The sequence below is a fragment of the Aliivibrio sp. S3MY1 genome (genome assembly GCF_028765575.1).
In the GTDB taxonomy this organism is placed as follows: domain Bacteria; phylum Pseudomonadota; class Gammaproteobacteria; order Enterobacterales; family Vibrionaceae; genus Aliivibrio.
This window is the reverse complement of the sequence record NZ_JARACO010000023.1, coordinates 1-54,606: the sequence shown is the minus strand read 5'-3', so window position 1 is coordinate 54,606 and position 54,606 is coordinate 1. Positions and strand designations below refer to the sequence as shown.

General features: G+C 38.8%; 44 protein-coding genes and 1 rRNA gene. 29 read left to right on the top strand and 16 right to left on the bottom strand.

The window, feature by feature from the left end; genetic code table 11:
• Positions 1-124 precede the first annotated feature (124 nt).
• Both rrf and PVK62_RS14055 read left to right on the top strand, forming a co-directional pair.
• Positions 125-240: ribosomal RNA gene (rrf, locus tag PVK62_RS14060) — 5S ribosomal RNA — on the top strand.
• Positions 241-435: 195 nt separating this feature from the next.
• A complete protein-coding gene (locus tag PVK62_RS14055) occupies positions 436-1,356 on the top strand; it encodes a manganese-dependent inorganic pyrophosphatase (protein WP_274445170.1) in 921 nt (306 codons plus the stop codon).
• A gap of 72 nt (positions 1,357-1,428) precedes the next feature.
• Here PVK62_RS14055 and PVK62_RS14050 read toward each other — a convergent pair whose 3' ends face one another.
• Both PVK62_RS14050 and PVK62_RS14045 read right to left on the bottom strand, forming a co-directional pair.
• Positions 1,429-1,581, bottom strand: a complete 153-nt coding sequence (locus PVK62_RS14050) for a nonsense-mediated mRNA decay protein NMD3 family protein (protein ID WP_274445171.1) — start codon at positions 1,579-1,581, stop codon at positions 1,429-1,431.
• Positions 1,582-1,782: 201 nt separating this feature from the next.
• Positions 1,783-2,313, bottom strand: a complete 531-nt coding sequence (locus tag PVK62_RS14045) for a DUF2062 domain-containing protein (protein WP_274445173.1) — start codon at positions 2,311-2,313, stop codon at positions 1,783-1,785.
• Positions 2,314-2,319: 6 nt separating this feature from the next.
• Here PVK62_RS14045 and PVK62_RS14040 point away from each other — a divergent pair, with 6 nt between their 5' ends.
• From PVK62_RS14040 to kdsB, 5 genes are read left to right on the top strand one after another with little or no spacing between them, the layout of a single operon-like run.
• Entirely contained in the window at positions 2,320-4,626 is a 2,307-nt protein-coding gene (locus tag PVK62_RS14040) for a DNA internalization-related competence protein ComEC/Rec2 (protein WP_274445174.1), read from the top strand.
• 34 nt (positions 4,627-4,660) lie between these two features.
• Positions 4,661-6,409, top strand: coding sequence for a lipid A ABC transporter ATP-binding protein/permease MsbA (msbA, locus tag PVK62_RS14035; protein WP_274445175.1), 1,749 nt, complete (start codon positions 4,661-4,663; stop codon positions 6,407-6,409).
• A complete protein-coding gene (lpxK, locus tag PVK62_RS14030) occupies positions 6,409-7,416 on the top strand; it encodes a tetraacyldisaccharide 4'-kinase (protein ID WP_274445176.1) in 1,008 nt (335 codons plus the stop codon). The genes msbA and lpxK overlap by 1 nt, the downstream gene beginning before the upstream one ends.
• The gene (locus PVK62_RS14025) at positions 7,397-7,594 is read left to right on the top strand and encodes a Trm112 family protein (protein WP_065593208.1); all 198 of its coding nucleotides are present in this window, start codon (positions 7,397-7,399) and stop codon (positions 7,592-7,594) included. The genes lpxK and PVK62_RS14025 overlap by 20 nt, the downstream gene beginning before the upstream one ends.
• Complete coding sequence (kdsB, locus tag PVK62_RS14020; RefSeq protein WP_274445177.1) at positions 7,576-8,322, top strand: 3-deoxy-manno-octulosonate cytidylyltransferase; 747 nt, start codon at positions 7,576-7,578, stop codon at positions 8,320-8,322. The genes PVK62_RS14025 and kdsB overlap by 19 nt, the downstream gene beginning before the upstream one ends.
• 69 nt (positions 8,323-8,391) lie before the next feature.
• Here kdsB and elyC read toward each other — a convergent pair whose 3' ends face one another.
• Complete coding sequence (gene elyC / locus PVK62_RS14015; RefSeq protein ID WP_274445178.1) at positions 8,392-9,255, bottom strand: envelope biogenesis factor ElyC; 864 nt, start codon at positions 9,253-9,255, stop codon at positions 8,392-8,394.
• 135 nt (positions 9,256-9,390) lie between these two features.
• Here elyC and cmoM point away from each other — a divergent pair, with 135 nt between their 5' ends.
• From cmoM to PVK62_RS13990, 5 genes are all read left to right on the top strand, one after another.
• On the top strand, positions 9,391-10,170 hold the full coding sequence (gene cmoM, locus PVK62_RS14010) for a tRNA uridine 5-oxyacetic acid(34) methyltransferase CmoM (RefSeq protein ID WP_274445179.1): 780 nt from the start codon (positions 9,391-9,393) through the stop codon (positions 10,168-10,170).
• 25 nt (positions 10,171-10,195) lie between these two features.
• Entirely contained in the window at positions 10,196-11,533 is a 1,338-nt protein-coding gene (gene mukF / locus PVK62_RS14005; protein ID WP_060993850.1) for a chromosome partition protein MukF, read from the top strand.
• A complete protein-coding gene (gene mukE / locus PVK62_RS14000; protein ID WP_274445181.1) occupies positions 11,514-12,257 on the top strand; it encodes a chromosome partition protein MukE in 744 nt (247 codons plus the stop codon). The genes mukF and mukE overlap by 20 nt, the downstream gene beginning before the upstream one ends.
• Positions 12,254-16,726, top strand: a complete 4,473-nt coding sequence (mukB, locus tag PVK62_RS13995) for a chromosome partition protein MukB (protein ID WP_274445182.1) — start codon at positions 12,254-12,256, stop codon at positions 16,724-16,726. The genes mukE and mukB overlap by 4 nt, the downstream gene beginning before the upstream one ends.
• Before the next feature lie 87 nt (positions 16,727-16,813).
• The gene (locus PVK62_RS13990) at positions 16,814-17,431 is read left to right on the top strand and encodes a DNA-J related domain-containing protein (RefSeq protein ID WP_274445183.1); all 618 of its coding nucleotides are present in this window, start codon (positions 16,814-16,816) and stop codon (positions 17,429-17,431) included.
• A gap of 4 nt (positions 17,432-17,435) precedes the next feature.
• Here the strand turns inward: PVK62_RS13990 and PVK62_RS13985 are convergent, their stop codons facing one another.
• From PVK62_RS13985 to PVK62_RS13970, 4 genes are all read right to left on the bottom strand, one after another.
• Positions 17,436-18,782, bottom strand: coding sequence for a sensor histidine kinase (locus PVK62_RS13985; protein WP_274445184.1), 1,347 nt, complete (start codon positions 18,780-18,782; stop codon positions 17,436-17,438).
• Entirely contained in the window at positions 18,763-19,440 is a 678-nt protein-coding gene (locus PVK62_RS13980; protein WP_274445185.1) for a response regulator transcription factor, read from the bottom strand. The genes PVK62_RS13985 and PVK62_RS13980 overlap by 20 nt, the downstream gene beginning before the upstream one ends.
• A 227-nt stretch (positions 19,441-19,667) precedes the next feature.
• Positions 19,668-21,128, bottom strand: a complete 1,461-nt coding sequence (nagE, locus tag PVK62_RS13975; RefSeq protein ID WP_274445186.1) for an N-acetylglucosamine-specific PTS transporter subunit IIBC — start codon at positions 21,126-21,128, stop codon at positions 19,668-19,670.
• A 170-nt stretch (positions 21,129-21,298) separates the two neighbouring features.
• On the bottom strand, positions 21,299-22,483 hold the full coding sequence (locus PVK62_RS13970; RefSeq protein WP_274445187.1) for an NnrS family protein: 1,185 nt from the start codon (positions 22,481-22,483) through the stop codon (positions 21,299-21,301).
• 205 nt (positions 22,484-22,688) lie between these two features.
• Here PVK62_RS13970 and PVK62_RS13965 point away from each other — a divergent pair, with 205 nt between their 5' ends.
• Positions 22,689-23,534, top strand: coding sequence for an alpha/beta hydrolase (locus tag PVK62_RS13965; protein ID WP_274445188.1), 846 nt, complete (start codon positions 22,689-22,691; stop codon positions 23,532-23,534).
• 58 nt (positions 23,535-23,592) lie between these two features.
• Here the strand turns inward: PVK62_RS13965 and PVK62_RS13960 are convergent, their stop codons facing one another.
• A complete protein-coding gene (locus PVK62_RS13960; protein WP_274445189.1) occupies positions 23,593-24,618 on the bottom strand; it encodes an acyltransferase in 1,026 nt (341 codons plus the stop codon).
• Positions 24,619-24,721: 103 nt separating this feature from the next.
• Here PVK62_RS13960 and PVK62_RS13955 point away from each other — a divergent pair, with 103 nt between their 5' ends.
• From PVK62_RS13955 to copI, 5 genes are all read left to right on the top strand, one after another.
• On the top strand, positions 24,722-25,231 hold the full coding sequence (locus PVK62_RS13955) for a hypothetical protein (RefSeq protein WP_274445190.1): 510 nt from the start codon (positions 24,722-24,724) through the stop codon (positions 25,229-25,231).
• A gap of 107 nt (positions 25,232-25,338) precedes the next feature.
• Positions 25,339-26,673 (top strand): TolC family protein, encoded by a 1,335-nt coding sequence (locus PVK62_RS13950; protein ID WP_443111777.1) that lies wholly within the window; start codon positions 25,339-25,341, stop codon positions 26,671-26,673.
• Between the two features lie 10 nt (positions 26,674-26,683).
• Positions 26,684-28,153, top strand: a complete 1,470-nt coding sequence (locus PVK62_RS13945) for an efflux RND transporter periplasmic adaptor subunit (RefSeq protein WP_274445191.1) — start codon at positions 26,684-26,686, stop codon at positions 28,151-28,153.
• Positions 28,150-31,275 (top strand): efflux RND transporter permease subunit, encoded by a 3,126-nt coding sequence (locus PVK62_RS13940; RefSeq protein ID WP_274445192.1) that lies wholly within the window; start codon positions 28,150-28,152, stop codon positions 31,273-31,275. Before PVK62_RS13945 ends, PVK62_RS13940 begins: the two co-directional genes overlap by 4 nt.
• Before the next feature lie 90 nt (positions 31,276-31,365).
• Entirely contained in the window at positions 31,366-31,887 is a 522-nt protein-coding gene (copI, locus tag PVK62_RS13935; RefSeq protein WP_274445193.1) for a copper-resistant cuproprotein CopI, read from the top strand.
• A 77-nt stretch (positions 31,888-31,964) separates the two neighbouring features.
• On the opposite strand, the gene PVK62_RS13930 is transcribed toward copI, so the two are convergent.
• A complete protein-coding gene (locus tag PVK62_RS13930) occupies positions 31,965-33,593 on the bottom strand; it encodes a methyl-accepting chemotaxis protein (protein WP_274449460.1) in 1,629 nt (542 codons plus the stop codon).
• 312 nt (positions 33,594-33,905) lie between these two features.
• A complete protein-coding gene (locus PVK62_RS13925) occupies positions 33,906-35,222 on the bottom strand; it encodes an MATE family efflux transporter (protein WP_274445375.1) in 1,317 nt (438 codons plus the stop codon).
• A 279-nt stretch (positions 35,223-35,501) separates the two neighbouring features.
• On the opposite strand from PVK62_RS13925, the gene PVK62_RS13920 reads away from it, so the two are divergent.
• The gene (locus PVK62_RS13920; RefSeq protein ID WP_274445377.1) at positions 35,502-36,113 is read left to right on the top strand and encodes a class I SAM-dependent methyltransferase; all 612 of its coding nucleotides are present in this window, start codon (positions 35,502-35,504) and stop codon (positions 36,111-36,113) included.
• A 79-nt stretch (positions 36,114-36,192) separates the two neighbouring features.
• On the opposite strand, the gene PVK62_RS13915 is transcribed toward PVK62_RS13920, so the two are convergent.
• The 5 genes from PVK62_RS13915 to PVK62_RS13895 all read right to left on the bottom strand — a co-directional run bounded on the left by PVK62_RS13915 (position 36,193) and on the right by PVK62_RS13895 (position 42,413).
• Entirely contained in the window at positions 36,193-36,663 is a 471-nt protein-coding gene (locus tag PVK62_RS13915) for an FKBP-type peptidyl-prolyl cis-trans isomerase (RefSeq protein WP_274445378.1), read from the bottom strand.
• 29 nt (positions 36,664-36,692) lie between these two features.
• Positions 36,693-37,316, bottom strand: coding sequence for a thiol:disulfide interchange protein DsbA/DsbL (locus PVK62_RS13910; RefSeq protein ID WP_274445380.1), 624 nt, complete (start codon positions 37,314-37,316; stop codon positions 36,693-36,695).
• Positions 37,317-37,434: 118 nt separating this feature from the next.
• Positions 37,435-38,283, bottom strand: coding sequence for a peptidoglycan binding protein CsiV (locus PVK62_RS13905; protein ID WP_274445381.1), 849 nt, complete (start codon positions 38,281-38,283; stop codon positions 37,435-37,437).
• 89 nt (positions 38,284-38,372) lie between these two features.
• Positions 38,373-41,828, bottom strand: coding sequence for a transcription-repair coupling factor (mfd, locus tag PVK62_RS13900; RefSeq protein WP_274445383.1), 3,456 nt, complete (start codon positions 41,826-41,828; stop codon positions 38,373-38,375).
• 15 nt (positions 41,829-41,843) lie between these two features.
• A complete protein-coding gene (locus tag PVK62_RS13895; protein ID WP_274445384.1) occupies positions 41,844-42,413 on the bottom strand; it encodes a PilZ domain-containing protein in 570 nt (189 codons plus the stop codon).
• A 172-nt stretch (positions 42,414-42,585) separates the two neighbouring features.
• Here PVK62_RS13895 and lolC point away from each other — a divergent pair, with 172 nt between their 5' ends.
• From lolC to gnd, 6 genes are all read left to right on the top strand, one after another.
• Positions 42,586-43,794: a lipoprotein-releasing ABC transporter permease subunit LolC gene (gene lolC / locus PVK62_RS13890; protein WP_274445385.1), complete on the top strand. Its 1,209-nt coding sequence runs from the start codon at positions 42,586-42,588 to the stop codon at positions 43,792-43,794.
• Entirely contained in the window at positions 43,787-44,503 is a 717-nt protein-coding gene (gene lolD / locus PVK62_RS13885) for a lipoprotein-releasing ABC transporter ATP-binding protein LolD (RefSeq protein ID WP_274445386.1), read from the top strand. The genes lolC and lolD overlap by 8 nt, the downstream gene beginning before the upstream one ends.
• On the top strand, positions 44,503-45,747 hold the full coding sequence (lolE, locus tag PVK62_RS13880) for a lipoprotein-releasing ABC transporter permease subunit LolE (protein WP_274445387.1): 1,245 nt from the start codon (positions 44,503-44,505) through the stop codon (positions 45,745-45,747). Before lolD ends, lolE begins: the two co-directional genes overlap by 1 nt.
• Positions 45,748-45,925: 178 nt before the next feature.
• Positions 45,926-47,428 (top strand): glucose-6-phosphate dehydrogenase, encoded by a 1,503-nt coding sequence (gene zwf / locus PVK62_RS13875; protein WP_274445388.1) that lies wholly within the window; start codon positions 45,926-45,928, stop codon positions 47,426-47,428.
• Positions 47,425-48,141 (top strand): 6-phosphogluconolactonase, encoded by a 717-nt coding sequence (gene pgl / locus PVK62_RS13870; protein WP_274445389.1) that lies wholly within the window; start codon positions 47,425-47,427, stop codon positions 48,139-48,141. The genes zwf and pgl overlap by 4 nt, the downstream gene beginning before the upstream one ends.
• 28 nt (positions 48,142-48,169) lie before the next feature.
• Entirely contained in the window at positions 48,170-49,618 is a 1,449-nt protein-coding gene (gene gnd / locus PVK62_RS13865) for a decarboxylating NADP(+)-dependent phosphogluconate dehydrogenase (RefSeq protein WP_274445390.1), read from the top strand.
• 97 nt (positions 49,619-49,715) lie between these two features.
• Here the strand turns inward: gnd and PVK62_RS13860 are convergent, their stop codons facing one another.
• Positions 49,716-50,381, bottom strand: a complete 666-nt coding sequence (locus PVK62_RS13860; protein WP_130087593.1) for a DedA family protein — start codon at positions 50,379-50,381, stop codon at positions 49,716-49,718.
• 606 nt (positions 50,382-50,987) lie between these two features.
• On the opposite strand from PVK62_RS13860, the gene PVK62_RS13855 reads away from it, so the two are divergent.
• From PVK62_RS13855 to PVK62_RS13840, 4 genes are all read left to right on the top strand, one after another.
• A complete protein-coding gene (locus PVK62_RS13855) occupies positions 50,988-51,611 on the top strand; it encodes an outer membrane protein (protein WP_274445391.1) in 624 nt (207 codons plus the stop codon).
• Positions 51,612-51,996: 385 nt separating this feature from the next.
• Complete coding sequence (locus tag PVK62_RS13850; RefSeq protein WP_274445392.1) at positions 51,997-52,644, top strand: winged helix-turn-helix domain-containing protein; 648 nt, start codon at positions 51,997-51,999, stop codon at positions 52,642-52,644.
• 557 nt (positions 52,645-53,201) lie between these two features.
• Positions 53,202-53,729, top strand: coding sequence for an EAL domain-containing protein (locus PVK62_RS13845; RefSeq protein ID WP_274445393.1), 528 nt, complete (start codon positions 53,202-53,204; stop codon positions 53,727-53,729).
• A gap of 140 nt (positions 53,730-53,869) precedes the next feature.
• Positions 53,870-54,606, top strand: a 737-nt coding sequence (locus PVK62_RS13840) for a diguanylate cyclase domain-containing protein (RefSeq protein WP_274449459.1), incomplete at its 3' end; no start/stop codon positions are given.

Genomic DNA, 54,606 nt, shown 5'->3' with positions numbered 1-54,606 from the left:
AACGGATTCGTTAACCAAGACACAATATTGAATGTGATTAAGAATAAGCTTTATATAGAGCAACAGCTTTCCAGATTATTATATTTCCCTACTATTAGTGATTGGGAGATATAGACAAAATTTGCTTGGCGACCATAGCGTTATGGACCCACCTGATCCCATGCCGAACTCAGAAGTGAAACGTAATAGCGCCGATGGTAGTGTGGGGTTTCCCCATGTGAGAGTAGGACATCGCCAGGCTTCCAATTCGTTTTTATTTTTTCTTGAGAAGATGAAAACACAAGTGAAAGGCTCATACCGAAAGGTATGAGCCTTTTTCCGTTTGTAGAGTTATACCTATTCATATAATCGATAGTTTATATTCTATCGATACTTTCTGTTTTCAAATCGTCTCAATTTGTTAGAATAGCGCCATATTTAAAGGAGAGTAATACAATGTCAATGTATGTAGTGGGCCATAAGATCCCAGATTCAGATTCAATTTGTGGTGCAATCGCACTTGCTTACTTAAAAAATCAAATTGGTGAAGCAGCTATTCCTGCTCGCTTAGGTGAAGTATCTCCTGAAACCGCATTCATCCTTGAGAAATTTGGGTTCGAAGCTCCAGAACTTAAAATGAGCTATGCAGGTGAAGAAGTTTACATCGTAGACCATTCTGAAATGACTCAAGCACCTGACGATATTGCAGAAGCAACCATTGTAGGTATTGTTGATCACCATAAACTAGGTGATTTAACAACATCAACACCACTTGAATGCTGGATCCGTCCTGTTGGTTGTAGTAATACAGTTATCAAGATGATGTATGATTTTTACAACGTAGAGATCCCAAAAAATATTGCTGGTATCATGTTATGTGCCATTTTAAGTGATACAGTAATCTTCAAATCACCAACATGTACAACTGCTGATATTAAGTGTGTTGAAGCACTAGCAGAGATCGCTGGTGTTGAAGACTTTAAAGAGCTAGGCATGGATATGTTTAGAGTTAAATCAGCAGTAGAAGGCACAGCAATTCGTGATCTTGTTATGCGTGATTTCAAAGACTTTAATATGAATGGCGAGCTAGTTGGTATCGGCCAACTTGAAGTTATCGACTTATCTGTATTTGATGATATCAAAGAAGAATTAGAAGCGGATATCGCAGCAATGAAAGCTGAAGGTAATCGTCACACTATGATTCTACTTCTGACAGATATAATGAAAGAAGGCTCTGAGCTATTAGTTATCAGTGATAATGCAGAACTAACAGAAAAAGCTTATGGTAAAGCGACAGAAAATGGCCGTGTTTGGCTTGATGGTGTGCTTAGCCGTAAGAAACAAATCGTTCCTCAGCTACAAGAAGTTTTTGCTTAATTATTTTTGAATAAATGGCAGCGACAATATAATATTAGCCCATACTTTTGTATGGGCTTTTTATGGCAATTATTAAGCGGTAATTTCAATCTTAAGCTCTTGAGCAATAAGCCATATCCCATCTTTTTTAATAACGCCACAATCTGAACAGATCACTGTATTTTCATTGTCTGAAATGAGTAATTCATTCGAAAGACATTGTGGGCATTCAGTTAATTCATTCATCTCATCTTCCTCGAGCAGCTGCAAATAATGTACTGTGATTTTTATTAGTATTTGTATCTAATGATAATGGAACATAAAAATAAGATACGTACGAATATACTACATTAAGCGATCATACGTTTTATGTGCGGATGAAGTTTTGTGAACTGGCAGCAAAGTTTTACTGCCAGTTGTAGAAAGAAGGGAATAGAAAAGAGTAGATTAGTTTGAGCTAGGTAGTTTTAATCGTAATGTTCTTTTTTTCCAGCTACGTACGACTGAATAGCGCCAGAGAGCACGAATACCAAAATAGCCGATCAGCGCAGAAACGATCGCACAAATCGCACAACCTAAAAGAAAAGGGGGCCCAATAGTCGACATTTGAGAAGTGATAAAATCCCAAGATAACTCAAAATGAAAGTGTTGTGTAGGAGTCGACATTACCCAAGCTCCAATCTTGTAAGCACCATAAAATAAAACAGGCATGGTGACAGGGTTACTTATCCAAACTAATGCAATCGATAATGGTAGATTTACGCTACAGATAATCGCAAGACCTGCAGCCATGATCATTTGACTAGGTAGAGGAACAAAAGCCATAAATAAACCCACAGCAAAAGCACCCGCAGCGGATCGGCGATTTAAGCTCCATAAATTAGGGTTATATAAGACGTTACCAAATATCTTTAATGCTTTTTGGCGCTTAATGGTTTCATGGTTTGGTAAAAAACGTTTGATGAATTTTCTTGGCATAAGTTAATGCTTCTTTTTAATGACGTGCGGTTAAAGATTGCAGTCGTAATTTTTATTCTTTTATCATCAGCCTACTGGCCAACAAACCTGCCTTCGTTTGTATTTTTCTGGTGTATCCTTGGTTATGTGGTCACTTTGAGGTTTGATCAAGCTAAATTAATACAAGGCATCCTGCTAGGCTTAATCATTGCATCCTCACACATAACATACTATCAAAGCATAAATGAAGGGCTTTATAGTCAAGGCCATGATATTACCATCAAAGGTGAAATTCAAAGTCTAATTGCTTTTAAAGAAACAACATCTTCAATTTTAGTTCAAGTTCGTAATATTAACACCGTGCCTGTTATGTTTATTCAATCGCCATTAATACGAGTATCCCTTCGTGATTATAAAAAAAATCTTATAAATGAAAGCGATTCAGTCCTTTTTAAACAAGGGCAGGTATGGGAGTTTGATGTAAAACTGCGACCTCCAATAGGGCGGCATAATGAAGTCGGTTATAAACTTGAAGATTATGCTTTAGCTAAAGGTATTCACTCTTATGGCAAGATAAGCAATGCACTCTTATTAGAAGATACCCCATCAATAAGAAATCAATGGTTTGAGAGGGTTTATAACCAGACGCAAGATAAAGAGTTTCAATCTTTGTTATTGGCATTAACCTTTGGTTATAAAGGGAATATTGAAGCTCACGAGTGGCGAGTATTGCGTAATTCAGGCTTAGCTCATTTAATGGCGATTTCTGGGCTACATATTGGGTTTGTTTTCGCGATTGGCTGGTGGGTTGGAAAACTTTTCCGTGTGATTTACACAAAAGATAGATACCTTTGGTTCCCTGTTATAAGTGGGTGCTTATTTGCTGTTTTTTACGCTTGGCTTGCTGGTTTCTCATTACCCACAATAAGAGCGTTAATTGCGTGTTTCTTAGTTTCCTTATTATTGATCTTTCGATGTTTCTGGCCAAAACATCTCATATTATTATGGTGTCTAGTCGTCTGTCTTATCATCAATCCTTTTTCGTCATTATCAATGAGTTTCTGGCTTTCATTTAGTGCGGTCTGTGTGGTTTTTTTATCACTTCATTTTTATCAAATATTTATTCAAACTCACAGTAATACCGTTATTAGAAAATGGCTTCAAATTATCTTGGTGCAGTTTGGGCTCTTTGTTTTATTAGCACCAGTTCAAGGGTATTTTTTTACGGGAATTAGCTATCTATCACCATTGATAAATTTAGTATCAGTACCTTGGGTTAGTATTACGACTGTACCCTTGAGTCTATTAGCGGTAGTGCTTGAACCTATTAATACGGAAGTCGTTAATACTCTTTGGCGCTTGGCTGACCTTTCTATTTCACCCATTTGGTGGATTGCTGAAAAATCTGATCAAGCATGGCTATTGCTGTCGAAGAACGTCAACTTGATTATTATTTGTATGCTTGTGTTTGTTATACTTCGACTCCTTCTTCCTATGAGCCTTTTTATCCAGCCAATAGTTTTAGTTATTGTCGGGTCATTACTGATAAAACCGCAGAATGAGTGGCAGGTGGATTTCTTAGATGTAGGCCATGGATTGTCGGTTTTACTGTCCAGTCAGGGACATATCGTTGTCTATGATACTGGGATAAAATGGAACAATGGCAGCATTGCAGAAAGTGTTATAGAGCCAGTTCTACGTAGTCGAGGTATTCGTTCTATTGATGGGTTGATTCTTAGTCATTCTGATAATGATCACGCAGGAGGAAAGTCTTATTTAATAAACCACTTCGCGCCTCAATGGGTGAGGACGAGTGAGAAAGGTCAAGAGAGTGAACCTTGTATCAAGGGACAACAATGGCAAGCCGGGCCAATGGAGTTTACCGCTATCTGGCCACCAAAATTGGTAAATAGAGCGTATAATCCACATTCATGTGTTGTTAAGGCTAAAATAGGTCAGTGGACTTTTTTACTGACAGGCGATATTGATGCTATCTCAGAGATGTTGATATTAAATCAAAATGACTTTAAGGATGTTGATGTATTTTTAGTGCCTCATCATGGTTCGAGATCCTCTTCAACGGACCGTTGGGTTGATGAGATGAAAAATAAAATCGCAGTCGTATCTGCGGGACGCTTTTCACCATGGGATCTTCCTAGTGCTCTTATTATTAGAAAGCATGAAGAAAAAGGCATTAAGTGGCTAGATACTGCACAATTAGGGCAGGTTAGTATAACAAGTAATGATGACCAGTTACTTATAAAAGGTTATTCAATGCTCAATCACAGTGTCTGGTATAGAAAGCTATTTGGCGATAACCTAAATTCAGAGTAGAATAAAGGCAATTGTATATGAAGAATAAGTACTTATGATTATTGAAAAAGACGAATCTACATGGGCAACATTTAAACGATTATGGCCCCTTATCTCTCTTTATAAAGCTGGGTTAGGGGTTGCTGTTGTTGCGTTAGTTATAAATGCCTTAAGTGATACCTATATGATTTCATTATTGAAACCATTATTAGATGAAGGCTTTGGTAGTGCAGATTCAGATTTCTTAAAGAAAATGCCATTTATCATTCTAGCGATGATGTTTATTCGTGGTTTTAGTGGCTTTATTTCTGGTTATTGCATGAGCTGGGTTGCGAGTAATGTGGTAATGCGCATTCGACGCCAGATCTTCAATCATTTTATGCATATGCCTGTGAGCTATTTTGACCAAGAATCGACTGGTCGCTTACTCTCTCGTATTACCTATGATTCAGAACAAGTTGCCTCTGCAACCAGTAAAGCATTAGTAAATATTGTACGTGAATCAGCAAGTATTATTGGCTTACTTGGTTTGATGTTCTGGAACAGCTGGCAGTTATCTCTTGTTCTTGTTGTGGTAGCACCGATTGTTGCTTTTGCGATTAGCTTTGTTTCTAAGCGCTTTAGAAAGATCAGTAAAAATATGCAAACAGCAATGGGTTCGTTGACGGCAACCTCTGAACAAATGCTAAAAGGCCATAAAGTGGTACTTAGTTATGGCGGTCAAAAAGTTGAATCTGAGCGTTTTGATAACATCAGTAATCATATGCGTCAGCAAGGTATGAAAATGGTGGTAGCTCAAGGTTTAGCTAACCCTATTATTCAAATGATTGCCTCTTTTGCATTAGTTACCGTTTTATATTTAGCAAGTGTTGACTCAATTAAAGAGACATTAACTCCAGGTACATTTACGGTTGTTTTCTCTGCAATGTTTGGTTTATTACGTCCGCTAAAAGGCTTAACCAGTGTCACGTCAGATTTCCAACGCGGTATGGCTGCGTGTCAAACCTTGTTTGAATTAATGGATATGGATAAAGAAAAAGACGACGGTATTATTGCTAAAGAGAAAGTTGATGGTGAGATTAAAGTTGAAAATGTAACCTTTACTTACCCAACGGCTGAAGGTCCTGCTTTACGTAATGTGAGCTTTGATATACCGATGGGTAAAACGGTGGCTTTAGTTGGTCGTTCTGGCTCTGGTAAAAGTACGATTGCGAACTTATTTACCCGTTTTTATGATGTAGATTCTGGAGCTATTTCGTTAGATGGTGATGTGATTGAAGATTATAAGCTGCCAAATCTTCGTAAACACTTTGCGTTAGTTTCTCAAAATGTGCATTTATTTAATGATACGATAGCAAACAACATTGCTTATGCTTCAGAGGGTAAATTTACTCGTGAAGAAATAGAGAAAGCTGCAGAACTTGCCTATGCATCAGATTTCATCAATAAGATGGAGCAAGGTTTTGATACCATGATTGGAGAAAACGGTGCAAGCTTATCGGGTGGGCAACGTCAGCGTATCGCTATTGCTCGTGCTTTATTACAAAACGCATCGGTATTGATTCTTGATGAAGCGACATCAGCACTAGATACTGAATCTGAAAAAGCGATTCAATCAGCATTAGATGAGCTACAAAAAGACAAAACTGTATTAGTTATCGCACACCGATTGTCAACCATTGAAAGTGCAGATCAGATCCTAGTGATCGACGAAGGTGAAGTGGTTGAGCGTGGAACACATGCCGAACTCATTGCACATGATGGTGCTTATGCACAGTTACACCGCATTCAGTTTGGTGATTAATGGTTGAGAAAATTTGGTTTGATAACCATTTTTTAGGAAAGTTATTGTGGCCACTACTTTGGCCACTTAGCTGCCTATTTAAATGGATTGCATCTAAACGTAAAGCGGATTATCAATCAGGTAAGAAACCAAGTTATCGTTCGTCGGTTCCTGTTATCGTGGTTGGGAATATTACCGCTGGTGGTAATGGTAAAACACCAGTCGTGGTATGGCTGGTAGAGAAATTACAGCAGCAAGGCTACAAAGTGGGTGTCGCTTCTCGTGGTTATGGTGGTAAAGCCCCACATTACCCTTATTTGTTGACTGAAACGACAACACCCGATATTTCAGGTGATGAACCGGTATTGATTAAGCAGCGCACCAAAGCCGATGTCGCGGTTGCTCCTGTACGAAGTGAAGCCGTTAAAATGCTTGAAGCGCAGGGTGTGGATATCATTATTACCGATGATGGTTTACAACATTATGCCTTACAGCGCGATATCGAACTTATCATTATTGATGGTAAACGCCGCTTTGGTAATGAACAGTACATTCCTTTAGGCCCATTAAGAGAAGGTATCGAGCGACTATCAAGCGTTGATTTCTTGATTTGCAATGGTGAGCAGCCTCAACAAAATGAAATATCCATGAAGCTGGCTCCAAGCCATGCAATTAATTTAGTCACTGGGGAAAAATGTCCGGTAACTTCATTATCAAAATTGGTGGCATTTGCTGGTATTGGGCATCCTCCTCGTTTCTTTGATACCTTGAGTTTGCTTAACGCTGATGTCGTGCACACTCAAGGTTTTGGTGATCATAAAGCCTTTGAACCAACAGAAATTCAAAACTTAATGCAGTATGGCGAACAACTAATAATGACAGAGAAAGATGCCGTTAAGTGTCAATCTTTTGCTCAGTCGTCATGGTGGTATTTACCTGTTGATGCCGAATTTCCAGAAGAAAAAGCACAACAAATATTAAATAAAATTATAGAGGTAAAAGAACAATATGGATTATCGTCTTCTTGAAATCGTTGCTTGTCCTGTGTGTAATGGAAAATTGAACTACGATAAAGATAAGCAAGAGCTGATCTGTAAAATTGATCGTCTGGCATATCCTATCAAAGAAGGTATTCCAGTAATGATTGAGCCAGAAGCTCGTCGTATGACCATGGAAGAGGTGGAATTATGTCGTTCACAGTCATAATCCCTGCGCGTTATCAATCAACTCGTTTACCTGGAAAACCGCTGGCTGATATTTGTGGTAAACCAATGATCCAATGGGTTTATGAACAAGCGTCAAAAGCGGGTGCTGATCGCGTAATTATTGCAACAGATGACAGTCGTATCGAAGCCGTAGTGAAAGCGTTTGGTGGTGATGTATGCATGACCTCTTCAAATCATGAATCAGGCACTGAGCGCCTTGCTGAAGTCATTGAAAAATGTGGAATTACAGCGGATGAAATCGTTGTAAACGTTCAAGGTGATGAGCCTCTGATCCCACCAAGTATCATTCAGCAAGTGGCACAAAACTTAGCGGATTCTGTTGCGCCAATGGCAACGTTAGCAGTGACGATTGATGAAGAAGATGATGTCTTTAACCCAAATGCCGTAAAAGTGGTTACTGATGCTGAAGGGTACGCACTGTACTTTAGTCGAGCTTCGATCCCATGGGATCGTGATGCGTTTGCACAAGGTGAATCACTAACTGCGAATCCATTACTTCGTCATATCGGTATCTATGCATATCGTGCAGGTTTCATTAATACCTATATTAATTGGCAACCAAGTGTACTTGAAAAAATTGAGTGTTTAGAACAATTACGAGTGCTTTGGTATGGTGAAAAGATCCATGTAGCAGTAGCTAAAGAAGCACCTGCAGCAGGGGTTGATACAGCGGAAGATTTAGAAAAAGTTAGAGCTATTCTTAAATAAACGCACTCTGCATACATTACAAAGCCCGAATTTACTTTTAGTAGATCCGGGCTTTTTTATTGGAGCGTATTATTCTGTGTTAGGTAAAGGAAGAGATTGCTTTATCTCATCAACTTTTTCCATTACATCTTCAATTTCAAGCTTTGGCGTTTCTTGTGCTTGTTGTTCGTTTGAAATAATCAGGTCTTTTAACTGCATAAACCAGCGACCCATTTGTTCATACCAAAAACGTTCAGATTGCTCTAAATATCTAGATTTAGGAGCGTATTTTTCCCATGGCTGCTTAATTTCAGAGTGCGCTAAATAATTGGTTGGTGCAGGTGTCGGATTCATGCCCAACTGCTTAAATTCAGCCATCGCTCGTGGCATGTGACTTGCAGAGGTGACGAGCACTAAGGTTTTATTTCCAACAGAATTTAATGTTTGCATAGCTTCTTCATGTGTATCTTGCGCACTTTCTAATAATCGAATATCTGATTTATTAACACCAAGAGACAGTGCAACGCGTGCCATCATACGAGCATGGCTAACCGTTGTTCCACCGTTATAGCCAGATAGAATCATTTTGGAACCAGGATACATACGATAAATACGGATCCCTTCTGTCAATCTCATGATAGCGGCTCTAGATAGCTCTGAAATAGGTGATATTTCATCATCAACAACATGGCCATTTCCAAGAACAAGTATGTACTCAACGGGTGTCTCTGGCGCAATAAACGAAGGGTATATACGCTCTGTAGATTTAAGTAATGGTGTAGTGACTGGCTGAAAAGACAGTAAGAAAATCCCAATAAGAGATAGTGTCAATAAAAAAGAGGCAAATCCTTTCCTTTTAGAGAACCATAAAATAAATAGACCGATGAACCCTATAAGGAGTAATCCAGGTAGGGGCATGAGCATTGATGATACAAACTTCTTTAACTCAAACATATTTTTTGACTATTACCGATGATATAGAATGAAAAATCACCACTTGAGAGCAAAAAACAGCGTCATGCTGTTACTTCCTTGAGCTCTTATGCGACAATGCTTGTTTCCAATAGATAATATCATAACTTAACCACTGTGAATAAAGACCGTAATTTCGACGACATTGCCCACAAATTTGCAAAGAACATTTATGGTTCTGACAAAGGCGAGATCCGTCAAACGATTGTATGGCAAGATATAACGACTATCTTAGCCGATATTAAAGCAAATTCTGCGCCACTTTCAATTTTAGATGCAGGTGGAGGAATTGGTCAGGTATCTCAACAAATAGCCACATTAGGACATTTGGTGACGTTATGCGATATTTCTTCAGAAATGTTGAAGTTAGCGAAAGAATCAATTAAAGACAATGGTTTATTGGCTCAATATCAATTTATTCATTCAGCTGTACAACAAATTGAACAGCATAAAGTTGGTAAGGTTGATATTCTACTCTTCCATGCAGTAATGGAATGGTTAGATGATCCAAAAACAGCCTTAGATATTCTATTGCAGCAAGTGAAGCCTGGTGGTTATGCTTCGATTATGTTTTATAATCACCACGGTTTAGTAATGAAAAATGTGATTTGTGGCAATATTCCTCATGTTTTAGATGGTATGCCACATAGAAAACGGTTTAAGTTACAACCACAAAAAGGCTTAATGCCTCATGATGTCTATCAATGGATTGAAGACGCTGGTTATGAAATTAAAGGGAAATCGGGTATTCGCTCATTTCATGATTACATTGGTAATATGGAATACATGGGGGACTACCAAATTGAAGACGTGCTAAAACTAGAAGAGCAGTTATGCCGTCAAGAACCTTATCTCTCTCTTGGTCGTTATATTCATGTATGGGCGAAGAGAAAATAATAATGATGTACACAAAGGATACACAATGAGTGAGTTTTCTAATGCTGTTACAGACCAAACGGTTGATGAACTGGTTGGCTGGGTAAAACAGCACGATTTCTCATTGAACTTGCCGACCGAGCGTTTGGCATTTTTGTTGGCCATTGCTGTTCTCAGTAATGAAAGATTTGATGATGAGCTGGGTGAAGGTGAGCTTCACGACGCGTTTGGCATCATCAGTGGTTTATTTGGTCAATCCAATGACACCATTGCTTTTCGTGCGAACAATGCAATCAATGAATTAGTAAAACAACGTTTAATTAGCCGTTTTAGTGGTGAAAGTACCGATGGAATGAACATCTATCGCCTCACACCATTAGCGATTGGTATTACCGATTATTACGTGCGCCACCGTCAATTCTCTAAATTGAAGCTTTCTATTCAGTTGACGATGGTTGCAGAAGAGATCCAGAAAGCATCGCAAGCCGCTGAAAAAGGTGGTGAAGCTAAGCACTGGCGTAAAAACGTATTCGGAGTTCTGAAATACTCAGTTGGAGAGATCTTTGATCGTATCGATCTAAACCAACGTGTAATGGATGAGCAACAACAATCAGTTAAAGAAGAAATTGCAGAGCTGCTAAACCAAAATTGGCGTGAAGCGATTTCTAGCTGTGAAAAGCTGCTTGATGAAACCTCTGGCAACTTACGTGAACTGCAAGATTCATTGCAAGCAGCAGGCGATCAACTTCAAACGGAATTACTCAATATTCAAGAAATTGTTTATGGTAATGAAGAGTTAGAGTTTATTGATGCTTTGCTGTATTCATTGCAAATGAAACTTGACCGCATTGTAAGTTGGGGGCAACAAGCGATTGATTTGTGGATTGGCTACGACAGACACGTACATAAATTTATCCGTACCGCGATTGATATGGATAAAAACCGTGCGTTCAGTCAACGTCTACGTGATTCAGTTAAAGGCTATTTTGATGCGCCTTGGCTGCTAACGTATGCTGATACAGAACGATTACGAGATATGCGTGATGAAGCCTTAATTCTACGTGATGACGAAGTCACCGGTATTGTTCCTGATGAGATGGAATATGAAGAGTTAAGTGTAATCACAGATATCTTAGCAGAACAAGTGAGTGAAATGCTTCAGCGTCATAAAGCGACGGGTGAAGCGATTGAATTAGGTACAATGCTTAAAAACTACCTAACGACTTATCCTCATTCTCAGCACTTTGATCTTGCCCGTATCGTGGTAGATCAAGCGGTGCGTCTCGGTTATTCAGAAGCCGATTTCCAAGCCGTTCAACCTGATTGGCAATCTATTAACGAATTCGGTGCGAAGGTACAAGCAAATGTCATTGACAAATATTGAAGAATTTATGCCTGAGAAGTTAGCAAAAGCAATTGCTAATCCATTATTCCCAGCATTAGACAGTTTATTGCGTTCTGGCCGCCATATTGCCAGCGAAGATTTAGATAACCACGGTTTATTGTGTGAATTTGAACATGAACTCGGTATGTTTTATCAGCGCTATCATGCTGAATTAGTAAAAGCGCCAGAAGGTTTCTTTTACTTACGTCCGCGTTCAACGTCTTTCATTGCTCGCAGTGTATTGGCTGAAATAGACATGTTAGTTGGTAAAGTCTTGTGTTTCTTATACCTAAGCCCAGAGCGTTTGGCTCACGAAGGTATTTTTACTAATCAAGAGTTGTTTGATGAGCTATTAGTGTTAGCTGATGAACAAAAGCTAATGAAGTTAGTGACTAACCGAGCATCAGGTTCTGACTTAGATAAAGAAAAGCTGTTTGATAAAGTTCGTACTTCACTACGTCGTTTAAAGCGTCTAGGTATGATCATTCAAGTTGGCGAGCAAGGTAAATTCCGCATCAGTGAAGCGGTATTCCGTTTTGGTGCTGATGTTCGTTCTAACGATGATATGAAAGAAGCGCAATTACGCTTGATCCGTGACGGTGAAGCGGTTGTGGTTCATCAAGAAGAATCGAGCCAATCAAGTCTTGATCTTGATGAAACTGCAAAGTTAGATAATACGCCAGCTGAAGAACAGCATGAATTAGAATTGGAAGGTGATGCATGAGCATGATTGAACGTGGTAAATATCAATCACTTACCATGGTTAACTGGAACGGCTTTTTTGCTCGTACCTTTGATATTGATAATCTAGTAACGACACTTTCTGGTGGTAACGGTGCGGGTAAATCGACCACGATGGCCGCGTTTATCACAACACTAATTCCAGACCAGTCGTTACTGCATTTTCGTAATACAACCGAAGCGGGTAGCTCACAAGCGTCTCGTGATAAAGGTCTACACGGTAAATTAAAACCGGGTGCCTGTTATGCAGCACTGGATGTTGTGAACTCACGTAATCAACGTGTTCTGTTTGCGGTTAAATTACAGCAAGTTGCTGGCCGTGATAAGAAAGTAGATATTAAACCTTTTATCATCGTTGGTCTTCCAAGCCATGTGAAACCAACTGATTTAATGATCGAGGCAGTGTCTGATAATCAAGCACGTGTTCGTCAAATTAATGAAGTAAAAGACATTGCGGCAGAATACGAAGGTGTTCAGTTCAAAGTGTTTAACTCAGTTACTGATTATCACGCGCAAATGTTTGATTACGGTGTTCTGCCTAAGAAGCTTCGTAATACAAGTGATCGTTCTAAGTTCTATCGTCTAATTGAAGCGTCTTTATACGGTGGTATTTCAAGTGCTATCACGCGTTCTTTACGTGATTACTTATTGCCACAAAATGGTGGTGTTAAGAAAGCCTTCCAAGATATGGAAGCGGCACTGCGTGAAAACCGTATGACATTAGAAGCGATCAAAACGACTCAGTCTGATCGTGACTTATTTAAACATTTAATTACTGAATCAACTAACTATGTTGCTTCAGATTACATGCGTCATGCGAATGATCGTCGTAAAAAACTTGAGCAAACATTAACGCACCGCGTTGAGTTAATGAATGCACAAAATAGCTTAGTCGGTTTATCTTCTGTACTGAATAATATGCAGAGTGAACTAGAGTTGCTGACTGATTCTGAATCAGGTCTTGAGCAAGATTATCAAGCCGCTTCAGATCATCTTCAATTAGTGCAAACAGCCGTTCGTCAACAAGAGAAGATTGAACGCTACTCTGAAGATCTAGAAGAGCTAACAGAGCGTCTAGAAGAGCAAGTGATGGTGGTGGAAGAAGCCGCTGAACAACTTGCGATGTCAGAAGAGCAAGCACAATTAACTGAAGAAGAAGTTGATAGCCTTAAAACACAACTTGCTGATTACCAACAAGCGTTGGATATGCAGCAAACTCGTGCGCTTCAATATCAACAAGCGGTTAAAGCGCTTGAAAAAGCACAACAGCTAACAGCTAATGATGAACTAACGCAGAACAATGCAGTCGATCTTCAATCTGAATTAAAAGCAAAAGAAGAGCGTCAAACAACCGCACTTCTTGCGATTAAACATAAGTTGGATCTTTCTTCAGCAGCGGTTCAACAATTTGAACGTGGCTTGGCATTAGTTACCTCAATTGCCGGTCATGTTGAACGCAGCGAAGCATCAGATAAAGCGAAGGCCTTAATTGAGCAAGCTCGTCAGTTCAGTAATATTGCAGAACGTGCAGAGCAGCTTAAAGCGCAATACAAAGATTTAGAACGTGCTGTGCGTTTACAGCGTCAAGCTCAAGAATTAGCGGTTGAATATGCAAAACGTTTTAATATCACTGTGGATTCTGAAATCGTACTTGAAGAAGAACAAGCTCGTCATGAAGAGATGCTTGAAACCGTTCAAGAGCAACAAGAAAATATTATTGATAAGCGATCAGAGCTAAAACGCCAAGAACAGCAACTTCGTTCTGAAACTCAGCGTCTAGAATCGATCGCACCAAAATGGATTGCAGGTAATGACGCACTACATAAGCTGAATGATCAATGTGGTGTTGAGTTAGAAGATAGCCATATGGTTATCAGTAAAATGCAAGAAACGCTAGAAAACGAACGTGTACTTTCAACCAATAAAGATCGTCTTGCTGCACGTAAAGAAGAGTTAGATGGTGAGATTGAACGTTTAGCGGCTCCTGGTGGTAGTGGTGATGCTCGCCTTAAAGGTCTTGCGGATACATTAGGTGGCGTACTGCTTTCTGAAATCTATGATGATATTACATTAAGTGATGCGCCATACTTCAGCTCGCTTTACGGTCCTGCTCGTCATGCTATTGTTGTTTCTGACTTGTCTGGTATTAAAGACAAACTGGTTGATCTTGAGGATTGCCCAGATGATCTTTATATCATTGAAGGTGACATTGATGCGTTTGATGACAGCGTATTTGATGCGGATGAAATGGAGAATGCGGTTTGTGTTCACCTAAATGATCGCCAAATGCGTTACTCTCGTTTCCCTGAGCTACCACTGTTTGGTCGTGCAGCTCGTGAGCAACGTTTAGATACATTACGTGAAGAGCGTGAAATCGCCGTTGAAGAGCATGCTAAAGCGGCATTTGATTCACAAAAACTTCAGCGCCTATATCAAAGCTTTAATGGTTTCGTATCAACACACCTAGCAGTCGCGTTTGATGCCGATCCAGAAGTTGAATTGAAAAAAGCACGTGAGCAATTATCGCAAGCGAGTCGTCAATTAAATGAACTTGTAGCGACTGAGCAACAGCATAAATCTCAAATTTTAGCGTCAAAAGAGGCTCTCTCTCAATTAGCTAAAATTGCGCCTCATATCAATGTGCTTGAAGATGAAACCATCACAGAGCGTTTTGAAGAGATCAGTGCTCAAGTTGAACAAGTCTCTGAAGCAGAAAGCTTCTTACGCCAAAATGGTAAAGCGATTGCTGAGTTAGAAAGCTTGCAACGTGCTCTAGAAGTGGATCCTGAGCAATTTGATGCGCTAAAAGCAGAGCATGAGCAAATAGATGCCCAGTTACAAAGTATTAAAGCTCAATTGTTTGCTATTTCTGATTTAGTCGAGCGTCGCCATCACTTCGGTTATGAAGATGCGGTTGCCTTGCTTGATAAGAGCAGTGAACTAAACGAACAACTTAAAGCGAAATTAGTACAAGCAGAACAAGCGCGTACTAAAGCGAAAGAGCAACAAAAGCAATCACAAGCTCAAGCAAACCAATACAACCAAGTAATGGCTTCGCTTAAGAGTTCACATCAAGCAAAACAAGAAACGGTTCAAGAATTTAAGCGTGAGCTGCAAGAGTTTGGTGTTCATGCTGATCAAAGCGCACTAGAGCGTGCTGAAGTTCGTAAGGGTGAATTGAACGAGCGCCTACACAGTTCTCGTGGCCGTAAGAGTGAGCTAGAAAAAGGCATCACATCAAACGAGCTTGAGATCAAAGGGTTAGTTAAGCAATCTCGTAAAGTTGAAAAACTGTACAAAGAGCTACGTACGTTTGTGGTTAACGCAAAAGCAGGTTGGTGTTCAGTTCTACGTTTAGCTCGTGAAAATGATGTTGAACGTCGTCTACATAAACGTGAATTAGCCTACTTAAGTGCAGAAGAGTTGCGTTCAATGTCGGATAAATCATTAGGTGCGCTTCGTTTAGCAGTTGCAGATAATGAAGACCTACGTGACTCGCTGCGTGCCTCTGAAGACACAAGCAAGCCAGAGCGTAAGGTTCTATTCTACATTGCTGTTTATCAGCATCTTCGTGAGCGTATTCGTCAAGATATTATTCATACTGATGATCCAGTTGAAGCAATTGAAGAGATGGAAACAGAGCTTGGTCGTCTGACTGAAGAGCTAACTTCTCGTGAAAACCGTTTAGCGCTGAGCTCAGAAAGTGTTGCGAACATTATTCGTAAAACCATTCAGCGCGAGCAAAACCGTATTCGTATGCTAAACCAAGGTCTATCTCAAATTGGTTTTGGTCAAGTAACGGGTGTTCGTCTAAACGTAGGTATCCGAGAAACGCACGCGACATTATTAGCTGGTTTGTCTGAGCATCAAGCACAGCACCAAGACTTGTTTGGTAATCCTCGCTTTACGTTCTCAGAAGCAATTGCGAAACTGTTCCAACGTATCAACCCACATATCGATGTAGGTCAACGTTCGCCACAAACACTAGGTGAAGAGTTACTGGATTACCGTAACTACCTTGAACTAAACATTGAGGTAAACCGTGGTGCTGATGGTTGGTTACAGGCAGAGTCGGGTGCATTATCAACAGGTGAGGCGATTGGTACGGGTCAAGCGATCCTACTAATGGTTATCCAAAGCTGGGAAGATGAGTCTCGTCGCCTTCGTAGTAAAGACATCATGCCTTGTCGTCTATTGTTCTTGGATGAAGCGGCCCGTCTAGATGGTAAATCTATCGCGACGTTATTTGAATTGTGTGACCGTTTGGATATGCAATTATTAATTGCGGCACCAGAGAACATCAGTCCTGAGAAAGGTACGACTTATAAACTGGTTCGTAAGATCTTCAAAGATCGCGAACATGTTCATGTGGTGGGCTTGAAAGGTTTCGGACAAGACACAGCAGCAAGCCGAACTCAACAAACGCTAGAAGAAGCAGAGATTGCAGAATAAGCGTTAAATAACGTTAATAAATGGCAGTCAGAAATGGCTGCCATTTTTTATGATTAATACGTTCATTAAGCAACTGAGGCATAAGAAATGATTGATAAGTATTTAGATAAAACGGATGGCCAGTTTGAAAATCCTTTAGTCTGGCCTTTGTTTGAAGTATTACAAGAAACAAATCAAGAGTGGAAAGTTCATACGCTATCTTCTCATTTGATTGAAAAAGGCTTATTAACACAGCTTGATGAAAGCCCAGAGAAAGATCTGTTTAAACGTAATTTTTTGATCATGAATGCGCTTTATAAACTGCAAATTGAGTTGTATCCAGAGCAATGGTTACAAGTCGAAGCCATGAGCATACAGCTGTTTTCAGTGGTAGAAACAGAAGGGTCAACACAGGTTATTGATACCAGTCACCCACTTAGAGAATATTATTTAGAGTGGACAAATTATCAAGTAGGAGAAGATGAAGTTAAGCGTTTATTGAACGAATTTTGGAGCAACTACCGTCGTTATTTAGGAGGTTCTAGCGCTATTTCCTCAATGGATCGCATTCAGGCGTTAAAACGGTTTGGTTTGTCAGAAAGCGCCACGACAAAAGACATTCGCAAGCAATGGCGAAAATTGGCGATGAAACATCATCCAGACAGAGCGACAGGTAATGCCGATAAGTTTAGAGTGATGTGCGAGGCTTGGAATATACTGCGTTAATTATTTATTGATTCTTATGAGTCTCATCAAATAGTAAACGGGCTCGCAGGCCTGGGTAGTTGTCACTTAGGCTGATCCTTCCATTATGTATTTTCATAACGGTTTTAACCAGAGCAAGGCCTAAACCAAAGCCATGCTCTGTTCGGCTAGGATCTAAACGTACTAATTGATCTAACGCTCGCTCTCTATCCTTTGGTTTTATTCCCATACCATTATCGGCGACCACAACACCAAAACAATCGACAATCACTTCAATCACGCCACCATTATGAGTATATTTAATCGCATTATCGATGATATTAAATACAGCACGAAAAAGCAGACTTGGGTTAGCGTAGAGTGGGCATGGCATCTCTATAGTCAAATATAATTTTTGTTGTTTATCTAATGCAGTAGGCTCTGCAAATTCGATGGCGTCTTGAACTATTTTGCTTAATTCACATTGCTGTTTATTAACGGGAGTTCCCCCATTCTCTAAGTGATACAGTTCCATCATGCCATTAAAGGTATCCAGTAATAACGAGAAATCTGACTGTATATTATCTAATTGTAATAGCTGCTCAGACGTTAATTTATCGTCATATAAAAGATCTTCAATGCGGAGTTTAATGCGACCCATTGGTGTTCTAAGGTCGTGAGCCATATCAATGGTTAAGGATTTAAGTTTAGATTCACTGTGTTCCATTTGTTCAAGCATATTGTTTAAATGCAAAGCGAGTAAATCAAATTCATTCATATCTGGGCCAACTTTTAAGCGAACATTACGCTCACCCAACATTACTCGGTTCATGGTTTGATTGACAAGATTTAAACGTTTAAGAATATATACAGCAATTAGGATCGCAATTAAGCATAAAGCGATAAAGGGGAAAAAAGTTCCCCAGATAACAGAAGAGTCTAATTGTTTTTTAAAGCTTAAGTAACGTTCTTGATCAATACCAATAATTAATTCAGAACCATCAGGAAGCTCAACTGTCGTAGCTCGCATATTGGGTAAATCACTGTTGGCTTGATATTGTTTTATCTGAGCAATAACAGGATAGGATGTTGCTGAAGTGTCCGTTGGTGAAGGGCTTGCATGATTGGCAATATGATAAATATAGCGATTGCTTTCTTTACTGTTATTAATGCTTTGCTGAACAGCCTCTACTCCCTCAGCACTTGCAATAGCTTGAAGTTGTGATGTTTCTCCACGTAGCCACTCATCAAGGTTTTGATTATATAAGTGTAAAGAGGTTGAATACAGTTGATATAGCAATAAAGCCATCATCAAGAATAAGCCAACAGCAAACCAGATTAATAGTTTTAAGATGGATGAGCGATACAGTTCATCACGCTTGTCTAATAACATAACCCGCTCCACGTACCGTTTCGATTAAATCACCAGCACCACCTTGTTCTAATTTTTTACGTAATTTAGCAATATGAACATCAATAACATTGGTTTTTGGGTCAAAATGATAATCCCAAGCGGCTTCAAATAAACGCATACGTGAAACAACTTCGTTAACGTGCTCTGCAAGAAAGCGTAATAATACAAACTCTTTATTTTGCAGTACGATAGTGGTGTTATTAATCGTGACTTTCTGAGAACGTAAATTAATAGTGAGATTATTTATTTTTATTTCATTAACTGTATTTTCTACAGGGCGATTACGACGCAGAATAATATTAATGCGTGCTAGTAACTCCGCTAGAGCAAAAGGTTTAGTTAGATAATCATCACTGCCAGCGGTTAAGCCTTCAACACGCTGGTCTACACTATCTAGGGCGCTCAAGATTAAAACCGGTGTATGATTATCGGTTGCTCTAATAGCAGATAAGATTTTTAAACCATCAAGGTTAGGAAGCATACGATCTAACACAATTAACTGATATTCACAGCTGATTGCCATCATTAAGCCTTCTTTACCATCACTTGAAGTATCGACGATAAAGCCTTCTTGCTCCAATGCTTTGGCAATAAAGTCACGGGTGGTTTTATCGTCTTCTATAACCAGTATTTTCATAAATCTATCTCAACTATTTGATTAATTTAGTGTAACAAGAAAGAAGTGGAATTAGATAAATAAATAATGAAAAAGAGTTATTAAATGAAATAGGAATGCATCATAAAGAGCCTTAAAGGGGGAAGAATTAAGACTCTTGAGTTGTACTCACATAACATCTGGTACGAATATTATGGAGCTTATACCAATTTAATTAAGCAATGGTTAGCTGCTTTATTAGTATGATATTAGGCTTTTAAAATTACTTTCATTTCTGCCGCAACGTTATCAACTTTTCCTAAGCCAATGATAACTTGTAAGCCACCTTTGCCCATTGGAACTACACCGGCAGCACCAATTGATTTCAATTTATCTTTATCAGCAAGACCAGAGTCTTTTACTGTTAAACGTAAGCGAGTAATACAGTTGTCCACCTCTAGAATATTGTCTGCACCACCAATAGCTTCAATGTAGGCATTGGTTACATCGGTGATATTTTCTTCTACTGAGTCATCTTTATTCATGTCTTCGCCACGACCTGGAGTTAGGAAGTTAAACTTCTTAATCGCGAATCTAAAGATGGTGTAGTAAAGAACAAAGAATACAAGACCTTGTGGAATTAGCATGTACCATTTAACCGCTAATGGGTTTTGGCTTGATAGTACAAAGTCAACGAAACCTGCAGAGAAACCAAAGCCAGCCATCCATTCCATGCTTGCTGCGATGAATAGAGATAGACCCGTTAAGATTGCATGAATTAGGTATAACCATGGAGCAAGGAACATGAAGCTGAATTCTAGCGGTTCAGTGATACCAGTAAAGAATGACGCCATTGCAGCTGCAAGCATGATAGAGAATACCGCGGCTTTATTGCGTTTTTCTGCACAGTGGTACATAGCAAGTGCAGCACCTGGTAGACCAAACATCATGATAGGGAAGAAGCCAGCTTGGTACATGCCTGTTTGACCCGGAATACCAGTGCCGTTAGCAATAGACTGTGCGCCACCTAAGAAGTTTGGAATGTCATTAATACCAACAACATCAAACCAGAACACAGGGTAAAGTGCATGGTGCATACCAACACTTAGCATTAAACGGTTAAAGAAACCAAATAGACCCGCACCCACAGCACCCATAGATTGCAGTTGAGTACCAAAAGAGATTAGTGCATCAAAAATAGCAGGCCATACGTAAAGAAGTACGAATGATAGAGCCATACCAGCAATTGAGGTTAAGATCGGTACAAGACGTTTACCACTAAAGAAAGCAAGTGCTTTTGGTAGCTCAACCGTAGAGTATTTGTTGTAAATTTCAGCAGAAATAATACCAACAACAATACCAATAAACTGATTGTTGATTTTAGCGAACGCTGCAGGAACTTGATCCAAAGGGATATTTTCAAGTTGAGCAACGACGGCAGGAGATAGAAGGGTGGTAACAACGGTAAAAGAGATGAAACCGGCTAGTGCCGCTGAACCATTTTTGTCTTTACTTAAACCAAACGCCACACCAATGGCAAATAGCATCGGCATTACATCAATGATGGCACCGCCTGATTTAATTAAAAACGCAGCGAATACGCTGTTGGCACCCCAACCGGTAGGATCCATCCAGTAACCAACGCCCATTAATATCGCGGCAGCAGGAAGCGTAGCGACGGGAACCATCAGTGCTTTACCTACTTTTTGCATGTAACCAAGTACATTCATATTGTATTCCTCAAAGTAAAATTAGAATTTTTAAAACTCGTTATTTTTTAAACTAAGAGAAGAATACATAGGGAAGGATTAAGATAAGATTGTGCCAACATTAACTATAGTTAATGTTGGCACTTTAGGCGTTAAATTGTGAGTGAGATCTGATTAATACGAACTGTAAATTAACCAGGATGCCCATCTACACGTTTTTTGCATAACATAGGGGAAAAATGCCAAACAAATAGGCCAAATGCAAACGCCCATAATACTGCAGCAATATTGATCATATTCATCATGTATTCAGGGAATAAGATCACGCCGACAGAGCGAACTATTGCAGCAAGAATAATAGCCGCAAAAGCAGGCCACATAAGTGGTCCTTTATAGATTTCTCTGCCAGTATGACCCATGGTGACACGAGCGATCATCGCTAAAATTACCCCGCCTAATGCACCAATAGCGAAAAGGTGAATTGCCGTGTGCGAAATAAAACCATTATTAGCAAAACCACGAATTAATAGGCTTAAAGGGATACATAAATAACCAGCATGAAGAGACCATACTAATGGCTCACTCAGTGTTTTATACCCTTTCCAGCGAATCATACGAATAAATTGTGCTGATCCTGCTATCACCATTAAATACGGACTAATTTCAGCTGAGGTAATAGGGAAAAAGCTAAGAATAAACAGCATTGCCAGCGGAATATTACATAAGGCTTCTAACCACATCATCGGCTGTGCTTTTTCAAACTGAAAGCGACGTGCAGTAAAGAATGGGATCACTCGTGCCCCCATTACTGAAATTAATAGCGTAAACCACCAAAGCATGGATTCCCAAACCGCAGCAGAAGTAAATGGCGGCATGCCTTTAATCGTAGCGTAACTAGCGAAGTTCGCGGCAATAGCGACTAAAAATAGCGGAATGAAGAAGAAGTTACGAACGCCTTTGGTTTTGATTACACGGGATCCAACTTCATAGGCAATAGCGAGCATAAACAAGGCTTCAATACTTGAAATTAACCAAAGTGGTGCTGAAGTCCAGAATAATACTCTTGGTAACAGCCATAACAAGACAATCAAACCGAGTCGTTTATCGGAAGTCCCTTTAACACCAGTCCAATTCTGAACAGCGCTTAATACAAAGCCTGCGACAATCGCCATTGAAAAACCAAATAGCATTTCATGTACGTGCCACCAAAGAGCAGGTACGTTTAGGTAAGTTGGTTGGCCTGTTTGAAATGCCCAAACCCATACAGTGACAGCAATAATGGCATAGATACTACCTAATAAAAAAAACGGTCGAAACCCTAAGCGCAGTATAGGTGGAATTCTTTCTTCGACAGCTTTATCTGTAATATTCATCATAAGATCTTCTTAATTCGTAAGGACAAAATAAGTATAACTGAAATTAAAGTCAATAACATGCATTTTCTATACATGTTATGTTTGGGCGTATTTTTAGATTACACAATAGAGTTTGTGATCTAATTGTTAAATTTTAAAGTGATCTATCGACAAAGAGGATACGTTAGATAAGATTAACAAATAAAAAATATAAATGGACGTACTCATGAGTCAGGAAATTTATTTTGGTACAGAGAACAAGTTTAGTTTTAAGCGCCGTTCTTTAAATGCAGTAACTCGTTTGCATCACTTATTGCTCCCAAGTCATGCAAAGAAGATGGGGCGTAAATTACTATTGACCCCAGTAAGAACCAAGCCAAAAAACGCTGAGCCTGAAGGGTTAATAAAGAGTAAGTTGAACTCATCTGAAGGTGAACTTACTCTTTATCAACTTGGCTCTGGCCCTACTTGGGTATTGGCCCATGGCTGGTCGGGGAATTCAAGTCAATTCTATCCATTAATGGATCACATTGCTGCTCAAGGTTTTACCGCCGTGGCTTTTGATCACCCTGCACATGGTGAGAGTGAGGGAAAAGATGCCCATTTACCTGCGTTTATTGAAGGCCTAAATGCAGTATTAGATTTTTGTGATGATGTGGTGGGTGTCGTTGCACATAGCATGGGAACGGCAGCTGTGTTGGAGTGTCATCATGTAAAGTTGGATAATGCGCCTTTATTGTTAATTGCACCAGTACTTAACTATACCGAGAATTTATTCCGCAGTATTGAGCGTTCGGGATACTCAATTAAATTATTTAAAGCGATTGTCGGGGATATAGAAGAGCAATACCAACGTTCTATTGATAGTTTTAATCCGTATCAACGATTAATGCAAAGAGAAGCGCTAACAATCATTGTGCATGATAAAGAAGATCGATTTACCAGTTTTGATCTTTCAAAATCAGCGTCTGAGCATATTAGATCTGTAACGCTGTATTCAACAACAGGTTTAGGTCATGGTCGCGTAATGGCAAGTCATGAGGCCAAGAAGGCATTTGATCTATTAAGTTAACTCAATAAGCCGTGAGATAAAACAGATGCATCGCAGAAGCGAATGCATCTGTTTTTTATTATCTAAATAACAATCGACGCAGCGGTGTTCTATTCATCGCTAAAACAAACAAAGTAGCGGCTCCAGCTGTTCCAAACACAATGACAAAATCTCTTAGTGCTAAAGTCAGTCCCATCATTCCGGTAATGTTTAAGAACACAACCACAAAAAGTAAGTGGCATACATAAATACCAAGAACATGTTTGCTTAACGTGAAGGTGATAGGGTGGTGACCAAGCCGTGGCTTAGATAACAATAGAAAAAACAGACCGATGCCAATGAGTGGTGTACCAATTAAAAAGTCATGCAAGTTAAATGGTACATCAAACGTTGTTAACCAATACGCTTCACTAAAGTGAATGGCAAAACCAGTCAACAATAAGAGAGTCGCTTTAGTTGATGAAAGCGTGATTGATCTTCTTCTTAATTCAAATCCAATGACTACCATTAAAGTGCTAAAGAAAGGGCCATTTCGAGTAAAAAACGGAGTCCAAACATCGGTGAGAGTTTGGTAGCTACCGCCTGCAAGTCCATATAAATACAAGATAACAGCAATAGGAATAAGCCATGTTGCTTTGTTAAAATGAACGAATAAACCAATAATAGCAACGGCGATAATAAGAGCTGGAATAAACCATAAATGTACCATTCCCCCTTCCATGATTGCATTAAGAGGATTTTGGGTAAGCCAATTCCAATAACCAGTACGCTCTGTTAAATAACCATGCTCAGCCACTTTCTTCCAATGAAAAGGCAGAGCTAAACTTAACGCGCTCCATACTAGCCATATTTTTAATAAAGGTGCACAGTAAGATTGGATTGTTTTTAACGGGTCATGCATTAATTTAGGTTGAATAAAATAACCAGATAAAATGAAAAAGAAAGGAACCGCGAAGCGAGTGAATTGGTTAAAAGCATAGCCAAAGACGGGAATATCATCCATCAGTAGATACGTCATAAATACTTGTGAGTGCAAAGCAATAATCGCAAATAGAGCAATAAGCCTTCCGAGCTCTAAGCTTGCGATTTTTTGAGAGTTTTCCATTAAAATAACATCCTTAATTTTTTGCGTAATCTATCAAGGACTTTTAACAAAATATATGAGTTAGATTAATTCGTTGAGGTTTTTGTATTGGATGTTTTCATAAATGGGAGAGCTTTCACATAAAATCATTGACCTTACCCTTAGTGGAAGCCTTAGTATCAGTTTAATTCTGACTATGTGGATATTTATAGTGGTTTCTTCTTTTTCTAAATGGATTGTGACAAGCGTTACGCTGATGGCATTAGTGCTATCTAGTGTTGCTTACAGCTATCCAGTGAAAATGGAAGCAATGACCATGTATATGGCAATGCCTCAAAGTCAGATGAAAATATCATCTATGAGTGACAGCATGCCTGATTGTCATTCACCAAAAGAGTCTCAAAGTAGTGATTTACAGTGTGATATGTCATCGATGCCGATGAACAATAACGATCACTGCTCTGATCAAGGTGATAACTGCTGCAAAACAGTATGTACAGTATCGCTTTACGCTTTACCAATTGGTTTGAATGCTCAGATCAATTCGTTAGTTTTTTCTATCAAATATAGTTTTTATAATGAACAGCCTCGCTCATTCTCATCTTCTTCTTTATATCGACCTCCAATAGCTTAATTCCAATTTATACCTATTAAACAATACGCTAAATAAGATCTCTTATTTTCAGGTTTAATCATGGCTCTGATCTATCTTTACGATCATGCCGTTATTGGAATATTTCCATGAAAAATACAGCACGTAAACACTTTACTAAAGTGTGGTTAGCCTCTGCGATCGCCTTAATGATGTCAAATCAAGTGATGGCAGAAAGTCAGCTAACACAGCTTATCGAACAAGCACTTTCTTCGGATGCAAGTAGAGAGCAAATATACGCACAATCTCAAGCACTTCGATCTACCGGTATCGCAAGCTCAACGCTTGCCGATCCTACGCTAAAAGTCGGTTTTGGTGGTTTACCAGTGGACAGTTTTAAATTTGATGAAGACCCTATGACCAATATATCGGTCGGATTAATGCAAAAATTTGGTCGAGGATCAAGCTTAGACTTACAACAAAAGCAAACGGGTCAACAAGCTGATGTATTAGTAATGCAGGTTCAAGTTCGTGAGTTAGAAGTGGCAAATGCCATTACTCAACGTTGGATTGAGTTGGGATATTTACAAAAAGCAGAGGCGATTTTACATGAGAATCGTCAATTACTGTCAGAGATGGAAACCTACATTAATACCAATTATTCGATTGGTAAAAGTGAAAGTCAGGACTTGCTACAAGCTCAGCTTCAATTGAGTCAATTGGATGAAAAGTTGCAAATGAATCGTCAGTTACAAGGGCGAATTTATGCGCAATTGAGTGAGTGGTTACCTGATTTATCGGATCAAAAATCAAAAGAAATACAGCCATTGAAGTGGTCGACATTAGAGCGATTATTAGCGAGTAAATCTCCTCAAGATACGGAGTTTTATGATCTATTAAGTGCCAATCCAACCGTTAAAATGAGTAAGTTAACAATCATGGCAACCAAAACCAAAGTGGATATTGCCAATGAATCTTATTCACCTCAGTTTGGTGTTGAAGTGATGTATGGCTATCGTCAAGCGAATGGTATGGGTGGACAACCTGCGTCTGATTTGGTGAGTGCATATGTGACCATGGATATCCCGCTATTTACCGATAAACGTCAAGACCAAAACTATGCAGCTGCGCAATATCAAGTGGGCGCTGCAAAATCACAACGTGACGTATTACTTCGTCAAATGAACGCAAAAGTAAATGCGTTATTGGTTGATAAAAACAATCTTGAGCAGCGTCTTTCTCGTTATAACCATACCTTATTACCTCAAGCAAAAGAGAGAACTCGTGCCGTTGAGCGTGGTTATGAAAATAATACTGCACAATTTAATGATGTGATTTCAGCGGCCAGTAATGAGCTGAGCATTGAACTAGAAAAACAACGTTTATTCAGTGATTTAGATAAAACATACGGTAACTTAGCTTTTTATCTGAATGGCTTTGATTATCACGTTTCTGCGCCACAATTTTCGCCATTAGAGCAGTAAGGAAGAGATAATGAAACCAGTTAAAATAGCATTACTTTCAATCGTGATTGGTGGCGTTATTGGCGCTTCGGGTATGAGCTTGTACTCAGGGCATGATATGGCGGCTATGACGATGAATAACAGTTCAGAAGTCGGTGCTGAGAAAAGTGAGCCTTTATATTGGGTTGCTCCGATGGATGCAAATTATCGTCGAGATCAGCCTGGTAAATCCCCTATGGGCATGGATTTAGTGCCGGTTTATGCCGATGAAGGACAAGGAAATAAAGCACCAGCAGGAACGGTAACAATTGATCCAAGCGTGGTTAATAACCTCGGCGTAAAAAGTGCATTTGTCGAGAAAACGATCTTGTCACCAAATATAGATACCGTCGGTTACATCGCATTTGATGAAAGTCAATTATGGCAAGTCAACGTACGGGCTGCGGGTTGGGTTGAGAAACTGAATATCAACACGATTGGCGAAAAAGTAAATAAAGGCGATGTATTATTTACGCTCTATTCGCCAGAGCTGGTGAAAGCACAAGAAGAATTAGTAAACGCGTATCGCACTGGCCGCAAAGGATTAGTTAAAGGTGCAAGAGAGCGACTGCATGCTTTTGGTGTTGATATTGAGCAGATTAATTCTATTGTTAGGCAAGGTAAAGCAAATAAAAACATAGAGATAAAAGCAACATCTAGTGGTGTTATTGCAAGTCTTAATATTCGAGAAGGAGGCTATTTATCGCCTTCTCAGGTTGTGATAAGCGCGGGACCTTTAGAAAATGTGTGGGTAGATGCTGAAGTTTTTGAGCGTCAGGCTCATTGGTTATCGTCAGGCAATAAAGCGGTGATGACACTCGATGCGCTCCCTGGGAAACGATGGGAAGGTGAAGTGGATTATGTTTATCCAATTTTGGATCCCAAAACACGAACCATGCGTATGCGCTTAAAATTTGATAACCAAGATGGTGCATTAAAGCCCAACATGTTCGCAAACATTACCATTCATCCTAAAACAAAAGAGGAAGTATTAACAATACCTCGTCAAGCGGTAATACGTTCAAATGGTATGGAGCGTGTTGTATTAGATGAAGGAGAAGGTAAATATCGTTCAGTTCGCATCATTGCAGGCCGTGAAGCTGCGAATAAAGTTGAAATAGTTAAAGGTCTGAAAGAAAACGATAAAGTAGTTACATCAGCACAATTCTTATTAGATTCAGAATCAAGTAAAACCGCAGAATTAAGCCGAATTAATGGACCAGAAAACAGTGTTTGGATCTCTGGCAATATCACCATGCTTATGACTGATTTTGGTATGGTCACCTTTGCTCATAAACCCGTATCACAATGGGATTGGAAAGCGGGTGAAATGAATTTTTCGGTTGATAAAGAGATTGATTTAGTTTCTTTTCGTGAAGGTGAAGCGGTTCAGTTTCTAGTTCAAAAGATAAATGATGAATATCAACTGCTTGAGATAGAGAAAGAGGGGGAACTATTATGATCCCTGCCATTATTCGTTGGTCGATAAAACATCGATTCTTAGTCTTGGTTGCAACGTTCGCCTTAGTCGTAGCAGGGATTTACAGTGTAAAGAATACGCCAGTAGATGCTCTGCCTGATCTTTCTGATGTACAGGTGATCATCAAAACAAGTTACCCAGGACAAGCGCCGCAAGTGGTGGAAGATCAGGTGACTTACCCGTTAACCACAGCCATGCTTGCGGTTCCGGGAGCTGAAACCGTTCGCGGTTATTCCTTCTTTGGTGACTCTTATGTTTATATTATTTTTAATGATGATACCGACATGTACTGGGCTCGTTCGCGTGTTTTAGAGTACTTAAGTCAAGTCGCCCCGAAGTTACCAGCAGAAGCAAAACCGACATTAGGGCCTGATGCGACTGGTGTGGGCTGGGTATACAGTTATGTTTTACAAGATAAAACAGGAAAGCATGATCTCGCTGAATTACGCAGTTTGCAGGATTGGTTCTTAAAGTATGAATTACAAACCGTTGATGGCGTATCGGAAGTCGCGACCGTTGGCGGAATGGTCAAGCAATATCAGGTTGAAATTGATCCTGATAAATTACGAGCTTATAACCTAACACTGCAACAAATTAATAAAGCGATTAAAGATGGAAATCAAGAAGCAGGCGCCTCCGTCATTGAAGTGGCAGAGGCCGAGCATATGGTACGCACTTCAGGATATTTAAGCAGCATTGAAGATATTCAGTCATTACCATTAAAAGTAACAGATAAAGGAACGCCATTACTGCTTGGTGATATTGCAGACATTAACCTCGGGCCACAAATGCGTCGTGGGATCTCCGAATTTAACGGCGAGGGTGAAGCGGTTGGTGGTGTGATCGTGATGCGATTTGGTGAGAATGCCAGTGAAGTTATTGCTAACGTGAAAGAAAAGCTTGCTCAACTTCAGAAAGGATTACCTGAAGGCGTTGAAATAAAAGCGACTTATGATAGATCAACCTTAATAGATCATGCTGTATCTAACCTATGGGAAAAGCTGGCAGAAGAATTTATTGTTGTTGCGATTGTTTGTGCTCTGTTTTTATTTCATATTCGTTCATCACTGGTTATAGCATTAAGTTTACCGGTTGGAATTTTAGCCGCGTTCATCGTGATGCATTGGCAAGGTATTAATGCCAATATTATGTCGTTAGGTGGCATTGCGATTGCCATTGGCGCCATGGTTGATGGTGCAATTGTAATGATAGAAAACGTACATAAGCACATAGAGAAAACCCCATTAACGGATGAGAACCGTTGGCAAGTTATCGGTAAAGCCGCGGAAGAGGTGGGAACGCCATTATTTTTCTCATTACTTATCATTACGTTAAGTTTTGTTCCTGTCTTTGCATTGGAAGGTCAAGAAGGAAAGATGTTCTCTCCATTAGCCTTTACAAAAACTTTTGCCATGGCAGCATCAGCAGGTTTGGCTATTACCTTAGTTCCAGTATTAATGGGTTATTTTGTTCGAGGAAAGATCCTACCTGAGCATAAGAATCCAATTAATAAAACATTAGTGGCGTTATATCGTCCGCTACTTAATGTGAGTTTACGTTTTCCTAAAACGGTTTTACTTGTTGCTATCGTACTTATGGGCTCTGCGTATTATCCGATCTCTAAAATGGGCAGTGAGTTTATTCCGCCATTGGATGAGGGTGATTTAATGTACATGCCAACAACCTACCCAGGGATCTCAATTGGTAAGGCGAGAGAGTTACTACAACAAACCAATAAGCTGATTAAAACCGTTCCTGAAGTCGATACCGTGTGGGGAAAAATTGGTCGAGCGGAAACCGCGACTGATCCGGCACCATTGACCATGATAGAGACGGTTATTCAGTTTAAACCAAAAGATCAATGGCGTGACGGCGTCACAACTGAATCGATCAAGAACGAGCTAGATCAATTGATTCAATTTCCCGGAATTACGAACGCATGGGTAATGCCAATCAAAACGCGTATCGATATGTTGGCGACAGGGATTAAAACCCCTATCGGGATAAAGATAGCGGGGCCAGATCTAAAAGTCATAGAGAAGATCGGTGCAGAATTAGAACCTATTTTAAACGATATTCAAGGTACAACCTCGGTTTATGCAGAACGAGTGGCTGGTGGCCGTTATGTAACCATAGATATAAAACGTCGCCAAGCAGCCCGATATGGATTGAATATTAAAGATATACAGCAAGTTATTTCAACCGCTGTTGGTGGCATGAATGTAGGGGAAACCATTGAAGGGCTAGAGCGTTATCCGATCAATGTTCGTTATCCACAGTCGTATCGAGATTCTGTCGTTAAATTGCAAAACTTACCGCTCATTACCGCTAATGGCGCTCGAATTGCGTTAGCTGATGTGGCTGATATTCGTTATGAAGATGGTCCACCAATGATCAAAACAGAAAATGCACGACCTAATGGTTGGGTGTTTGTTGATATTGATGGTCGAGATTTGGGCTCTTATGTTCACGAAGCTCAGCAAGTCGTTCATGAACAATTAGATTTACCTGCAGGTTATTCATTAGGTTGGTCTGGACAATATGAATATATGGAACGAGCTAAAGAGCGCTTAACAACGGTAGTTCCCATTACGATTGGCATTATTATGTTGCTTCTTTATCTTAGTTTTAAGCGAATTTCTGAAGTGTTAATTATCATGGGAACATTACCGTTAGCTATGGTTGGCGGCCTGTGGCTCATGCATATTTTAAATTTTAACTTCTCTATTGCTGTCGGTGTTGGCTTTATTGCTTTAGCCGGTGTTGCGGTTGAAATAGGCGTGATTATGTTAGTGTATTTAAACCAAGCATGGAATGAAAAACAGAATAATGCTGATAAGAAAAATAACTTACCGACTCAACAAGACTTAACACAAGCGATTGGGGAGGGGGCGGGTTTACGTGTTCGTCCTGTCATGATGACTGTGCTCACCGTAATTATTGGCCTAATTCCAATTATGTATGGTTCAGGTACGGGATCGGAAGTAATGCAACGAATTGCAGCGCCAATGATTGGGGGAATGGTATCAGCATTGTTACTGACATTAGTTGTTATTCCTGCCGTATTTAAACTCTGGAAACAACGTCAGTGTCAAAGTAATTAACTATAGTGCCAATTAACTTAACCTAAAAGATCAATGGTTTATTGCTCTAAGTGATAAGCCAATTAATAAATATCTAAAAAGGAAAATAAAATGAAAAAAACAGTATTAGCAATCGCATTATCATTAGTCACAAGCTCAGCAATGGCAGAGATGGACCACAGTAAAATGGATCACGGCTCAATGAATATGAAAGACATGGATATGAGTAAGATGGAAGGCATGTCGATGAAGGATATGAATGCTGTAGGTATGCCAGCAACAGGTATGAAACCAAACAAAGTCGTACACGTTATCTTATCTGATGATATGAAAATTACATTCAAAAAAGAAGTGAAGATTGAACCAAACGACATCGTTCAATTTGTGATAATGAATACAGGTAAGATTGATCATGAGTTTGCGATTGGTAATGAAACAGAGCAGTTAGAACATCGCGAAATGATGAAAAAGATGACATCAGGTCATGCACATGACAGTGGCAGTACCGTAACCGTTCAACCTGGTAAAGCAAAACAAATTACATGGCATTTCCATGGTGATAATAACGTAGAGTTTGCTTGTAATATTCCAGGACATGCAGAAGCCGGAATGGTAAAAAAAGTAACGTTATAATGCTAATTAGATGATACGAAAAAGCGGTAAGGTGGGTGGCCTTACCGCTTTTATTATATCAACACTTTATCTAGAAATTATAACTTAAAGAACGCCAGTTGCTCTTTTTGTTGTTCAGCTAATCGAGATAATTCATTACTTGCGCTCGCACTTTGGCTAATGCCTGTCACGTTTTGGTTTACTAACTCAGACATGTTTACGACATTACGGTTAATGTCTTGAGTTACTTGAGACTGCTCTTCAGCTGCAGTTGCAACTTGAGTGTTCATGTCATTAATTGAAGTAATTGATTCTGTAATACTTAATAGAGCATCGCCAGCTTTTGTGGTTAGTTCTCTGTTTAATTCAAGTTTATCAAGGCTAGCTTGCATGCTGTCATTAGCTAAACCTGATTGCTCTTGCAGTGATTCAATAATGGTTTGAATCTCTTTGGTTGACTCTTGAGTACGAGCAGCGAGTAGACGAACTTCATCAGCAACCACAGCAAACCCACGACCAGATTCACCCGCACGAGCCGCTTCAATTGCAGCATTCAATGCCAATAGGTTCGTTTGGTCAGAAACACCACGAATAACGTCAATGACATTGTTAATTTGCTCTGATTCTTCTTTTAGGCGATTAACAACCAGTGCAGCATCAGTGAGAGCTGAGCTCATTTCTTCGCTAGCTTTGTTGCTTTGCGTAAAAATCTCTAACCCATTGCGAGCTAATGTGCTTGTATCCTGTGCGCTTTTATCTGCTGCTAGTGCATTGTCACTTACATTGTTTGCAGTGCTTGATAATTCATTTACAGCAGAAGCAACTTGTTCAATTTCACTTAATTCTTGTTGTGAGTTATTTTCCGCTTCTGTCATTACAGCAGCAAGCTCTGTAGAGGCTGCTGCAACATCTTCACTAATACGTGATAATGCTTCTACCGTAGTTTGTAGTTGCAATGTTGTAGTATTGATGTCTTTGCCCAGTGCTGCAATTTCATTTTTACCATCGGTATTAGCTCGTACAGTTAAATCCCCTTCAGCTAATCGGCGAATAATTAATTGAATTTGTTGAATAGGAGTAATAATTAGGCCTGATAACCACCAAGCAATTGATAATGATGAACAAAACACAATAAAAATAATGATTGCAGCTTGTTTCTTTACTTGTGTGTTTTGCTCATAGCTATCATGGATCTGTGTATTTGAATACGTATTAATGTTGGTGGCGAGTGTGCCTAGAGATCTAATGGCTTTATCACTATATTGGTGATACTTGGAAACAAGATTATTAAATTCAGATATTGAATCGACACTTTCATCTTTTACTTCTAGGCTATTCATCACAGTGTATGACGCTTTTAAATATTCATTAATACATATTTTTGCATTTTTAATATCATTAGAAAAAGCGATATTTTTTTCAAGGTCGGTAAGAAGTTGGTTGATTGATTCATCAGCATTCGCTAAAGAGTTACGAAATCGCTCTCTACGAGTTTCATCATGAATGGCATAAATGGCATTAATTCGTAGAGGGAATATTATATGATCAATATCACTTATTTTCTTTTGATAAAAAATGAAGTCATCAGTGTAGTCATTTACGGATTCATTTTGTGTCTCAAGAATATTATTTGTTATATTTAATGTAATTAATAATAATAAGGCGGTTAAAATTACAGGTAATAAAATTTGGAAACGGATAGATATATTTTTTAAATTAAAAGTCATAAGCCTTACTTTGTTGGTGAATGCAATGTTTGTTCTATTATATTAAACCTGCATTACACTTTTGTCCAGATTATTTGTGTGTAATCGAAAAAGTAGACTGTTTTTTATGCTAAATAAAGGCGGTTGTACAAAAGCGCATCAAGCTCATAACCTTATTGGTATTTTGTGTGGTATTTTTATAACATTGCATTAAGGAATTATAATATATTGAGTATCAGCTAATCCTTGTTTATAAAATCTAGTAAAAATTGACCAAGATCAGTATTAAACTAATTAATTATATTTATTTTTAGGTATCATAATTGTATTCCCTTAATATTGATTGTCTGTTTGGATTTTGCGAATGGCTTGATTGTACATGACCCATGCCATGAGCCCTGCGAGGCTATTGCCAACGAGTGCGCCCATAAAGATGCCATGCAAGCCAAATAAATTTGAACCTAGCCATATCATGGGTAAGAAACAGATAAACAGACGAAGGGTTGAAATCGCTAATGCGCGCATAGACACACCAAGGGCGTTGCAGGCTGATACCATTAACATGCAGATACCTAAAGAGCCAAGGCTGATTGGTACCCATAATAGATAATGGTAAATAACATCACTAACATTGCTGTCGGTACTTAGTAGTCTTGCGAGTGGTTTGGCAATTATGAACAGAAGAATCGCAAGGCTAATCTGCCAAGTGAGAACAAATTTAGTCGCGATTTTGATTAGCTTTTGAATATCATCGAACTGTTTCGCCCCTAACATTCTTCCTACCATTGGTGGAATTGACATGGTAAGAGCAAGTACGACGACAATAGCAAAGAATTCGATGCGAGAAGCCATCGCCCAACCCGCCACTGCAGCAGCCCCAAAACCTGCGATAATTTTCGTTGCCATCATAGAAGAGAGAGGTGGAAGAAGTTGGCTCATCATTGCAGGGGCCATTACTGCATTTAGTTCTTTAATGGATTGCCGAATATTGAGATCGTGCCATGAAAAAGAGATCCAATGACGTTTAAAAATAGGGGGCAGAATGAGACAAAAACCAATAGTGAACGAGACTATCGTCGCCCAAGCTGCACCGTTTAAGCCTAAGTTAAATTGAAAGATAAAAATAGGATCAAGGATCATATTTAGGATACTGGTCGCCATCATCATTAAGCCCGGCAGTTTTGTATCACCATTGGCACGACACACACTGTAAGCAAAATAGATCATAGCCCCAGCCCAGCAACTTGCTAACCATACTGGCCAGTAACTATCGATTATAGGAAATACATTGGTTTCTGCATCCAAAAGATTAAGTAATAAACCTCGAGAAAACCAAATAAACAGGCACATAATAAATACCATTACAGCGCCTAGAGTGAGAACTAATCCGGCAAGCTGCTTAGCTTTTTTAATTTGTTGAGCACCTAATACTCGTGCTATTACTGCGGTTGTCGCAATGCCGAGTCCAACTTGTAAACCAATAATGACCATTTGTAATGGCATAGTAAAGCCTTGAGCTGCAAGAGGAAGTATGCCCAGTTGGCCGATAAAGGCACTATCCACTAATTGAAAACTCATTAGAGAAAGAACACCAAACATCATTGGCCATGTCATTTGAAAAAGTTGTTTTGAGAGAGAAGGACTTGGCATGATTAAAAAGGTGCTCTAAAAGAATTGGTCGGTCATTGTACTGATTATAGAGCAAGACTCAAATAGATGAGTGAGAATAGAGGACGAGTTTATACCATCGCCATATTTTCTTAATCATAAATAAAGAAATTACAGCGATGTTTTTTAGGGTTAAGAGGGATTGTAATCATTAAATGATATTTATATCGAGTAGCTAAAGAGAAGTAGATGAAAACTAGAATTATCAGGAGTACACTTCAAGCCGTATGATTTTAAGAATAAAAATGGTTAAAACAACATATGCACTTATTAGATAGATTGAGTATTCGTCTTTATCATGATGAAAGGCTGAAACAATATGCAGGTGATCATGCGAGATCATTAGGTTGGAATTCGACTGAATCTCAATTTCTACGTTTTAAAACCATAGCTCAAGCCGTTAATTTTGATGGTAAACGAGTATTAGATCTAGGTTGTGGTTATGGTGATTTTAAAACCTTTCTTGATATGAGTTGCACTGTAGAGTCTTATACCGGTGTTGATCAGCAGGGGAGTTTCATTAAACAAGCAAAGCAACATTTTGAGCATCAGCATCATTGCGCGTTTATTAAAGGGGATTTTTCATCAACTAAGTTACCAACGGCGGATATTGTGGTCGCCAGTGGTTCTCTTAATTATCGAGCTCGTAACAAAACCTACCATGCAAAAGTAATTAGAACCATGTATGAGAAGGCAGGAGAGATCGTTGTTTTTAATTTATTAAACCGCCATCATTTTAAAGAGACCACTTTACTAGAAGCGCATGATCCGCAGCAGGTGCTTAACTATTGTTTAAGTCTGTGCCCTAATTGTGAATTGATAGATGATTATGCAGATGAAGATTTTACGATAGTTATGCGTAAATCCAGTTAGGTTTTTCTACGATTAGGTACAAAAATGGCTAATCAAAGTGATTAGCCATTTTATTAAATGATGACGCTATTTAAGCTGATTAAAAATCTAATAGCTCAACGTCAAAAATCAGTACTGAACCTGGCTGAATAGAACCCGCAGCACGATTGCCATAAGCTAAATTGCTAGGAATAAAGAAACGCATCTTTTGACCAACGACCATCAGTTGAACACCTTCTGTCCAGCCTTTGATTACTTGACCTAAACCAAACTGAATAGGCTCACCGCGCTCAACTGAGCTATCAAATACGTTACCATCGATAGTGGTGCCGTGGTAATGAACTTTAACTTTGCTCTTCGCTGTCGGGTGCTCAGTACCTGTGCCTTCTTGAAGAACTAAGTATTGAAGACCAGATGCCGTTGTTTGAACACCTTCTTTTGTTGCATTCTCAGCTAAAAATGCGTTTCCAATTTCAATGTTCTCTTTTGCTGCTTTTGGATTGTTTACAAAGTGCTGAAACAGCATATAACCAAGAACGATAACAGCAAGGGTGATGATGATTTTAGTCACGTTATTTCCTTATATTGGTATTAAATCAATTATTTTTCTAGTAGATAGCGAATAGTTTCAGCGATTTTCTTAGGATCATCATGACCGCCAATTAATACGTTGTATTTACCGTTAACCACAAAAGTAGGAACAGAGCTAATACCTGATTGCTCAGAAAGCATCTTAGCATTATCTACTTTTTGAATAAGAGTATTACGTTGCTGTTCATTAAAGTCGTAAGGACTTGTTAAACCACGAGATGTGAACGCTTTTGCATAAGCTTGTTGTTGTTGAGTAAGCGTTGTACCTTCGCCCATTTGGGTTGCTGCAAATAAGTCTTCCATAAAAGCGTGATCAGGAGTGCCATCTGTTTGCATTTCTGCTGCGTAGTAGAACATAGCAGCAACATGAGCTGATTGATTAAATGTGATGTGCATTTTACCGATATCAGTGCCTGCTTCTTGGCTGATCACCGGTAAAAAGTTTTCCATGTTACGGCAGTGGCCACAAGATAGGGCAAAAACTTCAGTTACAGGTGCAATTGAATCTGTAGGTAACGTGGTAGAAAGCACTTCATATTGGACGCCTTCTTTTGGTTCGTTAGTGTCACCACATGCGGTTAAAAAAAGAGCTGAAGAAAGAACAAGTAACAATGGTTTGATAATGGATTTCATGTGAATTCTCATAAGTTATGATTTCGAGTGAAAATAGCATGATTTTAAAAAAAGGAGAAATAAAATAGGACAACAATGGTTGTCCTATTTAGTAAAACTATGTAAAGAAATTACGGTGTTATACTTTACGCACTTGGATGATCATGCCCATTAGTGGGTGATCAATATAGTGAGTTTCACCACTGCGCATTTTACGTCTTTCTTCCATGCGGTAAGACTTTAAAAACTCTTTAATTTCAGTTTCTGGTGTTACGTCTTCTAAATGACCTAACTGAACATCCGCATTTGGATCTTCAATTGCTGTCGCTTCAGTAGAAAGTTCTGCGGTTTCCGCCGTTGTTACTTCTTCTTTTGGTGTGTTGACGATAAATTCGTGTTGCCCAGGTACTTTAAGATCTAAAATTGTATTTACGTATAAGTAATGTTGAACGTAAACCTGCATTGTTCCATCTAGCTCAAGAAGAGATCCTGAAGATGGTGTTGCTGCGGTATCTACCTCAAGAGTTTCTGATCCCTCAATAAGCGCAGGTTTTGGAGCGTCTAAAGGAACCAGTGATAAATCAGCCTTTGCATCGTCAATAGTTCGACCATCAGCAACAAAGCGATCAGAGAAATCTTGTCCTGCTTGAATATGGAAAATAGGAGAACGAGATGATCCTGAATCACCTTGGCGCCAAGCAACATGTACTAATGGCTTAAATCCAGCATGATTTTGTAATTTAGTATAAGCTGCATTTAATTTGTAGTAGCCAGAAGGAAGTAGTGATGCACCATTACGGCTCATCATCTTTTTATCACGATATGAGAAAGCGCGCTCTAAATTAATAGGAGCGAGAATATCAGGCCAAGATTCTTGATAAGAAGATGGTTCAACATTACGTTTAAAAATGATGACTTCGACGTCAAATTGACGAGCGAAAGAAGGCCAGCTTGCCAGTAAAATTAACGCATAAATTATTTTTTTCATTCAAACTCCAGTGAAATGGTTCTTTAAAGTCTTGGTTGTCCATAATCAAGACCAAAAATTAGTATTTTCTTATTATGTAAATCTAATAGTTAGATTCTATTTTCGTAAAACAATTTGAGCAAGTTTATTACGTATTTAATTCGCACTTGTCTCTCTGTTAAGTCTTTTATAAATTTAATTTTAGTTGGGCCATCTAGTGCAAAGCCTGTAGGTTCTTTTTGTAATAATGACACAAGAAACATAGGGTTTATGTCAGCGGTAGGTTCAAATTCAATATAACCACCGTTTCCATGCGCCTCTACTTTCTTCACTTTTAATGAAGCCGCTAACATTTTAACTTCTGAACTGACTAATAATGTTTGAGTCGCTTCTGGTAATGAACCAAAACGGTCAATAATTTCTACTTTTAGTTCATCTAATTCGCCATTGTCTGAAACGCTCGCAATACGCTTGTATAGAGATAAGCGGGTATTGACATCTGGAATGTAATCTTCAGGAATTAATGCAGGTAAACGAAGTTCGACTTCTGTTTGTTCCCGCAATAAATCATCTAATGATGGCTCTTTACCTTCTTTTAAGGCTTCAACCGCTTGCTCAAGCATTTCCATGTAAAGAGTAAAACCAACAGATTGAATTTGACCACTTTGACCATCACCCAATAATTCACCCGCTCCACGGATCTCTAAATCGTGAGTAGCAAGAGTAAAACCGGCACCTAAATCTTCCAGTGAAGCAATCGCATCCAAACGTTTTCTTGCATCTTTGCTTAATGCTTTTGGATGTGGTGTCAGTAAATACGCATAAGCTTGGTGGTGTGAGCGACCCACACGACCCCGCAGCTGGTGTAATTGTGCTAAACCGAGTTTATCGGCACGATCCATGATAATGGTATTCGCCGTTGGAACATCAATACCGGTTTCAATGATCGTTGTACACACAAGAACATTGAAACGTTGATGATAAAAGTCACCCATAATGCGTTCTAATTCACGCTCACGCATTTGACCATGAGCTAAGGTGACACGAGCTTCTGGGATCAGTTTTTCAATCTCTTCTGCGGCGTTCTGAATCGTTTCTACATTGTTATGCAAGACATACACTTGGCCACCGCGTTTGATCTCACGAAGAATGGCTTCTTTTATCACATCATCTGCTTTTTCACGCACAAATGTTTTAATCGCTAATCGACGAGCCGGTGGTGTAGCGATGATTGATAAATCGCGCATGCCACTCATTGCCATATTCAAGGTTCTAGGAATTGGCGTTGCGGTTAACGTTAGAATATCTACGTCTGAACGCATTGCTTTTACTTTTTCTTTCTGACGGACACCAAAGCGATGCTCTTCATCCACAATCAGTAAACCAAGATCTTCAAACTTGATACTGTCTTGCAGTAATTTGTGAGTACCGATTAAGATATCTACTTTGCCTTCCGCCGTTGCCGCTAATATTTCTTTTTGCTCTTTGGCTGATTTAAAGCGAGACAGAACTTCAACTCGAATTGGGAAGTTAGCAAAACGATCTCGGAAATTCTCAAAATGCTGCTGAGCAAGTAGAGTGGTAGGAACCAATACGGCTACTTGTTTTTCGTTGTGTGTTGCTAAAAATGCTGCGCGCATGGCAACTTCGGTCTTACCAAAACCTACATCACCACAAACAAGGCGATCCATCGCTTTGGCTTGACACATATCGGATAACACATCGTTAATGGCGATTTCTTGGTCATGCGTTTCTTCAAACGGGAAACTTGATCTAAAATCAGCATAAGCATCACGATCTTGTTTAAAAGCAAAGCCCGGTTTGATGGCTCGTTTTGCGTATACATCCAGTAACTCTGCTGCGACATCGCGTACTTTTTCTGCGGCTTTACGACGTGCTTTGCTCCACGTATCACTGCCCAGTTTGCTGATAGGGGCAGTTTCATCGGCTCCTGCTGAATATCGACTGATCAGATTTAATGATGAAACAGGAACATACAGTTTGGTTTCATTGAGGTATTCCAACATCATATATTCCGCTGGCATATCACCAACATCTAACGTTTGCAGTCCCATGTAACGACCAATACCGTGATCAATGTGAACCACTGGCTGTCCAATTTTTAGTTCAGCAAGGTTGCGGATTAAGGTATTGCTGTTGATTGATTTATTGTCACCGCGACGGCGACGTTGAATTACTCGCTCACCTAATAAGTCACTTTCACAGATAAAGGCAACGCATGGATTTTGAAGAATAAAGCCTCGTTCAGCAGAACCAATCACTAAGGTTGCTTTATTTTTATGCGCGACGGCGTCTTCCATCGAATTACAAATTGCAGGCTTTAATTTAATACGTGCTAATAATTCAAGAAGGGCTTCACGACGACCTTCAGATTCAACTGAGAAAATAACCTGGCCACTGAATTTCTCATAGAATTGACGAAATTGAGCGAAGGGTTCTTTGTTTTGATGCTGAATTGCAATTTCTGGCAGTTCTAATAAATCAGGATTAAAACGTCCGACTTTTTCAATCTCAGGCTCTTTTGCCAGTTTTACACGCGGATATTGTTTGAATAAGCCAAACATATCAGAGGTATTTAACCAAAGTTCATTTACCGGCAACAGCGGACGAAGTGGATCAACTCGACGTTGATCGTAACGGTACTCGGCATCAGCCAAGAAATCATTGGCGGCTTTTTCAATATCACCAATAGTAACCAGTAATGTGTTATCTGGCAGGTAATCAAACAGAGTTTCCGTTTCATCAAAAAACAGTGGTTGCCAGTACTCAATACCCGCAGGCCAAGCGCCTTTACTGATCTGTTGGTAAACCGATTCTGGCTCACGGCGAGCATCAAAACGTTGGCGCCAGCGAATACGGAAATCTTCAATCGCCACATCATCAGTAGGGAACTCATGAGCAGGAAGTAGGTTAATGGATTTTACTTCTTCAATGGTACGTTGATTTTCAGGATCAAACTGACGAATGGTGTCAATTTCATCATCGAAAAAATCAATTCGGTAAGGATGTGCATTACCCATTGGGAATAAATCAAGAATAGATCCACGACTTGCGTATTCACCGTGGCTCATGACTTGGTCAACGTGTAAATAACCAGATTTTTCTAACTGTAATTTTAATTTATCAAACGATAGGCGATCACCGACGTTCACAACTAATGCGTGCTTATGTAAGAAGGATTGTGGTGATTGGCGTTGTAATAAGGTGCTAACAGGAACGATTAATGTGCCATCTTTTTGCTGTGGCAAGTGATATAGGCGTGATAAACGGTCAGATATGATGTCCTGATGCGGAGAAAAACTATCGTAAGGAAGGGTTTCCCAATCAGGAAAAACCTCTACTGAATGTTGGCTAAATTGGTTAATTTCATTTTGTAAACGAAACGCCAATTGCGGCTCAGTAACCGCAACCACGACAGGACCAGTGTGTTGTTGCTCAATCTCTGCAATCGCAAGTGCTAGAGAAGAACCCGTAAGGTTACCAATTGAGCGTGTATCATTGGCTTTCGTTGGTAACGGTAATGATAGTAAGTTTTTTATAGGCATCAGGATATTCAATTATTAGGTTAAGTTGCGTTCTTGAGCACGAAGTTTAAGCACTTTTTGTTGTTGGAACAGAGCGGCTTTGATCAGTAAATCTTGATCGATATCACGAAGAAGCTCATAAGCCATTTCAATACTATAGCCTGTCTCAGTCTCGGTGCATTGCGTTACTCTAGCATAGCAATAAATTGCTGATGGTGGATGTTCCAGAAAGAGTTTTACTTTGGCTTTTTGATCTAAATGTAGAGCGTGTTTACTTTCAAAAGTAAATTTACTCGCACCAAAGCTCGATGTCTTATAGCGATAAGCTTCATCATCTTGTTGAATTAATAGATATGACAGCAGTAGATTCAGTTTTTGATTCTGATTTTTTAAATAGTTAGCAAGACGTTTACCATCATCTAACTTCAAGAAAGAAAGCTCGTTTTCAGAGAGATCATCAATAGAACTGCACTCTTGAGCAACTCGAAATGGGGTAGGGATCTCTCGTTCAAACGTTTCCATGTTTGGCAGTATTGCGTCCATAGCAAGTGGTTCTATATTAACTGTTAAATCGTAGTGAACCGAAAAGTATTCATCGTGTGACATAAGCGTCCCTCTATTTATTATTTATTGATTATGGCGAAGTCACTGGGTATCAGCAAGTGTTTAATCGGTAAGTATGATGAACAAAAGAACAAAAAAAGGAATAAATACCAGTATTTTACGTGATAGACTGTATTCATTATTATAGCTTCAAAAAGCATGATTGAGAGAATTTATGTTTCATCCAGTATCAGTATTTATAGGGTTGCGATATTTAAGAGGACGCTCTGGCGATAGATTCAGTCGTTTTATCTCTTATATGTCCACAGCAGGGATTACTATTGGTGTACTGTCGTTAGTGACGGTGCTGTCTGTGATGAATGGGTTTGAAGCTCAACTAAAAGATCGGATCCTTGGTGTATTACCACAAGCGGTGGTATCAACCGTTGATGATCAAATTGCGCCTTCTGAAGATGATCGTAATTACGTAGCAAGTTTGCCTCATGTTACTCAAGTAACGCCTGTGGTTCGCGGTGAAGCGATCATTCAAAGCGCAAAAGGGTTGAGTGCAGGTATGCTTGTTGGTATTGACCCAGATGAATATGACCCTATTGCTTATGAATTAATTTCAGGCAATGTTCACCAACTTAACGCCGGAGAATATGGCATCTTCCTTGGTTCAACGCTAGCGCGTGAATTGAGTGTTCGTTATGGTGACACCGTCCGTATTATGGTAACCAATGCAAGCCAATATACACCACTAGGCCGCATTCCTAGTCAACGTAACTTTAAAGTTGTCGGTGTGTTTAATACGGGATCTGATGTCGATGGTCAATTAATGGTTGCGAACATTCAAGATACGGCTCGTTTAATGAAATTGAAAAAAGGCAATATTACAGGGTGGCGCTTATTCTTTGAAGACCCATTCCAAGTGACAGAGTTAGCTACATTGCCTTTAGAAAAAAATATGATGTGGAGTGATTGGCGTGATCAACGTGGTGAATTATTCCAAGCGGTAAAAATGGAAAAAAACATGATGGGCTTAATGCTTGGTCTTATTGTCGCAATCGCGGCGTTCAATATTATTTCTGCACTTATTATGGTGGTAATGGAAAAACAAGCCGAAGTCGCGATACTAAAAACACAAGGAATGACAAGTAACCAAGTGCTTTCTATCTTTATGGTTCAAGGGGCAAGCAGTGGGGTGATTGGTGCGATTGTTGGCGGTACGTTAGGTGCATTATTTGCCAGTAATATTAATGTTATTCTTTCTACACTTGGATTATCGTTATTTACTGTTGGTGGATCTTTACCAGCACAGGTTGAACCATTACAAGTGTGTGTAGTCATTATTCTAGCAATTTTATTAAGTTTATTAGCGACCGTATTCCCATCTTATCGAGCGGCAGTCGTACAACCAGCAGAGGCATTAAGATATGAGTAATCCATTATTAGTTTGTCAGGGTATTCATAAGGTTTACCAAGAAGGCACAATGGAAACGGAAGTGCTAAAAGGGGTTGATTTTCAAATTAATGAAAGTGAACTGGTTGCGATTGTTGGCTCATCTGGCTCTGGTAAAAGTACATTACTGCACATTCTTGGTGCACTTGATGAACCAACATCAGGGACGGTTCATTTTCAACAAAATGAACTGACAAAATTGAGTGCGAATAAACAGGCAAAAATCCGTAATCAACATATTGGATTTGTGTATCAATTTCATCACCTTCTGTCTGATTTTAGCGCGTTAGAGAATGTGGCGATGCCGTTGTTAATTGGTGGTGTTCATAAGAAAGAAGCCGCACTACGTGCAACAGAATTACTTGAGAAAGTTGGGTTAGCTCATCGTATTGAACATCGTCCTTCAGAACTGTCAGGTGGCGAGCGTCAACGTGTGGCGATTGCACGTGCGTTAGTTAACAAGCCTGCTTTAGTGCTTGCTGATGAACCAACAGGTAACTTGGATCATAAAACCGCATTGGATATTTACAATTTAATGCGCGAATTGAATCAAGAGTCAGGTACCGCATTCTTAGTAGTCACACACGATAATGAATTGGCGGCGAAACTGGATAAGCAACTAAGCATGCAAGATGGCCGCTTTATTACTGAAACCGTTCGTTCTGCATTAAGCCAAGAGCAGGAGGCGTAATGTTTTCACCGCTTTCTCTTTTTATTGGTGGTCGTTTTGCGCGAGCTAAACAGCGTAATAAAATGGTGTCGTTTATTTCGATTTCATCCACGCTTGGTATCGCTATTGGCGTAGCGGTGATCATCATTGGTCTTTCTGCGATGAATGGTTTTGAGCGTGAGCTGCAAAATCGGGTGCTTTCTGTTATTCCACATGCTGAGCTTGAAGGGGTTAAAAACCCAGTGTCTGATTGGCAAACCATGATGACCCAAGCAAAGAAGCACCCAAAGGTTACAGGCGCCGCTCCTTATGTGCGATTTACCGCCTTACTTGAGCGAGGCAGTAAATTAAAAGCGGTTGAAGTTCGAGGCGTTGAACCTTTATTAGAAGGGGCGGTTTCTAAGTTACCTGAGTACATTGATAATGAAGCATGGAAGGCATTTGAAGCGAACAAGCAAAGCGTTATTTTAGGTAAAGGCGTTGCGGATAGATTAAATGTAAAGGTTGGAGATTGGATCACGGCGATGATCCCAGATGAAAATGTAAGTAAGCAACTTCGGTCTCCAAAGCGCCAACGTTTGCAAGTGGTTGGACTATTGTCTTTAGGTGGGCAGGTCGATCACGGTTTAGCGATTGTTCCTCTAAAAGATGCGCAGCAGTATATTAACCTAGGTGACAGTGTCACGGGTGTTTCTTTGCAAGTGAATGATGTGCTTAACGCCCAAGAAATAGTACGAGAAGTTGGCGGAACGCTTACTGAGTATGTTTACCTACGCAGTTGGGTTCAGAAATACGGCTACTTATATCGAGACATTCAATTAGTTCGTTCAATCATGTACCTTGTTATGGTGCTTGTTATTGGCGTGGCGTGTTTTAATATCGTATCAACTCTCATGATGGCCGTGAAAGATCGCTCTGGTGACATTGCTATTTTAAGAACCATGGGTGCAAATGATGGTTTAATTAAACGTATCTTTGTATGCCAAGGGATATTCTCAGGTGTGACAGGCAGTTTAGCAGGATCTACATTAGGTTCGTTTGTTGCCTTAAATTTAACACCTATGATTAAAGGGTTAGAGTCACTGATTGGTCATCAGTTTTTATCTGGTGATATTTATTTTGTTGATTTCTTACCCTCAGAGCTAGTTTGGAGCGATGTCGCAATTGTGACAGCGACAGCCATACTTTTGAGTGCCATTGCGACCTGGTATCCAGCAAGAAAGGCAAGTCAACTTCATCCTGCAACGGTGTTGAGTTCTAAGTGATACATGGCATTGATGATAAAGCCCCTAAGTTATCTGGGGCTTTTATGTTCTTTTATTTTATGTGGTTACTTTATTGTTCGGTTTTACCTATTGATATAATAATTAAAATTGATTAGAAATTTGAAAAGATTTTCTCTATTATACGCGCATACTTTACTGTGTATCGGATAGAGAAATAATGACAATTTCGGACAACAATACCATCGTAATTTTTGGAGCTTCAGGAGATCTTACTTTCCGCAAGCTTATTCCTGCTTTGTATCATCTGTACGCGAGTAATCAACTTTCAGAATCGTTTTCAATCTTAGGTGTCAGCCGCTCTCAATATGACGATGAGTCGTATCGTGAAAAGATGAAAAAATCACTGCAAGAGATGGAAAAAACAGATCCAGAAACGCTTATTGCATTTTGTGAACATTTACACTATCAAGCGGTAAATACGTCAGACGTTGATGATTACAGTAAACTGGTTGTTAAGTTAGATCAGTTAGCTGAAAAATACCAACTTGAGCAACAGAATACACTTTTCTATCTCGCAACTCCGCCAAGCCTTTACGGTGTTATTCCAACTTGTCTAGCGACTCATGGCCTTAACGATGAATCTAATGGTTGGAAACGTCTGATTATTGAAAAACCATTCGGATATGATCTTGAATCAGCACAAAGCCTTGATAAAGAAATTCATAACCATTTTCAAGAACACCAAATTTACCGCATTGACCATTACCTAGGTAAAGAAACCGTTCAGAACCTACTTGTTCTTCGTTTTTCAAATGCGATGTTTGAACCGTTATGGAACCGTAATTTTATTGATTACGTTGAAATCACTGGTGCAGAATTCCTTGGTGTTGAAGAGCGTGGTGGCTACTACGATGGATCTGGTGCCGTCCGTGATATGTTCCAGAATCATTTGCTACAAGTATTGGCAATGGTAGGCATGGAACCACCGGCTCAAATTAATGCCGATTCAATTCGTGATGAAGTGGTTAAAGTTCTTCAATGTCTTAAACCGCTTGAAGAAGAAGATTTGCGTAAAAACCTTGTTTTAGGGCAATATACGGCATCTGATGTACGTGGCCAGCAGTTAGCTGGTTACCGTGAAGAACATGGTGTTGCTGATGATTCTCGAACAGAAACTTACATTGGTTTAAAAGCTTATATCAATAACTGGCGTTGGAATGGTGTTCCTTTCTATGTTCGTACTGGTAAGCGTTTACCGACTCGAGTAACAGAGATTGTTATTCACTTTAAACAAACCCCACACCCAGTTTTTGGTCAGAATGCCCCTGAAAATAAATTGATTATCCGTATTCAACCGGATGAAGGCATTCAAATGAGTTTTGGCTTAAAAGAGCCTGGCGCTGGTTTTAAAGCGAAAGAAGTTAAGATGAATTTCTCATACGCTGATTTGCAAGAAACTCAAATGCTCACTGCGTATGAACGTCTATTGCTCGATGCCTTAAATGGCGATGCAACGTTATTTGCTCGTACTGATGCAGTGGAAGCCTGTTGGAAATATGTGCAGCCTATTTTAGACTTCAAACAAGACCCTCAATCGTTGTTTGGCTATGCGTGTGGTACTTGGGGACCACAAGAAGCGGATGAGCTTCTACAAAGAGATGATCGTGCATGGCGTTTCCCATGTAAGAATTTAACAGATACGGATTACTGCGAATTATGATCAATCACAAAATTTTTGCAACACCAGAATTGGTTGTTGAAAGCTTAGCAAATGAAATGAAATCGTACAGTGAGCAGGGCCAACCTGTCCATATCTCACTGTCTGGTGGCAGTACCCCAAAAATGCTGTTTCAGCTATTAGCTCAAGCACCATATGCTGAAGGAATTCAATGGAATAATCTTCACTTCTGGTGGGGTGACGAACGTTGTGTTGCACCAGATGACGCTGAAAGCAATTTTGGTGAAGCGAATGCACTCTTGTTTACTCAAGTAAATCTTCCTGCTGAAAACATCCACCGCATTCGTGGTGAAGATGAACCAAAAGCAGAAGCAGAGCGTTTTGCAAAAGAGATGGCAGATGTCATCCCGACTGAAAACGGCACACCAGTATTCGATTGGATCCTGCTTGGTGTTGGCGCAGATGGTCACACAGCTTCACTATTTCCAGGCGCAACAGACTACCAAGATGAGAACTTATCTGTATTAGCATCTCACCCTGAGTCTGGTCAAATCCGTGTTTCTAAAACGGCGAAAGTTTTAGAAGCAGCAAAACGAATCAGCTATCTAGTGCTAGGTTCAGGAAAAGTTGAGATCGTTAAAGAAATTCATACGACACCTGCTTCAGAGTTGCCTTATCCGGCAGCAAAAATCCAGTCTAAAACTGGTGAAACAGAGTGGTTCCTCGATTCAAATGCAGCAAGCGCTATCGCATAATCGCGAATAGCCGCAAGGAGAGAAAATAATGAAAGGTGATATCGGTGTAATCGGCCTAGCAGTAATGGGTCAGAACCTTATCCTAAACATGAACGACCACGGCTTCAAAGTTGTCGCTCATAACCGTACTGCTGCAAAAGTAGACGAGTTTCTAGAAGGTCCTGCGAAAGGAACTAATATTGTTGGTGCTTATTCTTTAGAAGAGTTAGTTGAGAAACTAGAAGCGCCACGTAAAGTAATGCTAATGGTACGTGCTGGTGATGTTGTTGATACGTTCATCGACAAACTTGTACCACTTCTAGACAAAGGGGACATCATCATTGATGGTGGTAACACTAACTTCCCTGATACTAACCGTCGTGTTGCTGCTCTTCGTGAGAAAGGCATTCACTTTATCGGTACGGGTGTTTCTGGTGGTGAAGAAGGTGCTCGTTTCGGTCCTTCTATCATGCCAGGTGGTTCTCCAGAAGCTTGGGAAGCGGTTAAGCCTATTTTCCAAGGTATCTCAGCAAAAACAGATGCAGGTGAGCCTTGTTGTGATTGGGTTGGTAACGACGGTGCTGGTCACTTCGTTAAGATGGTTCACAATGGCATCGAATACGGTGACATGCAGCTTATTACTGAAGCATACCAATTCATGAAAGATGGTCTTGGTATGAATTCTGACGAAATGCAGGCTGTATTTGCAGATTGGAATAAAACTGAGCTAGACAGCTACCTAGTAGAAATCACCGCTGACATCCTTGGTTACAAAGATGAAGATGGTGAAGCATTAGTTGAGAAGATCTTAGACACAGCAGGCCAAAAAGGTACTGGTAAGTGGACTGGTATCAACGCGCTAGACATGGGGATCCCACTAACGCTAATCACTGAATCTGTATTCTCTCGTTGCCTATCTGCACTTAAAGATCAACGTGTTGAAGCTGAAGTATTATTCGGTAAGACCATCGCTCCAATTGAAGGCGATAAGCAAGAGTGGGTTGATGCAGTCCGTCAAGCACTACTAGCATCTAAGATCATCTCTTACGCTCAAGGTTTCATGCTAATGCGTGAAGCATCAAAGGAAAATGGTTGGGATCTTAACTACGGTAACGTAGCACTAATGTGGCGTGGTGGTTGTATCATTCGTTCTGCATTCCTAGGTAACATTCGTGATGCTTATGAAGCAAACCCGGAGATCGCTTTCTTAGGTTCAGATGCATACTTCAAAGGTATCCTAGACAACTGCATGAGCGCTTGGCGTAAAGTTGCAGCTAAGTCTATGGAATCAGGTATCCCAATGCCATGTATGACTTCTGCACTTACGTTCCTAGATGGCTACACAACAGCGCGTCTTCCTGCGAACCTTCTGCAAGCTCAACGTGATTACTTTGGTGCTCACACTTATGAGCGTACTGACCGTCCACGTGGTGAATTCTTCCACACAAACTGGACTGGTACAGGCGGTAATACGGCATCAACAACTTACGACGTATAATCGAAAAGTAGATAGTTAATAAAAAGCCCTTAACTTATAGTGAGTTAAGGGCTTTTTTTTATTTGAATAAAATAGCTATTATTAAGATTGCTTGATTTTAAATAATATGCTTTCTACGATATCTTTTTACACAGTAGCCACTAATAAAGCTGCCAATAGCAATCGTTAATGTGATCACAGGTGCAGCCATAAGTGCCATTGTGATGTATTTAGCTAATTTTTCAGGTAAGAATGAAAGTGAATAACCAAAGCCAGTTAATAAAAGAATCCAAATAATCGCACTCATCCAGGCGAAATAATGGAAGCGTGATGCTTTTTGCATTCTTAACCCCATCATTAAAGGAAGAAGAGGACGGACAACTGGAATAAAGCGAGCGACGAACAATGCAATTAGACCATGCTTAGCCAGTAAGGAATCTACCGTTTGTAAGCGATGAGCAGGAACCGCATTGATCCATTTTTGGATCATTGGAAATTTATGCAACCAACGACCTTGAATAAAGGCAAGTTGACTACCAATCGCAGCCGCCATAATTAGACCTGCGACAATAACAGGATAGCTAATCACATTTGCAGCGGCCAGTGAACCCGCAAGGATAACGACACTGTCACAAGGAAGAGGAGCGGCAGGAATGAAAGCACTTTCTAACCAAATAAATAAAATCAAACAAAAGTAAATCATCGTCATACTTGCTGGATTTTGTAGTACGGTGAAATCTTGTTGCCAAAGAGCCGTTAAAATCGAAACAAATGAGTCAAACATCGCCATTCTCCAGACGAAATTCAAGTAGTTAACTTGTTGAATAAGAAACATGAGAATAAGTTAAGTGGTTGATAAAGTCACTATAAAAATTCACTGTCATAAAAACTTCATAAAACTATGTTTAAAGTGTTTTTTTTCTTAAAAAATGAGTGAAAATCGGGTGTTACATAAATATCATTATCACTTTCCAAGTGATGATGGCCGTAAGTGGCTCGATAAAATCATAAATCATCGATTTAAATAGTTATTAATCAAATAATAAGACTTTAATTAATTATAATTTAAGTGTTTCCGCTGTAATAAATGATGTTTATGTAGATTTATTTAAAAATATATATTTTATTTACTGTTGCTTTTTGGTATAACTTATTGTTTTTATTGGTATTTTGCATTTTTTGTTAATTATGCGGAATTATGTCGTAAGTAAGCGTTTATTATAATTTGCTTGGTTTTTTGATTGATGTATATTTCTACCGAAATCTAATCCTCACCAATCATACCTATAACTTATGGGAGGGTTTTATTTTTTAATTACTTAGTTTCTATAGATAAATGATTGAAGTTAAGTACGAAACTATTATTTTTATGACTTATTTGGTATTTATTATGAATAAAATACACCTTGCTGCTTTAATTTTTGGTTTATTTTCAGCTTCATCTTTAGCAAATATGACGCCTTATGTAGGTGTTAATGTAGGTATAGGGGGCATAGAGGCTCCTAATGCTGATATCGATGGGTTTAACTATTCGCAAGAGTCTGGGAAGTTTGCTTGGGGTCTTAACTCGGGGGTTTTATTTAATACTGAAATGAATAATAAATTTCAGTATGGCGCAGAAGTTAGTTACTCATCATATGCAACGAATGAAACAAAAATTGAAAACCTAAGATTTGACTATGATGGATATAATGTCGCAGTTTTAGGTGTGACTAAATATAACTTTAATAAAAAGTGGAGTATATTTGGAAAGGCGGGAGCAGCTTATACTGTTCAGGAGCTTTCAAGTAATGCGAGTGATTTTAATAAAAAAGAATCAAAAGTGTTACCAAAAATCGCATTTGGAGGCTCATATAATTTGACAGATAATATGGCTCTTAATGCAAGTATTGAGCATATCTTTGGTGATGATCTTGCTGAATTCACTAATAAAGCAAACCGTTATCAATTATCGGACTATACAAATATTGGTTCTGTGACAACGATGTATATCGGTGCTAGTTATTTATTTTAGCAGTTAAGCTAACTGTTTATATGTTGCACTCATACGTAGTAGCAACATGACGTTTATTGATGCCTTCCTTAAAGTATAGGAGGGCATTGTTAAAGCAGCACTTGTTGGTTTTTGTGATAGTTAAGTGTGAAATTTGTATTATTAAGTGAAATAGCTATGTGGCATAAGTGCTTATTCTTTAGTCGTCAATAGATAGCTAATAAGAGTGCAGTGTAAACTTTAACCTTTGTTGTTACCTGTGTGTGCTTATATTGTATTTCCTATGTAGCTAGGTGTTTATTATTCCCATTGTGTTAAGTTAGCTAAGCATAAGATATTGACATCAAAGGAAAATAGGTTTATTTATACTCATTATTGATGAGGTACTTATTAAGTAAGGTTTTTTATGCTTTTCAAACTTAATGAAATCTATTGGAACCCAAAAACTAAAAAACTGTATAATTCACTAGAAGATGCAAGAAACGATTTAAATGAATACGGTACAACTACACCTTTAGTGTCAGGTATACTTGATTTATTAATTAAGGAATATCCTTTAGTTTGTAATAATGAGAATATTAAAAATATACTTTGGGGTACTCAGTGGATATCTAATGAAAGCATACCTCAATTAATAAAACGAACCAGAGTTGCAATTAGAGATTCAGAAAGAGAAGTTATTGAAAATGTAAAAGGAACGGGATACAAGATTAATAACTTACAATCGATTGAATATAAAGAAAAAACGTTAGATGTCGAATGTGAATTAATTAAAGATAATTTAGAAAGTGTGACGTTGAAATCTGATGTAAATATTAAACAAAAACAACTAGTAATGTTTTTGTTTTCAATTTTAGTATTTATTTTCTCGATGTCATCACTAATTTATTGTGTTAATAAACATGTTTTTTATGAATTGGTTCCTTTAAGTGAAATAGTCGAAGTAAAAGATTTTGATTTTATAAAAATATCAGATAATAAATACATTTTGAAAACAAAAAATCAGGAATGTGAATTTAATATAAATAAAAAAATAGCTCGATGTAAAATATGATAAATAAAGTAGCGAAAATATTATTATTAATATCTGCGATCAACTTCCTTATTATAATAATATGGCATAATGTGTATAGGGTTGATTTTAGTGGCACTATTACTATTAACGATTATTTTAAGTACACTAGGTATATAAAGTATTTAGATTCAGCAGAAGTATTAACGACCTATTCGAGTGATGACTGCTCTGTTTCCATAACCAGTAATACAAGTGAGTTCATTGTTAATTATGAACTATCTCAGGGACAAATTTATGCTCATGATGGTAGTAATTATTATATATTAAACATATATTCATTAGGAGACTCTTGCTTTGTTACTTTACCTGCAGGAAGTAAAAGCTTAAAGAAAATTGGTTTTTTTTGCACCCACAGTAATTAAAGGAATAATTAACTTAGTAAATAATATATATTTCTTTAATACCTATTGATTTATACAGAGTGTAATTATTTATAATTTGTATTTAAAGCAATTAATGTAAATTCTTGCTTGTATTGATGCGCTAAATTCTTGGCTAGCATTATTGTGTAATTATATTTTTTTCAGGGTGTTTTCTTGATTTCTAAATGTTCGTTTTTATATCAGCCAAAGGTTCAACATGGAAAAGTTATTGGCGCAGAAGCTTTACTAAGGATCCCTGGTGTATCAAATATAGAAGATTATATTTCATTCATTAGCAATAAGCCGTTATTTGATTACACAGTTATAAAAAAAGTTCTCTTAGAGCGACGCTCGTATCAGGAATACATGGGTATGAGCTTCCCTGTATCGATAAATATGTCAATTCAGAGTTTAGAATCTGATTTCTTTGTTGAAAAAGTCTCTAAACTTTTAGTTAACGAATCTGATATTATTTTCGAAATAACAGAAAACGATAATTATTTGTCATTGAATTGTGTAAAAAATTCGATGGCAAAAATTAAGTCTTTAGGAGTTAAGTTTTCTCTTGATGACTTTGGGAAAGGTTTCTCTGATATTGAGCATGTTTTAGCATTAGATTTTGACGAGATAAAAATAGATGGTTCTTTAGTTAAAAATATAGAAATAACTTTTATAGCTATAGACATCTTAAATACATATTAGATGAACTTTCTGACATCCATAATTTTCATATTGTTATAGAAAGAGTTGAAACTAATAAACAATTAGATTTAATTGAGTCATATGGTAAAGCGTTAACATATCAAGGTTTTTTATTCTCTAAACCAGTGAAAATTTTTGACTTGAAAATCACAGGAAACCAAGATGCAGCTGAAGAATCAATTGATGACAAGTTGGTTTTAGAAAAATTAGTTTATGATTTAATTAGAAATGATGATGATGAAATATGTGAAAGTATCATTAATGATATCCATATGGCTGATGAGTTTAATAATCTCGGTTCAAAAGTATCGGACAGCTTGAGCATCCCTGATGTGAAATTAAATGTGCTTAAAAAATATAATAAAATAGCAGTAGGTTCTAATAGTCCAGAAACCCGTTTTTTTAAATCGTACCTTAACTGTACCAGTAGATTAGTTATCATTCGTGACTCAGATGGCAATGCATTATTTAATAATCAAGCGCATATTGATTTTATGCAAGTTGACCTTGTTGGATTACCTTTATCTAAGATTTATGAGAAATTTGAGCAGTATAAAGGCTGTATTGAAATTGATAAAAACTTAATAGAATCAAAATCAAATTTTTTAGCAGTAAGAGAGTCTGTTAATTTTGCTGGGAAGATTAAGTCGTATTATACATTTAGACAAAAAATCAATCATTATGGCAAGATACTAATAATAACAATAGTTTATGATGAAGATGATAGAGAAACTTTTCCTCGAGATGCATTAACTAATTGTTTCGATAGAACTATTTTAAATAGTTATTATATGAATTGCTTCAATATGGTTGCTTTTATTGATATGGATGGTTTTAAAAAAGTCAATGATAAATTTGGCCATAAATTTGGTGATAA

What these genes read in the sequence shown, in the direction of transcription:
- PVK62_RS14055 (WP_274445170.1), top strand. Translation starts at nt 436, where the DNA reads ATGTCAATGTATGTAGTGGGCCATAAGATCCCAGATTCAGATTCAATT.
- PVK62_RS14050 (WP_274445171.1), bottom strand. Translation starts at nt 1,581, where the DNA reads ATGAATGAATTAACTGAATGCCCACAATGTCTTTCGAATGAATTACTC.
- PVK62_RS14045 (WP_274445173.1), bottom strand. Translation starts at nt 2,313, where the DNA reads ATGCCAAGAAAATTCATCAAACGTTTTTTACCAAACCATGAAACCATT.
- PVK62_RS14040 (WP_274445174.1), top strand. Translation starts at nt 2,320, where the DNA reads ATGCTTCTTTTTAATGACGTGCGGTTAAAGATTGCAGTCGTAATTTTT.
- msbA (WP_274445175.1), top strand. Translation starts at nt 4,661, where the DNA reads ATGATTATTGAAAAAGACGAATCTACATGGGCAACATTTAAACGATTA.
- lpxK (WP_274445176.1), top strand. Translation starts at nt 6,409, where the DNA reads ATGGTTGAGAAAATTTGGTTTGATAACCATTTTTTAGGAAAGTTATTG.
- PVK62_RS14025 (WP_065593208.1), top strand. Translation starts at nt 7,397, where the DNA reads ATGGATTATCGTCTTCTTGAAATCGTTGCTTGTCCTGTGTGTAATGGA.
- kdsB (WP_274445177.1), top strand. Translation starts at nt 7,576, where the DNA reads ATGTCGTTCACAGTCATAATCCCTGCGCGTTATCAATCAACTCGTTTA.
- elyC (WP_274445178.1), bottom strand. Translation starts at nt 9,255, where the DNA reads ATGTTTGAGTTAAAGAAGTTTGTATCATCAATGCTCATGCCCCTACCT.
- mukF (WP_060993850.1), top strand. Translation starts at nt 10,196, where the DNA reads ATGAGTGAGTTTTCTAATGCTGTTACAGACCAAACGGTTGATGAACTG.
- mukE (WP_274445181.1), top strand. Translation starts at nt 11,514, where the DNA reads ATGTCATTGACAAATATTGAAGAATTTATGCCTGAGAAGTTAGCAAAA.
- mukB (WP_274445182.1), top strand. Translation starts at nt 12,254, where the DNA reads ATGAGCATGATTGAACGTGGTAAATATCAATCACTTACCATGGTTAAC.
- PVK62_RS13990 (WP_274445183.1), top strand. Translation starts at nt 16,814, where the DNA reads ATGATTGATAAGTATTTAGATAAAACGGATGGCCAGTTTGAAAATCCT.
- PVK62_RS13985 (WP_274445184.1), bottom strand. Translation starts at nt 18,782, where the DNA reads ATGTTATTAGACAAGCGTGATGAACTGTATCGCTCATCCATCTTAAAA.
- PVK62_RS13980 (WP_274445185.1), bottom strand. Translation starts at nt 19,440, where the DNA reads ATGAAAATACTGGTTATAGAAGACGATAAAACCACCCGTGACTTTATT.
- nagE (WP_274445186.1), bottom strand. Translation starts at nt 21,128, where the DNA reads ATGAATGTACTTGGTTACATGCAAAAAGTAGGTAAAGCACTGATGGTT.
- PVK62_RS13970 (WP_274445187.1), bottom strand. Translation starts at nt 22,483, where the DNA reads ATGATGAATATTACAGATAAAGCTGTCGAAGAAAGAATTCCACCTATA.
- PVK62_RS13965 (WP_274445188.1), top strand. Translation starts at nt 22,689, where the DNA reads ATGAGTCAGGAAATTTATTTTGGTACAGAGAACAAGTTTAGTTTTAAG.
- PVK62_RS13960 (WP_274445189.1), bottom strand. Translation starts at nt 24,618, where the DNA reads ATGGAAAACTCTCAAAAAATCGCAAGCTTAGAGCTCGGAAGGCTTATT.
- PVK62_RS13955 (WP_274445190.1), top strand. Translation starts at nt 24,722, where the DNA reads ATGGGAGAGCTTTCACATAAAATCATTGACCTTACCCTTAGTGGAAGC.
- PVK62_RS13950 (WP_443111777.1), top strand. Translation starts at nt 25,339, where the DNA reads ATGAAAAATACAGCACGTAAACACTTTACTAAAGTGTGGTTAGCCTCT.
- PVK62_RS13945 (WP_274445191.1), top strand. Translation starts at nt 26,684, where the DNA reads ATGAAACCAGTTAAAATAGCATTACTTTCAATCGTGATTGGTGGCGTT.
- PVK62_RS13940 (WP_274445192.1), top strand. Translation starts at nt 28,150, where the DNA reads ATGATCCCTGCCATTATTCGTTGGTCGATAAAACATCGATTCTTAGTC.
- copI (WP_274445193.1), top strand. Translation starts at nt 31,366, where the DNA reads ATGAAAAAAACAGTATTAGCAATCGCATTATCATTAGTCACAAGCTCA.
- PVK62_RS13930 (WP_274449460.1), bottom strand. Translation starts at nt 33,593, where the DNA reads ATGACTTTTAATTTAAAAAATATATCTATCCGTTTCCAAATTTTATTA.
- PVK62_RS13925 (WP_274445375.1), bottom strand. Translation starts at nt 35,222, where the DNA reads ATGCCAAGTCCTTCTCTCTCAAAACAACTTTTTCAAATGACATGGCCA.
- PVK62_RS13920 (WP_274445377.1), top strand. Translation starts at nt 35,502, where the DNA reads ATGCACTTATTAGATAGATTGAGTATTCGTCTTTATCATGATGAAAGG.
- PVK62_RS13910 (WP_274445380.1), bottom strand. Translation starts at nt 37,316, where the DNA reads ATGAAATCCATTATCAAACCATTGTTACTTGTTCTTTCTTCAGCTCTT.
- PVK62_RS13905 (WP_274445381.1), bottom strand. Translation starts at nt 38,283, where the DNA reads ATGAAAAAAATAATTTATGCGTTAATTTTACTGGCAAGCTGGCCTTCT.
- mfd (WP_274445383.1), bottom strand. Translation starts at nt 41,828, where the DNA reads ATGCCTATAAAAAACTTACTATCATTACCGTTACCAACGAAAGCCAAT.
- PVK62_RS13895 (WP_274445384.1), bottom strand. Translation starts at nt 42,413, where the DNA reads ATGTCACACGATGAATACTTTTCGGTTCACTACGATTTAACAGTTAAT.
- lolC (WP_274445385.1), top strand. Translation starts at nt 42,586, where the DNA reads ATGTTTCATCCAGTATCAGTATTTATAGGGTTGCGATATTTAAGAGGA.
- lolD (WP_274445386.1), top strand. Translation starts at nt 43,787, where the DNA reads ATGAGTAATCCATTATTAGTTTGTCAGGGTATTCATAAGGTTTACCAA.
- lolE (WP_274445387.1), top strand. Translation starts at nt 44,503, where the DNA reads ATGTTTTCACCGCTTTCTCTTTTTATTGGTGGTCGTTTTGCGCGAGCT.
- zwf (WP_274445388.1), top strand. Translation starts at nt 45,926, where the DNA reads ATGACAATTTCGGACAACAATACCATCGTAATTTTTGGAGCTTCAGGA.
- pgl (WP_274445389.1), top strand. Translation starts at nt 47,425, where the DNA reads ATGATCAATCACAAAATTTTTGCAACACCAGAATTGGTTGTTGAAAGC.
- gnd (WP_274445390.1), top strand. Translation starts at nt 48,170, where the DNA reads ATGAAAGGTGATATCGGTGTAATCGGCCTAGCAGTAATGGGTCAGAAC.
- PVK62_RS13860 (WP_130087593.1), bottom strand. Translation starts at nt 50,381, where the DNA reads ATGTTTGACTCATTTGTTTCGATTTTAACGGCTCTTTGGCAACAAGAT.
- PVK62_RS13855 (WP_274445391.1), top strand. Translation starts at nt 50,988, where the DNA reads ATGAATAAAATACACCTTGCTGCTTTAATTTTTGGTTTATTTTCAGCT.
- PVK62_RS13850 (WP_274445392.1), top strand. Translation starts at nt 51,997, where the DNA reads ATGCTTTTCAAACTTAATGAAATCTATTGGAACCCAAAAACTAAAAAA.